This window comes from Terrabacter aerolatus (genome assembly GCF_007991735.1).
Lineage (GTDB): Bacteria > Actinomycetota > Actinomycetes > Actinomycetales > Dermatophilaceae > Terrabacter > Terrabacter aerolatus.
Genome location: NZ_BJYX01000006.1, coordinates 173015 through 225383 on the forward strand (window position 1 = coordinate 173015; position 52369 = coordinate 225383).

Here is a 52369-nt window from a genome sequence, read left to right on the forward strand (position 1 = left end):
AGACCGGTGTGGCACGGCAGCTCGGCGGCTCCGGCGTGCTCGATGCGGCCCTTGTCGTAGAGCTGGTCGAGCTCCTCGGAGCTGACCTCGAGCTCCTGCATGCCCGTCCAGCCGGAGTCGACGCCCTGCTCGTGGCGGTACTCCTCCGCCTCGAGGCCGCACGCCGAGGCCTTGACCCGCATCGGCAGGTCCTTGGACACGATGGTCACGTCGGCGCCCTCGTTGGCGAGGTTGCGGGCGACGGCCAGGATGCGGGTGTCGTTGTCGCCGAGCCGGAAACCGGCCGGCAGCGACGACGGGTCGGTGTGGTTGAGCTCGACGCGCAGGGTACCGCCGTCGGTGCCGACGGCCACCGGCTGGTCGAGCCGACCCTCGCTGATCCGCAGGTCGTCGAGCAGGCGCAGCGCCTGGCGGGCGAAGTAGCCGAGCTCGGGGTGGTGCCGCTTGCCCTCGAGCTCGGTGACGACGACGACCGGGAGGACGACCTCGTGCTCGGCGAAACGGAGCATCGCCCGGGGGTCGGACAGGAGCACGGACGTGTCGAGGACGTACGTCTTGTGCCCGGGCTCGCGTTCGCGGGCCGTCGTGCGCGTGGAGGCGCGTGTCGTGGCGCGTGTGGAGGCCGCGGCCGGCTTGGTGGTGCTGCTGGCGGGGTCCGACGTGACCTGACGGGTCGTACGAGCCATGTGCCACTCCCTACGCGGCGCGCTTCGCGCGCCTAATCGCTCCCGAGATGCCGGGCGGCCACCAGAGGGTGGCGTCGTGCCCGGCCCTCCGTCCTGAGCGATCGCTCCATGGGTGGGCCTCCTGGCAACGCCCGACGGGTGTCGGCCGTTGGGTCGACGGTACGACCAGGGAGCGACACCGGTGGGGATTGAACGCCGTCGTGTCGTCGTGTCGCCCGAGTGTTCACACGGGCGTAACGCAGCGGTCCCGGAACCGACGCGAACCCACTCGGAACCCACGCGGCACCCACGCGGAACCCACTCGGAACCGGCGAGGAGCCGACTCCCCGGGATCGCGGTTCAGGCCCAGGGCGAGCGGCCCATGACGCGGACGTACTCGTGCTTCCAGCGCCACCGGCGGATCCCCACGACGATGCCGAGGAGGCCGACCGCCCCGAACATGGCCAGGAGGGCCCAGCCGGCGCCGAGCGCGCCCTGCGCCCCACCGTCGGCGGCCTTCTTGCACACGACGAAGAGCACGACGCCCGCCACGGCGATGACGGCGAAGAAGACCGTCATGACCCACGGCTCGCGGATCTGGCCGATGAAGAGACCGCCCTCGGGGACGGGGAACGGCTCCTTGGGCGGCGTGCCCCCGGTCCGGGTCTGGTCCACGTCACTCATGCGGCCACCCCCTCGCCGTAGAGGCGCGCGACCTCGGCGGTGAGACCCGCCTCGTCGACGGTCCCGCCCGTGCCGGTGCCCGGACCCGACACGTCGCGCAGCGCCTCGTACCCCTCGCCCCGGGGACGGACGGCCAGCGTCCGGTCTCCGTCGGCGGTGCGGACCTGGAGGATGACGGCGGCGGCGGGGTCGGCGGCGAAGCGCTCCTTCATCATCCCGGTGACGAGCGCGGTCCGGTCGACGTCGGGCTCGCCGAGCCGCACGAACCACGACGCGAGCTGGCGAGGCTGCATCAGCGCCGTGACCGTGTCGGACTCGAGCAGCGCGACGTACTCGACGTCGTCACCGTCGGCGCCGACGAAGCCGATCCGCGACCAGCGGTAGGCCTTGCCGGTGACGTACTCGATGAGCGCCGCGTAGGAGCGGGTCTGGCGGTCGCCGTTCTCGTCGAGCGTGAGCCAGCCGCGGGACACGAGCGAGGAGGCGCCGCCGATGAGGGCCCCCTCCTGGGCGATTCGGGGGTCGCTGAGGAGGAACTCGCCCGAGGTCCGCGACGCCGCGGAGTCGTGCCGCGACAGGAGATAGGCCAGCTCGCTGGCGCCGATGCCGACGATGTCGTCGGGGAGCTCGATCGCCTCGATCGGCGTGCCGTGCAGAGGGTCCTTCACCCGGTCGCCCCGGGTCTCGTTCGTGTCGGTCATGTGCGTTCCACCTTGTCCTCGTGGCCGTCGTGGGCCATGCGGTCGTCTCGGGTCGTCAGTCGAAGGGGTTCAGGGAGGAGAGGACGTCGCCGGCCTTGTCGGCGACGTCACCCGCGAAGTCGGCGACGTCGCCGGCCGCGTCGCTGATCGCGTGGCCGGCCTCGCCCGCGAAGTGCGAGATGTCGTCCCAGTGGTCGTAGACGAGCTCACCGACGGCCATCGCCCCGGCGGCCGCGCCCGCGATCGCGTTGACCGGCGGGATCGGCACCAGGGCCACGGCGCCGAGGGCGGTCATGGCCCCGTCGTAGGTGGCACGCCCGTAGTGGCCGCCCGCGATGTCGTTGGCCACGGTGAACCCGCCCAGCGCGACGCCGGCGGGGCCGAGGAACTTGCCGAACGTGCCGAGCCCCTTGGCGAGCTTCGAGCCGTCCTCGAGCGCCGGCACGAAGCGCGAGAGCGTCGACCAGTTCTTCGGGGCGAGGGCGTCGCCGAACTCGGCCAGGCGACCCGTGTTCCACGCGTTCTTGAGGTTCTTGAAGAGCCCCAGCTCGCTGTCGAAGCCGCCGAGGTTGTTGGAGAAGTTCTTGAGCTTGAGCGCCAGACCGGCGACGCTGCCCAGCGTTCCCGCGAGCTTGAACGGCGTGAAGAGCGCCTTGGTGAGGTCGTAGCCGGGGATGCCGCCGTTGCCCACGCTCGCGCTGCCCGGCCCGAGAGGGCCCACGGGACCGAGGGGACCGGCGCCGCCGGAGCCCTGACCGCTCGCCGTGTCCTGCTGACCGGCGTTGCGGCGCAGCGCCTCCGCGAGCTTGCCGAGGTCGGTACCGAACTGGGTCAGCTGGGCCTCGATCGGGGGCCAGCGGTTCATCAGCTGGTCGAGGTCGCCGCCGCCCCACTGCCCCCTGAGGGCGTGCACCGCACGGCTCGCCTCGCCCTTGACCGTGTCGCACTCGCGGGCGTGACCGGTGATCCGCTCGGCGGAGGCCCGCAGCGCCACCGGGTCGGCACCCTTCTTGTAGATCGCCATCTGTCGTACTCCCCTGATGTCGTCGCCGCTGTCGTGTGCCGGCCCGGGAGGGCCCCGGCATCTCGGCCCACCCGCAACCTACGCAACCATGCCAACCCGGACAATGGGGAGCACTCCCCTACGGCAGGTCAGCCGCCGAAACGACGGTGCCGGCCGGCATACGCCCGGAGCGCGCGGAGGAAGTCGACGTGGCGGAAGTCCGGCCAGTACGCCTCGCAGAAGTAGAACTCGGACGTCGCGCTCTGCCAGAGCAGGAAGCCGCCGAGGCGCTGCTCTCCGGAGGTGCGGATGACGAGGTCCGGGTCGGGCTGGCCCTTGGTGTACAGGTGCTCGGCGATGTCCTCGACGGTGAGCCCCGCGGCGATCTCGTCGATCGACTCCCCGGCAGCCGCGCGGGCGAGCAGCAGGTCACGGACGGCATCGGCGATCTCGCGGCGGCCGCCGTAGCCGACGGCGACGTTGACCGTCATGCCCTCGACGTCCTCCGTGCGCTTCGCCGAGGCGCTGAGGCTCGCGGCCGTCTCGGGCGGCAGCAGGTCGAGCGCCCCGACGATCTTGAGACGCCAGTGGCCCGACTCGGCGAGGTCGGCGACGGCGGTCTCGATGATCTTCAGGAGCGGCGCCAGCTCCTCCTCGGCGCGGCGCAGGTTGTCGGTCGAGAGCAGCCAGAGCGTGACGTATTCGACGCCCGCGTCGCGGCACCACTCGAGCAGCTCCTCGATCTTGTCGGCGCCCGCCTGGTGGCCGCTCGCGGTGCCGGCGCCGCGAGCCCTGGCCCAACGTCGGTTGCCGTCGAGCATGACGGCGACGTGGCGTGGGAGCGCCTCCTTGGGGAGGTCCTTGAGGACTCGGCGCTCGTACGCGCCGTAGACCACATCGCGCCACCCCACGGGGCCTCCTCGTCGACTCGCTCGTGTGTCATCGTCGGTCCGGACCGGGCAGCCCGGGAGAGCCGCGCTATCACCGTACCCCCCGCGCCTGCGCCGGCCGCGGCGGTCCGGTGGAGTCGTCGCGAGCGTCTGGTGAGCATGCTGTGACGAGGCCGTGAAGAGGGTCGCGAGACCGTGCTGGAGGCGGTTGTCGCGACGGCCCGGAGCGGACGTTCTCACAGCAGATCCTGAACCTACGTTGCCGTAACCTACGGTTGCGTAGGTTAGAGTGAGCGGCATGAGCGCCACCCCCGAGCACGTCCCAGGCACCGTCCCCGAGGAGCCGGCCAGCACCCCGGTCGCCGACCTCGTGGCCATCGTCAAGCCCCGCCTCCGCGGCTGGCTGCACCTCGGCATGTTCCCCGTCGCCGTCATCGGCGGCCTGGCGCTCGTGCTCGTCTCCGACCCCGGCGCGGTGCGCACCGCCTCGATCGTCTTCACGGTGAGCGCCGCCCTGCTCTTCGGCGTCTCCGCCGTCTACCACCGCGGCACGTGGGGACCGAGGATGTCGGGCCTGCTCAAGCGCTTCGACCACTCGAACATCTACCTCATCATCGCCGGCACGTACACGCCGTTCGCGGTGACCCTGCTGCCGTCCGGCCAGGCCCGACTGCTCCTGTCGGTCATCTGGGGCGCCGCGATCGCGGGCGTGCTCTTCCGCGTCTTCTGGGTCAGCGCGCCGCGCTGGCTCTACACCGCGCTCTACCTCGCGCTCGGCTGGGCCGCCGTCTTCTACGTCGTGCCCTTCTGGCGCGAGGGCGGTCCGCTCATCGGCTCGCTCATCGGGCTCGGCGGCCTCATGTACACCGCGGGCGGCATCGTCTACGGGACGAAGCGGCCCAACCCGTGGCCCAAGTGGTTCGGCTTCCACGAGGTCTTCCACGCCTTCACGCTCGGCGGCTTCCTCACGCACTTCGCCGCGATCACGCTCGCGGTCGTCGGCTACCAGGCCGCCACCTGAGCGTCCCACGCTCCCGATCCCGTGGGACATGACGAACGCCCCGGCCTCGTGCCGGGGCGTTCGTCGTGTCGATGGCGTATGCCGTGTGGCGGCGTCTCAGGGACGCGGCCGCTCCCCCGGAGCGTCGTCACCGGGCTCGCGCGGGGCGTCGGAGACCTCGGGGGTCGTGCCGGAGCCTGCTGCGTGGCCGTCGACGTCTCCCGTGGCGGCGAGCTCCTCGGCCCGGTCACGGTCGCGGTAGGCCATCCGGCGCAGGCGGCTGTTCATGTTGCGCACGAGGAACCACAGCGCGATGGCCAGCACGAAGAAGGCGATGAAGCCCCAGATGCCGGGCCCGACCGGGAGGTTGCCACCGCCGTTCATCGGGCCCTCGCCGTGGTGGACCCGAGCTCGCTGTCGTCGTCGTGGCCGGCACCACGGTCGTCGACCTCGTCGGCGTGGGTCTCGGAGCTGTCGCCGCGGCCGGGCTGCTCGGCGTCCTCCGCCTCGGGCTCGTCGGTGATGCGGCCGTCGTGGACGAGCTCGAGGCCGGTGCTGGTCGCGAGCGCGTCGGCGTCCGTGACGCTGCCCAGACCGGCGAAGAGGTCGTCCTCACCCTCGGCGATCGGCACGTACGACAGCGCGGCCTCGAACTCCTCGACGCCCCAGACGCGCTGCTGGACCTCGAGCGGCACCTGGAACCAGAAGCCGTCGGGGTCGACCTGAGTCGCGTGGGCCAGCAGGGCCCGGTCACGCGTCTCGAAGTGCTCGGCGCACGCGATCGTCGTGGTGGGACGTCCCGACCGGCGGGGCTTCCAGTTCGCCAGCCACTCGGCATACGGGCTCTCGAGTCCCTCGGCGAGCATGGCGTCGTGGATGGCCTCGAGCCTGGGCTTGGACCACCCGCCGTTGTAGTAGATCTTGAGCGGCTGCCACGGCTCGCCCGCGTGCGGGTAGCGCGAGGGGTCACCGGCCGCCTCGAAGGCCGCCATCGACACGGTGTGGCACATGATGTGGTCCGGGTGGGGGTAGCCACCCTTCTCGTCGTACGTCGTCATGACGTGCGGGCGCCAGGCGCGGATGACCCGCACGAGCGCCTCGGTCGTCACGTCGATGTCCTCCAGCGCGAAGCAGCCGTCGGGAAGCGGCGGCAGCGGGTCGCCCTCGGGGAGGCCCGAGTCGACGAAGCCGAGCCACGTGTGCTCACAGCCGAGCACCTCCTGGGCGGCCTTCATCTCGTCGCGGCGCACCTGGGCGATGTCACGCAGGATGTGCGGGTCGTCCTTGAGCTTCTCGTTGAGGATGTCGCCCCGCTCGCCGCCCGTGCAGGAGACGACCATGACGGAGGCCCCCGCGGCGACGTACCTGGCCGTCGTCGCGGCGCCCTTGCTCGACTCGTCGTCGGGGTGCGCGTGCACCGCCATCAAACGCATGCCCTCGGCCACGTGGCTCCCTGTTCGTCCGGAGTGTCGTTGGTGGGGGCGCAGGCGGCTCACGGTCACCCGATGCCTGCCGGCGCCCGGGCCGCTGCTCTCCGGCGTGCTGCCATGGGAGAGACTGGGGCCCGACCGCCATCCTCTCACTCCCCCGCGCCCTTCGACGCGCGGGCTCGAACCGCCAGGACCCCGTATGCCGTCCCGACCGACCCTGCCTCGCCCCGCCCCCGGCCAGCTGAAGTGGTGGGTGGTCGGCACTGTCGGCATCCTCGCCGGCGTGGGTCTGACGATCTGGTTCGGGCTCTCCGCGACGCTGGGCCAGCCGAGCTGGGACACCCTGGGCTACAAGGTCGTCAGCGACCAGCAGGTGCGGGTCGACTTCCAGGTGACCCGACCGGGTGGGCGCGCGATGACGTGCACGATCGAGGCGCTGGCGCGTGACTTCTCGCCCGTCGGCACGAGCACGGTGCGGGTGGCGGCGAGCGCCACCGAGACGACGACCGAGTCGGCCACCCTGCGCACGACCTCCCGTGCGGTCACCGGCCAGGTCAAGACCTGCTCCTGACCTGCAGTTCTCCGGGACCGAAAGCGGCGTGAACTGCACGTTCGGCGTGCGTTTTGTTATCCTGAATGCTTCATCCAGGGTCCGGACCCGTCGCCGACCGGCACACGAGTCGTCGACACCCCCGTCCGGGCCCATCTGTTTTTGTGCAGGCGCCCACGCGGAGCACCGCGTGGGCGCTGTTCATCCAAGGAGTGACAACCGTGACCGAGACTGCCGCTGGCTTCCTGACCCAGGATGCCCATGACCGCCTCAAGGCGGAGCTGGACCAGCTCACGGGCGAAGGTCGCCTCGAGATCGCACGCAAGATCGAGGAGGCCCGCGAGGAGGGCGACCTCAAGGAGAACGGCGGCTACCACGCCGCCCGCGAGGAGCAGGGCAAGATGGAGGCCCGCATCCGCCAGCTCACCGCGCTGCTCCAGGACGCCACGATCGGCGAGACGCCCCCCGACGACGGTGTCGTCGAGCCGGGCATGCTCGTGACGGTCGAGATCTTCGGCGACGAGGAGACGTTCCTGCTCGGCAACCGCGAGATCGCCGACGGCTCCGACCTGCAGGTCTTCTCCGAGAAGTCCGCCATGGGCGCCGCCATCAACGGCAAGAGCGTCGGTGACAGCACGAGCTACGAGGCGCCGAACGGCAAGACGATCGACGTCAAGATCGTGGCCGCCAAGCCGTACACCGGCTGAGCACCACTGCGCCTGACGAACGGGCCGGCCGCCCCCTCGGGGGTGGCCGGCCCGTTCGCGTGTCCGGCGCCGGTGGCGCTCAGCGACGCCGAAGCGCTTCGGGCGCGCCGGGACGAACCGGCGCGCCAGAGCGGGACCGGCGTCAGTGCACGATCTGCGCGGCGACGGCCCGCGCGAGGCGCCCTCCGTCGGGGTCGTCGGCGAGCAGGCCCGCTGCGAAGAGCAGGTATGCCGTGTCGACCGTCGCCTGCGCCGAGCGCGGCACCTTCCAGCCACCCGCATGGTCGGTCAGGACGGCCCCGAGCACGTGGTCGCGACCGGCGGCGTCGGCGTGACGCAGCACTCCCCCGGAGCCGACGAGGACCGCGACGTTGGCGAGCGGTCGCGCCGACTCGGTCGGCTGGGCCGCTCGAGCGTGCCGACGCACGGCGACGAGCGCCGCGAGCCGGGCGAGCTCGAGGTCGAGTCGTCGGTCCAGGTCGTCGGCGGGGAGGGAGCCCGGGCGCTCGTGGACGCGCGCGGCATACGCCCTGAGCGCGTCGACGTCCGCGACGCCGTCGAGCAGGTGCTCGCTCGTGGCGGCGTCGAGCACGTGCTCGGCGTTCCAGCGCATCCCGAGGTCACCCTCGACGGTGCGCGCGTGCCACAGCGGCGCCACGACCTCCTTGCGCAGGCCCGCGTCCTCCCCCTCGGGCGTCAGGCACGAGTACACGTCGGTCGTGGCCCCGCCGATGTCGACGACGAGCACGTCGCCGCCGGTCTCCGACGCGAGCACCTCGACGCAGCGGAGCACGACGTCGGGCGTCGCCGCCTCGACCATCGCGGCGAAGTCGGGGTCGCGCGAGAGACCCTTGCCACCGATGACGTGACGCAGGAACGCGTCCCTGATCGCAGCACGAGCCGACTCCGGAGCGATGACGCCGATCTGCGGGAGCACGTTGTCGGCGAGGAGGGTCGGACGCCCGGCTCGCTCCAGCACCGCCGCGGCAGCCTCGCGCGCCTCGACGTTGCCGGCCACGACGATCGGGACGGCGCGCGCCCCGTGTCCGCCGATGGCGCCGGCGCCGAGCCGTGCGGCGTTGTGCAGCAGGACGTTGCTGTTGCCGCCGTCGGTGCCGCCGACGAGCAGGATGATGTCGGGACGGGACGCGCGGACGCCGGCGACGTCGGCGCGGGTCAGCTCACCCGCCGCTACGTGCACGACCTTGGCGCCTGCCGAGAGCCCCACCCGGTGGCCTGCCTGGGCCGTGACGGTGCGCTCGTAGCCGACGACGGCGAGCCGGAGCCCACCACCGGCGCTCGAGCAGGCACGTACGACGGCGTCGTCGGGCACCCCGAGCTCGGCGCGCACCGTCCGGTAGCCGTCAAGGATGTCGCCGCGGCCCTGCGTGCCCGTCGTCAGGCTCGAGGCCGTGCCCAGCACCGTGCCGTCGTCCGCGACGAGCGCGCCCTTGGTGAACGTCGACCCGAAGTCGACGGCGAGGATCGTCATGCGTCGCGGCGGGCTGGGTCGGGTCACCCGTGGATGTCGAGGGCCTCGCGCAGGTCGGCGATGAGGTCGTCGACGTCCTCGATGCCGACCGACAGCCGGATGAGGTCGCTCGGCACCTCGAGCTCGGTCCCGGCCACGCTCGCGTGCGTCATGCGGCCCGGGTGCTCGATGAGCGACTCGACGCCGCCCAGCGACTCGCCGAGGGTCCACAGGCTGACCGCCGCGCAGGTCTTGACCGCTGCGTCCTCGCCGCGCTTCATCCGGAAGCTGACCATGCCGCCGAAGCGCTTCATCTGGCGCGCGGCGACGTCGTGGTTGGCGTGGCCGGGCAGGCCCGGGTAGAGCACCTGCAAGACGCCGGCGTGGCCCTCGAGGAAGTCGACGACCTTCTCGGCGTTGTCGCAGTGGCGCTCCATACGGATGGCCAGGGTCTTGAGACCGCGGAGGGTCAGCCACGAGTCGAAGGGGCCCGCGACACCGCCGATGCTGTTCTGGTGGAAGGCGATCCGCTCCTCGGCGTCCTCGTAGCCCGGCACCGCGATGCTCTTGGCCGTGACGACGGCGCCCCCGACGACGTCGCTGTGCCCGCCGGAGTACTTCGTCGTGGAGTGCGTGACGATGTCGGCGCCGAGTGCGATGGGGCTCTGCAGGTAGGCGGTGGCGAAGGTGTTGTCGACGACGAGCACGGCGCCCGCCTCGTGGGCGACCGCGGCGATGGCCTCGATGTCGGCGATGCCCAGCAGCGGGTTGGTCGGAGTCTCGACCCACACCATCTTCGTCCGACCGGGGCGGATCGCCGCCCGAACGGCCTCGACGTCGCCCATGTTCGCGATCGCGTGCTCGACGCCCTGCGGCTTCGCGACCTTGTTGAAGTAGCGGTAGGTGCCACCGTAGGCGTCGTTGGGCACGACGACGTGGTCACCGGGGACGAGCAGGGCGCGGGCCACGGTGTCCTGGCCGGCGAGACCCGAGGCGAAGGCGAAACCGCGGCTGCCCCCCTCGAGCGCGGCGATGCACTCCTCGAGCGCGTTGCGGGTCGGGTTGGCCGACCGGCTGTACTCGTAGCCGTTCCGGAAGCCGCCGATGCCGTCCTGCTTGTAGGTCGACACCTGGTAGATCGGGGGCACCACCGCACCGGTGAGCTCGTCGGCCTCCTGGCCGGCGTGGATGGCGCGTGTGGAGAATCCGTGCTCGTCAGACATGGCTCCGAGCCTATGCCCTGCGACGCGGCGGCCCGCACGGGCCGGGGCGTCGCCGTCGGCCGTCTGAGATGCTGCCCTCGTGCCCCCGGAGTTCGTCTACAGCAACCGCAGCGTGCGACCCCGCGGGCCCGTGCTCTCTGCGCTCTCGGCCACCTTCCCGGGCATCCGCGCGGTCCAGGACCAGGTGCTCCCGTATGCCGTGTGGTGGGAGTCCCACAACCGCGTGGCCGCCGGGCAGTCCGGCCCGCTGTGGGTGGCGCTCGGCGACTCGATGACACAGGGCATCGGCGCGAGCGCGCCGGACCGCGGCTGGGTGGGCCAGCTGAGCGGGCGTCTCGCGGCCCGCGGCTGGGACCACCGGCTCGTCAACCTCGGGGTCAACGGTGCCCGCGTCGAGGACGTCCTCGAGCGGCAGCTGCCGGCCCTCGAGGTCCTCGAGAGCCGCGAGGCGGCGCCCGGAACCGGTTCGTCCCGGGCCGCGGCGGCGCTCGTCACGGTCGTCATCGGGTCCAACGACGTCGTGGTCCGCAAGCACCGGCGCGGCCTCGTCGATCGGTTCGCCGAGCTCCTCGACCGGCTCCCCGAGGGCGCGCTCGTGTCCAACCTCCCCAACCCGCACCGCGAGGCACGTGCCGTCGACGCGATGCTGCGGGAGCGGGCCGACGCCGGGCGCCTCGTCCTCGTCGACATGCGACGCGACGGACCCCGCTCGTGGCGGGGCCGGCTCGCCTCGGACAAGTTCCACCCGAACGACCGCGGCTACGCCGAGATGGCGAGCGTCGTGGAGCGCGCCGTCGACCGGGCCGACGTGCTCCCCTGAGGTCGGCGCACGGCATACGCCCTCGGGATGCGTTGGCGCAGGCGAGCCCAGGCGAGCTCAGTCGAGCGGGTCGAGGATGCGGTGCAGGAACTGGCGTGCCCGATCGGTGCGGGGTCGGGTCAGCACCTCGTCCGGGGTGCCTCGTTCGACGATGACCCCGCCGTCCATGAAGAGCACCTGGTCGGCGACCTGCTGGGCGAAGCGGATCTCGTGGGTCACCACGACCATCGTCCACCCCTGTGCCGCAAGGTCGTTGATGACCAGGAGCACCTCGCCGACGAGCTCGGGGTCGAGCGCGGACGTCGGCTCGTCGAAGAGCATCAGCTTGGGTCGCACCGCGAGGGCCCGGGCGATGCCGACCCGCTGCTGCTGCCCGCCGGAGAGCTGGAAGGGGTAGGCGTCGGCCTTCTCCTCGAGCCCGACGAGGCGCAGCAGCTCGCGCGCCTCGGCCTCGACCGCGGCGCGGTCTCGGCGCTGGGCGAGCACCGGTCCTGCCGTGACGTTCGCGAGGACGGTGAGGTGCGGGAAGAGGTGGTGCGCCTGGAAGACCATGCCGCTCTGGGCGCGGAGGGTCGCCACCTGACGCTTCGTCACCGGACGCTGGGCGAAGTCGACCTCGACGTCGCCGATCCGGACGACGCCGGCGTCGGCCACGTCGAGGGCGTTGAGCGACCGCAGGACCGTCGTCTTGCCCGAGCCGGACGGACCGATGAGGACGGTGACGCTGCCCGGCGCGACGTCGAAGTCGATCGAGCGCAGCACCTCGTGATCGCCGAAGGACTTCGCGAGGCCGGAGACCGACACCAGCGGGCCGGACTGCGCGGCAGGGGTTCTCGTGGGATCGGTCATGCTGCGACGTACCTGTTCTGTCGTTCCTCGAGCCGGGACTGCCCGAAGGACAGCACGAGGCACACGACCCAGTAGTAGACGGCGGCCACCCCGTAGAGCGCGAAGAACTGGAACGTCGGCGCGGCAGCCTCCTGAGCCACGCGGAGCAGCTCGGTGACCTGGATGGTCGAGGCCAGCGAGGTGTCCTTGACGAGGGAGATCAGGGTGTTGGACAACGGCGGGATCGCCGTCCGCGCAGCCTGCGGGAGGACGACCCGACGCAGGGTCGTGACGTAGCCCATGCCCACCGTCGACGCGGCCTCCCACTGGCCCTTCGGGACGGAGAGGATCGCCGAGCGGATCACCTCGGCGGCATAACCGCCGACGTTGAGGGTGAAGGCGAGGACGGCCGCCGGGAAGGGGTCGAAGCGCACCCCCATCGAGGGCAGTCCGTAGAAGATGATGAAGAGCTGCAGCAGCAGGGGCGTGCCCCTGATGACGGAGATGTAGAGCCGCGCGAGGCTCGAGACCACCCGCACCGAGGACAGCCGCATGAGGGCGACGCCGAGCGCGAGGACGAGCCCCAGGACGAAGCTGATGAGGGTCAGCGGGATCGTCGACGTCACCGTGGCGCGCAGGAGCGGCCCGAGCGAGTCGAGGATCAGCGAGACGGTCTGGTCGTTCACGAGGCGGAGGAGGCAGCCGGTCGCTTCGTGACGTCGCTCGAGAAGTACTTCTCGGAGATCTTGGCGAGCGTGCCGTCGGCCTCGAGGTCGGCGAGGGCCTTGTCGATGGCGGGCACGAGGTCGGAGCCCTTGCGGGTCGCGACGACCTGCTCGGACACGTCACCGGTCTTGGCGGCGATCTTCACCGAGCGGTCGCCGGTGGACTTGAGGTACTCGAGCACGGCGAGGCTGTCGTTGACGGTGGCGTCGACGCGCGACTGCTTGAGCAGCGTGATGGCCTGCGTGAAGCCCTCGACCGACTCGACCTGTGCGCCGGCGTCCTTGGCCACCTTGCTCCAGTTGCTCGTCAGGCTCTGGGCCGACGACTTGCCCTTGAGGCCGGCGAGCGAGGTGATCGACGCGTCGTCGGCGCGCGTGGCGATGACGCCCTCGGACCACGTGTACGTCGAGCTGAGGCCGTAGAGGCCGGCCCGCTCGGGGTTCTTCGTCACCTGGTTGACGACGACGTCGAAGCGGTCCGCGGCGAGGCCGGCGAAGATCGAGTCCCACGGCGTCTCGACGTACTCGACCTTGACCCCGAGCTTGCCGGCGACGGCCTGGGCGACCTCGACGTCGTAGCCGGTCAGGGCGTTGGTCTTCGGGTCGTGGAACGAGAAGGGCGAGTAGGTCCCCTCGGTGCCGACCTTGAGCACGCCGGCGTCCTTGACCGCCTGCAGGTCCGATCCGCCGCCGGCTCCGGTGCTGCTGCACGCGGCGAGGACGGCGCTGAGGACGGTGGCGAGAAGGACGGTGAGGACGGACCTCGAACGCATGGTGGGGACTTCCTGGTGGATCGGACGGGGATGAGGACGTCCGTCAACCTATAAGCCAGCCTTTGGATGGGCATAATCCTGAGAGGACGTCCATCGCGTGCCAACCGACCGAGCGGCCGGTGCATTCCCGACCGGCGTGTCGCGTCACGCGACCTGCCGCCGACCGGGTGGCGAGCCGCTCAGTCCGTGAGAGAGCGCAGGTAGCCGTCCAGCGCGGCCCGGTCGGTACCGAGCGTCTTGACGTCGTGGCCGAGGGCGGTGCTCGCCTGGGCCGATGTCAGCGAGAAGGTCTGGCCCGCCGCCGTGACGTGGACGGCGTCGAGGTTCGTCACGGTGCCGAGGAGCAGCGTCGCCGGGGCCGTGAAGTCGGTCGACGCGACCGGCTTGGCCGGGTCGGACAGGGCGATCGTCACGGCATACGGCTTGCTCGTCGTCCACAACGAGAGCGTGAAGGTGCCCGCGGGCCCGAAGCCGGCGTCGCCGACGAGGGCGATGACCTTGGAGTTGTCGCCGACGTATGCCGTCCGGTGCGCCCACAGGGCCTGCGCCCGGGCGTCGGCCCCGACGGTCGCCGACGAACCCGCGGCCGTGCCGTCGGAGGTGGCGGTGCACCCGGTCAGCATGACGGCTGCCACGACGAGGGAGCCGACGACGGTGCGGACCATGGGTGTCTCCTGTCTACGACGCCGACGACCGGCGTCCTGCATGCAACCGACGCCGGGTCGCCGTGACCGGTTCCCCATGACCGCGGGTGCAGCGCCGGCAGGCTCAGCCGACCCCGTGGTCGCGGGCCCACAGCGCCGCCGAGGTGCGGTCGCCCACCCCGATCTGTCGGAAGACGTTGCCCAGGTGCACCTTGACGGTGCGCTCGCTGATGCCGAGGGCGCGCGCGATCTGCTTGTTGGCGAGCCCGCGTGCGACGTGCGCCAGCACCTCGCGCTCCCGGTCGCTGAGCGCCGGCCACCGCGCGGGGCGGTCCGGCCGGTCGAGCCGGTCGAAGCGGTCGGGCCGGTCGGGCGACGGGAGCAGGGCGCGGGTCACGCGCGGGTCGATGGGCGCGTGCCCGGCAGCCGCCGAGCGCACCGCGGCGAGGACGTCTGCCGGCTCGCTGTCCTTGAGCAGGTAGCCGACGGCGCCTGCCTCGGTCGCGGCGCGCACCCGGTCCGCCTCGGCGAACGACGTCAGCACGACCACCGGAGCCGTGGCGCCGTCGGCTCTCAGCCGACGGATCGCCTCTATGCCGTCGACGCCGGGCATCGAGAGGTCCATGAGGACGACGTCCGGACCGAGGTCGCGCACGACGTCGACGGCGGCAGCGCCGTCGGCCGCCTCACCGACGACGCGCAGGTCGCCGCTCGCGTCGATGATGGTGCGCAGGCCCGCGCGAACGAGTCGGTGGTCGTCGACGACGACGACGGTCGTCACGGCTGCTCCCCCGTCGCGGGCAGCGCGAGCAGCCACTCGGTGCCGTGACCCGGCGCGGACCGCACCCGCAGGACGGCCCCGAGGTCCGATGCCAGGTCGGCGACGACCCGCAGGCCCAGGTGCCCGGCGGCCGGAGGCTGCAGCGCCGGGTCGAAGCCGTTCCCGTCGTCCTCGACGCGCAGCACGACCGGCCGGACGCGATCTCCGTCCTCGAGACCGAGCCGGAGGCGGACGTGGCTGGCCTCTGCGTGGCGCACGACGTTGCGCAGGCACTCGCGGGCCACCCGGTGCACCGCCTGCTGCGCCGCTGGTCCCAGGGCCTCCGTCGCTGCGTGGTCGACCTCGACGTCGACGGCGATCCCGCGTGCCGTGAGCGGGCGGGCGAGGTCCGAGAGCGCCGCCGCGAGTCCGGCGTCGGCGAGGCGGTCCGGGTAGAGGTCGACGAGGAGGGTGCGCAGGCTCGCCACGCTCCCGCGGACCGTCGTGGCCGCCTCGGTCATCGTGCCCTCGAGATCACGGCGGCCCTCGGCGCCGACCCGGGCTGCCGCGCCGGAGACGGCGAGCGAGCTCGCGACGAGGTCCTGCACCGGCCCGTCGTGCAGGTCGGCGGCGATCCGTCGCCGCTCCCGGTCGGACGCGTCGACGGCCCGACGCAGCAGGTCCTCGCGCTGCGCGCGGGCCGACTCGAGCCGCTCGAGGAGGCGCCACAGGACCGGGGCGAGCAGCGCGAGCAGGAGCAGCAGGCTCGTCGTGAGCACCCCTGCGAGGCCGCGCCACAGGTCGAACGCGCGGTTCTGCACGGGGGCGTAGTCGCCGTACACCTCGAAGAGCAGCTGCGAGCCCGACGGCGTCCAGACCGGGCGGTAGACCTCGAGGAGCTTGCCGCCGTAGCGCTCGAACTCGTTCTCCGACCGGGCGAGGTCCGAGACCTCGGCCCGCGTCTGGGGTGAGGACAGCGCCTCGCGCTGGTCCTCGGCGAGGGTGAACCGCTGGCCCACGAGTCGGGCGTCGTCGGCGTAGACGATCGTGCCGTCGGGCCGCCACAGCTTGACCCGGACGATGCCCGCGGGCAGCACCCGTTCCCGGACCACGCGGTCCACGGCGGCCACCGCGGTGGCGTCCCCGACGAGCAGCCCGTCCTGGAGGGTCGGCTGGACGACGGTGAGGGCGAGCAGGTTGGTCGTGTGCGCGGCGTCGTTGACCGCCTCGCGCTCGGCCAGCCGGCTCGCGGCCCACGATGCGCCCAGGACGACGACGACGGGGACGACGATGGCGGTCGCGCCGAGCTGCAGCAGCATCCGGCGGCGCGTCGGCAGCCGCCCCTCCCGGGTGGGAGCGGGGCCGTCGGCCAGGGTCGTCCAGCCGGGGCCGGTCGTGTCCGGACGCGCCGCCGCGCCGCCCGACCGGGGAGGGGTGGTCGGGCGGGCGGACTCGGCGGACTCTGCGGACTCGGCGGCGGACTGCTCGCCTGGTGCGGGGCGCATGGTCGTCAGTGGTCATCGCCTCCGCGGTCGTCCGAGCCGTGGCGCCCGGTCGAGTGTGACGACGTGGACGACGTGGACGACGTGGACGACGTGGACGACGTGGACGACGTGGACGACGTGGACGCCGTGGACGGCGAGTCGTCGGAGCCGCTCGACGTGCTCGACCCGCTCGACCAGCTCGACCCGCTCGACCCGCTCGACCCGCTCGACCCGCTCGACCCGCTCGAGCGGCTGCCGCCGTGGTCGTCCCCCGGCTCGGCGGTCCGGGTGGCGGTGGGCCGGTCACCGCCGTGGTCGTCCCCGGGCTCGACGGTCCGGGTGGCGGCGGGACGGTCACCGCCGTGGTCGTCCCCGGGCTCGGCGGTCCGGGTGGCGGTGGGACGGTCACCGCCGTGGTCGTCGACCGGTGCGAGCACCTGGGCCGACGGCGGCACCGGTGTCGGCACGGACTCGGCGAAGGAGCTGTTGCCGACCAGACCCAGGGTCGCCGGCGTGAGGGCGGCTGCGGCCGCCACCGAGATGGCAAGTCGTCGCATCATGATCACGTCTCCTCTCCTGCTCGCCCGGTCAGCCGGCGAAGGTCAGTGCACCACGGCAGGTGGCGCCCGTGGCGGTGTTGGTGGCCGTGGCGGTGAACCGGTCCGTGCCGGCGCGGTTGGCGACGACCCGACGCACCTCGAACGAGCCGCCGGGTGCGGCCGTCGTGAACGTCCCGCTCGTGACGACGACGCCGTTGTCGGCGAGGTTCACCCGCCAGTGCTGGCCCGACCGGTTCGTGTCGAGCTCGTAGTCGACCTCGAGGGCCCGGTCCTCGCTCTTGACCACGAGCTTCCACGCGCCGAGGCCGGCGCAGGTGCCGGACGTTCGCGCCTCGGCCCCCTTGGCGGACGCCGGTGCCGCGAGGGCCAGGGCGCCCAGTCCGGACGTCGCGAGCGACAGTGCGACGACTCCGCTGGTGAGAGTTCTGCGTGCGTTCATGGTGGCCTCCTCGGCGTCCACCGGTCGGTCCGGCGGTCAGCATCTGCTGCACCCCTCACGCTGCCGGTCGCGATGGGCGGTCCGCCATCGGGCTTTGGTACTAGTACCGCCCGGGCCGGTCAGAGCTCCTTGGCCCACTCGCGCGTCCACCCGGTGACGACGAAGCCGATGCGCTCGTTGATTGCGATCATGTGCGCGTTCGACTCGGCGTTCCAGGTGCGCACGGACGTGACGTCGGGGCGTTCGCGCTGGAGGGCACGGAGGTTCGCCAGCTTGACCGCGAGGCCCAGCGCGCGGCCGCGGTGCTCACGCAGGACGAGGGTGTCGACCTGCACGGCGAGGTCCGGCTGCCCGGGCCGCACGACGAGGTCGGTGAAGGCGACGAGGCGACCCGTCGGGACGTGACGGGCGACCGACTCGAGTCCCCAGACCGGGCTCGGGGTGTTCCAGACCAGGCGCACCCGCTCGGCGTCCCAGTCCTCCTCCTCGAGGTCGATGTCGCCGCTCGGGGCGTCGGTGCTCATCCGGCGAGCGAGCAGCGCCCGGTCCTCGAGCCACTCCCCGGGCAGCCCATCGACAGCCGTCTCGATGACGTATGCCGTGTCGTCGAGTCCCGGGTCGAGCATCGCGAGCGCCTCGTCGGGAACGGGCAGGACGAGGTCCTGCCGCAGGTCGAGCAGGGTCTGGTGATAGCCGTGCGCGAGAGCGAATCCCGTTGCCGCGTCACCGTGCTCGACAGGAGCACCGCTGTGCTCGTGGATCCGGACGCAGCCGTCGTCACGCAGCGACCGCTCGCAGTGGGCGAGGAGCAGCCGACCGATCCCCCGTCGCTGGTGGTCAGGGTGGACCGACAACCAGAGTCCGGCGGTGTCCACGTTGTCGCGCGTGCGCCGGATCGTCTGCGCGGCAGCCACGAGGACCCCTGTCGCCTCGTCGGCGACGGCGAAGGCGCGCCTGGCCTCGTGCCGTCGGGCAGCCACGTCGACGATCTCCTCGACGGAGGTGCGTTGGGCCGTCCGACCCCAGAGCGCGCGGTTCGCCGCGTGGTGCACCTCGAGCCAGGCCTCGCTCGTGCGGTCACCGGCCTCCAGCCGGATCTCCTTGGTGTGCAGGCTCATTCGGGCACCCTGACGACCTTCTGCCACTCGCGGCTGTAGCCGTCGACGGTGTAGCCGAGTCGGCGGTTGACGGCGAGCATGTGCTCGTTGGATGCGGCGTTCCACGTGCGGATCGCGCTGACCTCCGGCAGCTCGTCCATGACGCGCAGGGCGTTGGCCGCCTTGAGGCGCAGCCCGAGCCCGTGACCGCGGTGCTCCCTGAGCACGAGCGTGTCCTGCTGGTAGCCGAGGTCCGGCTCACCGGCCGAGACCCCGACCGTCGTGAAGCCGACGAGCCGTCCGCTGGGCAGGTGCCGGGCCGCCGTCTCGACGGCCCGGCGGCCGGAGGCGCTGGCTCGCGCGAGGCTGGCCCGCAGGCGCTCGACGTCCCAGTCCTCCTCCTCGAGGTCGAGGTCGTCGGAGGGTGCGTCGGTGCTCATCCGCTGCTGCAGGAGCGCGCGGTCCTCGAGCCACGCCTCCGGCATGTCGTCGACCCAGGACTCGAGGCGGTAGTCCTCGGCCCCCGGTGCGGCGACGAGCGCCGTGAGGGCGGCGCGGTCGGCCGGCAGGGCCTGCTCGCTGCGCAGCACCGTCTGGGCCACGACGTAGCCGCGCGCCGTCGCGAACGCCTCGGAGGCGTCGGACCTGCCCTCCGCCCACTCGGTCTCGACGAGGAGCGTGCTCCGCCCGTGCTCGGCCGCGACGCGCTCGGCCTCGGCGACGAGCGCCGAGCCGACTCCGCGTCCGCGCAGGGACGGCTCGACCGACAGCCACAGCAGGGCGCTGCGCAGGTTGTCGCGCAGCGGCAGGTGCACCTCGAGCGCCCCGACCACCTCGCCACCCGACCACGCGGCCCAGGCGACCCGCTTCTTGTCGGCCCCGCGGACGAACCCCTGCACCTCCTCGAGGGTCCATGCGCTCCCCCGGTCGCCGAAGATGTCGCGCTGGACGGCCGCGTGCACCCCGATCCAGCCGCGGGCGGCCGGCTCCTGGCTCGGATCCAGCAGGTCGAGGGGCCTGATCTCGAGGTCGTCGCTCACGAGCCCGAGTCTGTCGGCCCGGCCACCACGAAGGCGAGCGATTTGTCCGCGACCGTCGACACACGGCATACGCGATCGGTCAGGCATACGGGAGCGCCGGCCGACGTTACAGGGACGTAAGACGATCCCGGCAGCAAGGATGTGACACTGGCATGGTGTTCGGATTCGGTAGGAAGTCCCAGATGCCCAGCCGCGACGACGCCCTCTCGGGTCGCGCGGAACGCCCCTTCACCGTGAACCCCACCCACGTCGTGCTCGGCACCCCGCTCGAGGGGCCGTGGCCCGAGGGCTCGGAGGTGCTCTACGTCGCGATGGGCTGCTTCTGGGGCGTCGAGCGGATCTTCTGGAAGCAGGAGGGGGTCGTCTCGACCGCGGCCGGCTACATGGGCGGCTACACCCCCAACCCCACCTACGAGGAGACATGCACCGGCCTCACCGGTCACGCCGAGACGGTCCGGGTCGTCTACGACCCCACCCGGACGAGCCCCGAGCTGCTCCTCAAGGCGTTCTGGGAGAACCACGACCCGACGACGGCGAACCGGCAGGGCAACGACGTCGGCACCGCCTACCGCTCAGCGATCTACTGGATGACCGAGGGGCAGCGGCTCGCCGCCGAGGCGACGCGCGAGGCGTTCCAGAAGGTGCTGGGCGGCTTCGGCTACGGGCAGATCTCGACCGAGATCCGGTCGGCCGACGACGCCGGACCGTTCTACCTCGCCGAGGACTACCACCAGGGCTACCTGCACAAGAACCCCGGCGGCTACTGCAACCACGGACCCAACGGCATGACGTGCCCGGTCGGCATCGTGCGCCAGGACCAGCTGCCCGCGCAGCAGGACATCGCTCCGCCCGCCTGAGCCCCGTCCCGACGACACGGACGCGTCCACCCCGACCCGGGTGGGCGCGTCCGTGCGTCACGGCAGGGAACCGACGGCCGGACCACGACATCGACGGTCAGGCACCGCGACACCTCACGACCAGGGAGCACGCATGAACGACGAGCCGGGCCGCCTCGAGCAGCACGAGGCCGTGACCTCCGAGCACGACGAGGCGGTCGCCCGGGGCGAGAGGCGGGTGCTGCGGCGGACCACGACCGGCGAGCTGCGCAGCTTCCCCGCGGACGAGATCGGGTTCAGCCCGGGTCGCGGTCAGGCACAGGTCAGGACGTGGTGGGGCATGGCGGTCCTCGCGGCCCTGATGGCGCTGCTCTCCCTGGGGGCCGTGGTGGGGATGTTCCTCGTCCCCCTGTCCCGGGGCGACGGCCCGCAGTGGGGCGGGCTCGTCCTCGTCGCGATGGGAGGGCTGTTCACGTGGTACGCCGTGGGGCTCTCCCGCGACGAGTACCGCGCCAAGCAGGTCCGCCGGGAGCGGTCCTCCCCCGAGCCCGGCGACTGACACCCCCGCGCCGCGCGAGACGGACTCCCCCACCCGACTCGGGTGGGCCCCGCCCCGTGCTCGGTCTCGCCCGGGTAGACCATCGCGAGCTCCCGGAAGGCCGAGGTGCCCGGCGTCGTCACGTCGGTGCCGGGACGTCCGGCGCTCGAGGCCCACGCCAGCTGCTGGAGCCACGTCTGCATCGCCGGCGAGTGTCCACGCACGTCGTTGAAGCCGCCTTGGGCCGCGTTGCAGTGCGTGGGCCGGAGAGGGTGAGTGAGGTCGTCGTGTTGGACGCGATCTCACCGGCCGAGGTCCCGGCCATGACGCGCATGCCGGTCGACTGGTTCGCCAGCCAGGGCTGCGTTCCGTCGTCGAGCGTGAGGCCGGTCGCGGCACATGTCGCGGACGGCCACGAGGTGCGTGCGCTGCCGGCATCCATGACGACCCCGGCGGCAGGTGCTGTCCTCACCATCGTCATGCGGAAGACGAGCTTGCTCGTCGTCGGGTCCCGGGCGAGGTCGTCGAGTCCGATGCCGGCGGCCGTGAGCTTGCCGATGAGGTCCTGGAGCGAGTCGAAGGACGGGTTGCCGACGGTCGTGGCGTCGAAGCCTGCCGGCGCCGGCTGGTGCGGATCGGGCTGCTGGACGACGTTTGCCTCGAGGAAGTCGACGAGAACCTGGTTGGCCTTGACGACGTCGGGCACCGTCCCGCGCAGGAACGGCAGGTCGAGGTTGCCCGTCGTCGGCAGCGGTCCGCCCCCGTCGGGTCGAACTTCGCCTGCTGGATGCCCGACAGCGCGACGACGACCTCCGCGAGCCCGTCGGCCAGGTCGCGCAGCCTCATGTTCTGGAACTTGCCGACGATGCCGGCCAGGCTCTGCGCGGTCACGACGGGAGTGCCCGCGGAGATGTCGGGCCACGCGACCGACACGTCTGCGGCGACGTTGGTGGGAGACTCGCGCCGGCCAGGGCGCTCGTGTCGACGGCGACCGACAGCGTGCCGCTGACCGAGCCGGGCGTGCCGGGGTCGGACGGTGAGCCGGTCGGGTCGAGGTTGGCCGAGACGAGACCGGCGAGCGAACCGTCGGCCGCGAGCTCGCCGTCGCCGACGCCGGCCGCGTCGAAGCCGAGCACTCCGTCGTTGTTCGGGTCGTTGACGCGGGCGTACGTGTGGGCCTTGACGGTGAAGTCCGTACCGCTCAGCGTGACACCGAGGATGCCGACCGCCGCCTTGGCGGAGCCGGAGAGGGTGGCGCTGACGTCGACGTCGAGGCGTGGCGCGTGGGGTGTGTCGCTCGCGAGGTAGACGCGGTTGGTCGTCGGGCCGGTCCAGACCACCCACAGCGAGGGGGTGGCCTCGACAATGGCCGTGACGCTCTTGGGCGCGCTCAGCTCGACCTTGGGGCTGGTTGAGCTGACGGCGAGGGCCTGCTGCGTCGCGGTCGGGGTCACGACGAGGTCGACGTGCACGCGCTTGCCGTCGCCGAGGCCGTCGACCGAGACGTCGAGCGTCCCGGTGCGCCCGCCCGGCAGCGAGACCGTCTCGCCGAGACGTACGGGAGCGGCTTGCCCGGGGCACCGACGGCAACGAGCCCTGCGGTCCACGTGGCGAGGTTCTTCGCGCCACCGCTCCCGCCGAGGAGCGCGACGACGCGGTCGACACCCGGGTCCGGGTCGGCGGCGTAGGCCGGGGACTGGCCGGCGAGCGCTCCCACGACGACGAGGAGCGAGGTGAGACCGGCTCCGAGGGCACGACGAATCGACTTGCGCACCATGATTCTCCCCAAGCGGGGGCGCGTCGTGTGCCCGTTCCCTGCGCGAGCCGTGTCCGCCACGCCATCCCTGGGCTCAAGGTATTGAGGAACACGTCACATGTCCGCGTAATCGTCGGAAATGACTGGGATTCGGTGATATCGGGACGGGTGGGACGCGTGGGACCAAACGGACGGATGACGGAAGGAGACGCGACGCTCCCAGGTCCGACGACGTCACCGGCCCTCGCGGTGGCAGGATGCCGCCATGGCCGACAAGAGCTTCCACCTCAGCCGCGAGACGACGATCGCCGCTCCCCCGGAGCGCGTGCACGCCCTCATCGACGACTTCCACGAGTGGCAGGCGTGGTCGCCCTGGGAGGGGATCGACCCCGCCATGGAGCGCACCTACGCCGGCTCACCGGCCGGCGTCGGCGCCGTCTACGCCTGGCGCGGCAACAGCAAGGCCGGCGAGGGACGCATGGAGATCCTCGAGTCGGAGCCGCAGCACGTCGCGGTCGACCTCCTCTTCGCGGCGCCGATGAAGGCCCACAACCGCGTCGACTTCACGCTGACTCCCGCAGGTGACGGCACCCACGTCGAGTGGGCCATGACCGGGCCCCAGAACGTCGTCATGCGCCTCATGAGCAAGGTCTGGTCGATGGAGAAGCTCATCGGCCCCGACTTCGAGAAGGGGCTGGCGCAGCTCAAGGTCGCCGCCGAGAACGCATGAGCCCCTTGGTGATCCGTCGCGGGACGACGTGGGCGCGATCGTGGCTCTCCTCGCCGACGACCCGCTCGGCGCGGCTCGCGAGGACCCGGGCGACACGCAGACGTACGACACGGCATACGAACGGGTGGAGTCCGACCCGGGTCAGCACCTCGTCGTCGCCGATCGGGACGGCACCGTCGTCGGCACGCTCCAGCTCAGCATCATCCCCGGGATGTCCCGGCGGGGCGCCACCCGCTCGGTCATCGAGGGTGTTCGCGTCGCCCGGGACGAGCGCGGTTCGGGTCTCGGGACCGAGCTCGTCACCTGGGCGGTCGACGAGTCACGCCGGCTCGGCGCCACCCTCGTGCAGCTGACGAGCGACGCGACCCGCACGGACGCTCGCCGGTTCTACGAGCGCCTCGGCTTCGTCGCATCGCACGTGGGTCTCAAGCTGGCGCTGGACGACTGACCCCGCGGGCGGCTGCCCACGGGGTCGGTCGTCAGGCCGGCCGTCGACGTCAGAAGATCCGGACGCGCTGGTCCTCGTCGAGCCACATGGCGTCGTCGGGCGTGACACCGAACGCCTCGTGGAACTCCGTCACGTTGCGCACAGCGTTGCCGCGCACGTCCTGCGGCGAGTGCGGGTCGATGGCGAGCAGACGGATGGCCTCGGCCTCGCGCGCCTTGCCGCGCCACACCTGCGCCCAGCCGATGAAGAAGCGCTGCGGGCCGGTGAAGCCGTCGAGCTCGGGCATGCCCCCGTCCTCGGTCGCGATGCGGTAGGCGGCGTAGCCGATCTGGAGGCCACCGAGGTCGCCGATGTTCTCACCGACGGTCAGCCCGCCGTTGACCTTGTGGTCCTCCGACAGTCCGGCGGGCGTGAAGGTGTCGAACTGCTCGATGAGCCGCTGGGACAGCGCGTCGAACCGCTCGCGGTCTGCCTCGGTCCACCAGTCCCGCAGCGCCCCCGTGCCGTCGTAGCGCGAGCCCTGGTCGTCGAAGCCGTGGCCGAGCTCGTGGCCGATGACGGCGCCGATGCCGCCGTAGTTGACGGCGTCGTCTGCCTCGAGGTCGAAGAACGGCGGCTGCAGGATGGCGGCCGGAAAGACGATCTCGTTCATCGACGGCATGTAGTAGGCGTTGACGTGCTGAGGCAGCATGAACCACTCGCTGCGGTCGATCGGCCCCCCGATCTTGGCGAGGTTGCGGTCGACCTCGAAGGCCGTGCTGCGCCGCACGTTGCCGACGAGGTCGGTCGGGTCGATGACGATGGCGGAGTAGTCGCGCCACACGTCGGGGTAGCCGATCTTCGGCGTGAACGCGTCGAGCTTGTCGACGGCCTGCGCGCGCGTGTCGGGACTCATCCACTCGAGGGAGGAGAAGGACCGGCGGAAGGCCTCGACGAGGTTGGCGACGAGCTCCTGCATGCGCGCCTTGGCGGCCGGCGGGAAGTACCGCTCGGCGTAGAGCCGTCCGACCGCCTCGCCGATGCACCCCTCGACGACGGAGACGCCGCGCTTCCAGCGCTCCTTGTTCTCCGGCTGTCCGGAGAGCGTGCGGCCGTAGAAGTCGAAGTCCTCGTCGACGAAGGACTGCGGCAGGACCGAGGCGAACTCCGAGAGCACGTGCCACGTCAGCCAGGAGCGCCAGTCGGCGATGTCGGTCGACTCGAGCGCGGCGCCGAGCCCGGTGACGAAGCTCGGCTGGCGCACGACGACCTTGTCGAACGAGCCGGCCGGCGCCTCGAGGCCGGACAGCCAGGCGTCCCAGGGGAACTGGGGCGCCAGGGTCTTGACCTCGTCGAAGGTGTGCGCGTTGTAGGTCTTGATGGCGTCACGGTTGCTCACGGTGTCCCAGTGCGAGGCCGCGAGGAGCGTCTCGAGCGTCATGATGCTCGTGGCCTTCGCCTCGGCGTCGGGGATGCCGGCCAGACCGAGGAGGCGCCCGACGTGGGCGACGTAGGCCGTGCGGATGTCGGCGTACTTGTCCTCGCGGTAGTAGGACTCGTCGGGAAGCCCGAGTCCGCCCTGCTCGAGGTAGACGACGTAGTCCTCGGGCGAGCGCTCGTCGGGCGAGACGAAGTGCTGCAGGACGCCGGCGACGCCGTCACGCGTGAGCCGGCCGAGCGCGACGCCCAACGACTCCACGCCGTCGACCGCGGCGACCTCGGAGAGCACGGCCTGCAGCGGCGCGAGCCCGAGCTCCTCGATGCGGTCCGTGTCGGTGAAGCTCGCGTAGAGGTCGCCGACCTGCCGCTTCGGGGTGCCGGGGGCGACCTCGTCGGCGCCGGCGGCCTCCTCGATGAGGTCGCGGACCCGGGCGGTCGACTCTTCGCGCAGGATGTCGAAGGTGCCGAAGCGGGCCCGGTCACCCGGGATCTCCGTCGTGTCGAGCCACGTCCCGTTGACGAACCTGAAGAGGTCGTCCTGGGGCCGGGTCGCCCGGTCGAGGGCCTCGAGGCTGATGCCGGACTTTCTGAGCACGTTCTCTCCCCACTACGTGTGCCGGACCTGACCGGCGAGCGTGCTGCCGAGCCTAGTCACGGGCGGCGACGGTCGGCGCGGCGACCGTCCGTCGTCGGTCCGTCGTCCGGTCGGCGACACCGCTCGGCGACGCGGCTCAGCGACGCAGCCGCCCCGCGACGACACCCGCGATGCCGACGAGCAGCAGCATGCAGCCGAAGGCGCCGATCATCGTCGGACCGATCATCCGGACGCTGAGCTGCGCGTCGGTCAGGTTGGCCACGAGGACGTAGGCCGCCATGAGGACCGAGAGCAGCCCGAGCATGATCGTCGCCGGGCGCGGGCCCTTGTTGACGGTGACGAGCGCCGGACGGGGCGCCGGCTGCGGGGCGGGGTGGGTCTGCGGGACCGGCGGCACGGGCTGGACTCCCGGGGGCGCCACGTGCGGCAGGCGCGAGCCCGCGGCGACCGCGTCGTCGGGGACCGGGCTGGCCGGCTCGACCCGGAAGGGCGTCGCCGCCGGCAGCGTCTGCGTCGACGTCGACGGGATCGCCGTCGTGTCCGGGACCGGGTCGGTCGTCGGGACCGTCATCGGGTCGGCGGTCGGGTCGCGGAACTCGGCTGCCGGGTCGGGGGTGTCGCTGGTGCTCATGTCGCTCGTCTCCGCTGCGTGGTCGATCGGGTCGTTCGTGGGTGCGTTCGTCGGGTCGTTCGTCGGTTCCTGGAGTGCGCCGTTCATGACGTCGGCGCTGTCGTGATCTTGATCTGGCCGACGCCGAGGTCGGCGTTGACGACGATCTCGGGGGTCTTCGTGGGGTCCCCGAAGGTGACCCTCTGCGTCCACCCCGTGCCCTGGTGCTGGAGCTCGTCCGGTCCGACGCGTCGCATGCCCTCGCCGGCGACCGTCGGTCCCGTCGCGAGGATCTCGCCGGCTCGCGCCCTGCCGTTCACCACGACCGAGACGCCATCGGGGACCACGAGGTCGAGCTCGCCGACCCCGACGGTGGCCGTCACGGTGTCCTGACCCGGTGTCGCCTTCCAGTTCGCCGAGCTCAGGTCGACGGTCATCTGCCCGAGGCCGAGCTCGTACGCGGGAGCCGGGGTCATCGACGTCACCGTGTAGCTGCGGTCGCCGGCCTGCCAGGGCTGCGAGAGCCCCATCGGTGCCGCCGTCGAGGCCGCGGCGGCGATCATGCCGACGACGGCGAAGAGGGCGAGCCCTCCGGTCCGGCGTCCGGCGATCCCGGCGACGAGGATGCCCAGACCGAGCACGCCCAGCCCGGAGGCGATCCCGATCGCGACGTGGTTGCCGGGCCACCCGGCCGCCAGCGCGACGGACGACAGGACGACACCGGTGACGATCGCGAGGCCGAGGAGGAGGAGCCCGCCGGCGAAGCCGATGGTCGGGGTCCGCTCGCGCACCGGTGTCGGCGCGGGCGGGTGGGGCGCGGCGAGGGTGGCGCCGGCGTTGGCCGCGGCGTTGCCGGTCGAGCCGTACGCCGGGGACGGTGCCGTCGTCGAGGCCGTAGGCGCTGCTGCCGGTGACGGGAACGGTGCGCCGGTCACGGGGTCGACCCCGGACGGGGCGCCGGTCGACGGGCCGGTTGACGGGCCGGTCGGGCCGCCGGCCCGGCTCCTCCACGGCGCAGCCGCCATGAGCTCGCGCCCGGTGTCGGTGCGCTTGAGGAACCACCAGGCCCCGACGACGAGCAGCACGAAGCCGAAGAAGCGGAAGCCGCGGCTGTCGCCGCCCCACCACGGCCCGCCACCGAGGACCGAGACGGCGGTGACGACGAGGAGGAAGATCGAGCTGCCCTCACCGTGCTTGAGAGCGCGCTCGAGGTGGATCTCGCCGCGCTCGTCGGGCATGAGCAGCCACAGCACGAGGTAGAGCGCGAAACCCATCCCGAAGAAGATCGAGAAGAGGATGAAGCCCGCCCGCACGACGAGCGGGTCGACCCCGAGCCAGCGGGCGATGCCGTTGGCGACGCCGGCGAACCAGCGGCCGTTCGACTGGCGAACGATCCCGGGACGCCGCAGCGCGGTGTAGAGACCGTCGAGCGCGTTGCGCTGCTCCTGCCCCTGGCCCGGGGCGTCATTGCTTTTCGTCATGTCCCCAGAGTGGCGCCCGGTTGCCGGGCCAACCATGAGGGTCGACCCTGAGCGCACCCTGACGCGACCCCCAAAGAGGGCCCGGATGGTCGCCCCCGCCTCCCCCGGTGGGTCAGGATGGGACGGTGCAGACGGCATACGAGAACGGGACGGGCCCGGCGCGGCCCCCGGGGAGCACGTGGCGGACGACGCCACGCCCTCCGCTCGTGCGCCAGCGGCAGGGGAAGGTCATCGCGGGCGTCGCCGCCGGGCTCGCCGCCCACCTCGGGATCCCGGTCGTCGCGGTTCGCGTGGCGCTCGTCCTGACGAGCATCCCCTTCGGGGCCGGCCTCGCCGTGTACGTGTTCCTGTGGGCGACGATGCGCGACGTCGGCAGCGTCGACCCTGCGGCAGTGACTCCCCCGAGCGCCACGACGCCCGCGACCGCCGGGCCCGCCGGGCCCACCGGTCCCACCGGGGCCACGGGAGCGTCGTCGACGCCGCCGGCCGCGACCACCACCCGGCACCCGATCGACCTCGCGGCCCTGCGCACCTGGCTGCGCAGCGGCAACCAGGCCGTGCTCATCACCCTGCTGGGGGTGGCGGCCCTCGCCGTCGCCGGCGCCCTCTGGCTCGGCAGCGCCGGCCTCGACGTGCACGTCGAGGTGATCCTGCCCGTCGTCGCGATCGTCATCGGCGCGATCTTCTTCTGGTCCCAGCTCGACGACACCGACACCCTCGGCGCGCGCCGCCCGGTGCGGTGGATCTGGCTCGTCGTCGGCCTCGGCCTGACGATCCTCGGCCTCGTCGGCCTGCTCGTGCGCGGCACGAACCTCACCGAGCTGTGGCAGGTCGCGGGGGCCGTGCTCGCTGCCCTCGTCGGCGTCGCGGTCCTGTCGGCGCCGTGGATCCTGCGCCTGTGGAGCAACCTGCGCGTCGAGCAGGCCGCGCGCATCCGCGCCACCGAACGGGCCGACATCGCCGCGCACCTGCACGACTCGGTGCTCCAGACCCTGGCGCTCATCCAGCGACAGTCCGGGGACGCGGCCGCCGTGGCGCGTCTGGCCCGCGCGCAGGAGCGCCAGCTGCGCAGCTACCTCTACGACGAAGGCGCCCGCGCCGGCACGCTCGGCGCCGCCCTCACGGCTGCGATGGGTGAGGTCGAGGACCTCCACGGAGTCCCGGTGCAGCTCGTCGTCACCGGCGACCGCCCGATGGACGAGCACCTCGACGCCCTCGTCAAGGCGGTGCGCGAGGCCACCTGGAACGCCGTGCGCCACGCGAGCCCGCCGGTCAGCACGTACGTGGAGGTCGGTCCCGTCGCCGTCGAGGCGTTCGTGCGCGACCACGGCGCGGGCTTCGACCTCGACACGGTCCCCGACGACCGGGCCGGCGTCCGGGAGTCGATCATCGGGCGCATGGAACGGCACGGCGGCACGGCCCGCATCCGGCGGCGCGCCGACGGCACCGAGGTCGAGCTGCGCCTGCCCGTCAGCCAGCCGCACGAGCCGGAGCACCCGTCACCGTCAGCGGCCACGGCGCCCGACCCCCCCGTCCCCTCGAGCGCGACCCCGCCCTCCGGCACGACCTCCGGCAGCACGCCGGACCCCCAGACCCAGGAGCAGGCTTCATGACCGACCCGCGGACCATCCGCATCGTCATCGTCGACGACCACCACATGTTCCGCACCGGCGTGCGCGCCGAGCTGACCTCGCTCGCCGCCACGCCCCGCGCCGGGGGCTTCACCCTCGAGATCGCCGGCGAGGCCGGAGCCGTCGAATCGGCCGTGCAGGTCATCACGCAGGAGCAGCCCGACGTCGTGCTCCTCGACGTCCACCTGCCCGGTGGCGACGGGCACGGCGGGGCCGACGTCATCCGCGCCTGCGCCGCCGTGCAGTCGCGGGCCGCCGTGCCGGTGCGCTTCCTCGCCCTGTCGGTGTCCGACGCCGCCGAGGACGTCATCGCCGTCATCCGCGCCGGCGCGCGCGGCTACGTCACCAAGACGATCAATGCCGAGGAGCTGCTCACCGCGATCGGTCGGGTGGCCGACGGCGACGCCGTCTTCAGCCCGCGCCTGGCCGGCTTCGTCCTCGACGCGTTCGGTGCCGCCGCCGGCGAGGTGGCCGAGATCGACGAGGAGCTCGACCGACTCTCGGCCCGCGAGCGCGAGGTGATGCGCCTCATCGCGCGCGGCTACCAGTACAAGGAGGTCGCGAAGGAGCTGTTCATCTCCGTCAAGACCGTCGAGACCCACGTCAGCTCGGTGCTGCGCAAGCTCCAGCTGAGCTCCCGCCACGAGCTCACGGCGTGGGCCATGGGCCGCCGCCTCCTCTGAGGCCTCGCCGGCCCTCCCGAACGCTGCGAACGCTGCGTCCGGTGGGTGAGCCGAGGGGTCGTATGCCGTCAGGCGGGGTCGGCGACGAAGCGCCGCAGGGCGGTCACGATGATCTCGGGCGCGTCCGTGTGCACCCAGTGCCCGGCGCCCTTGATGGTGAAGAGGCGGGTGCGGGGGAAGTGCCGTCGCATGCGGTCGCCGTCCTCTCGCTGGACGTAGCGCGAGTCGCCCCCGGCGATCCACAGCACCGGGCCCTCGTAGGGCGGCAGCTCGTCGACGGCGTCGGGCCAGTCGGCGATGTGTGAGTCGACGCCGAGAGCGGCGTCGCGGGCGACGAGGTCGAGGTTGACCTGCCAGCGCCAGCCCTGCCCGTCACGGCGCAGGTTCTGCAGCAGGAAGGCCTTGACCCCGGGGTCGGGCTCGGCGAACCGCGCCTCCGCGTCGCCGCGGCTCGTCAGCTCACCGAGCGGGAGGCCCTGCATCTCACGGATGTAGCCCTCGAACCGCTCGAGGGAGCCGTAGCCCTTGGGCGCGATGTCGACGACGACGAGCCGTCCGACGAGCTCGGGGTGGCGCAGCGCGAGCACCATGGCGACCTTGCCACCGAGCGAGTGTCCGACGACGGCCCATCGCTCCCCGTCACCGGCCGTGCGCAGCGTCGCGGCCACGGCATCGGCGTAGGCGTCGAGCGAGAAGGTCTGCGACCACGGTGAGCGGCCGTGGTCGGGCAGGTCTACGAGCAGGCAGCGCGCGTCGGTGCCGTCCGGGCCGCTGACGGCCTTGGCGATCTGGTTCCAGTTGCGGCCCTGGCCGAAGAGCCCGTGCAGGAAGGCGATCCGGGGTCCGGCGGTGCCCACGGACAGGGTGCTGAGCGAGGCCTGGTCGGGAGCCGACGTCATGACCCCGGAGCCTACGCGGCAGGCGGCCTCACACCGCGTCCGGCCGTCCGTGAGGCGCTGGGCAGGAGCCGTAGTGCACGACCTCACAGCGGGTCCGGACTCTCGTGAGGGGGATGTAACCGAGGTGTCACGGCAGGTCGGACGCCGTGCAACACCGGCTTCCTAGCGTGGGCGTCACGCTCTCGCAGCGGCCCCCACCCGCCTCCCGAGGAGGAACCCGTGAGCACGACCACCACCCCGACCACCGGCACGAGCCCCGTCGCACCGGAGGGACCGGGCCGGCTCCGCGCCCTGACTGCTCCGCGCACGCGGGTCATCCGCGACTGGGACCCGGAGGACACCGCCGCCTGGGAGGCGGGCAACAGGCACGTCGCCCGCCGCAACCTCGTGTGGTCGGTCGCGACCGAGCACATCGGCTTCTCGATCTGGTCGATCTGGTCGGTCATGGTCCTGTTCATGCCGCAGGCCGTCTACGGCTTCACGGCCGCCGACAAGTTCTTCCTCGTCGCCGTGCCGACCCTCGTCGGGGCGGTCCTGCGGGTGCCCTACACGATGGCGACGGCCTTCTTCGGCGGCCGGAACTGGGCCATCGTCAGCGGCTTCGCCCTGCTCGTGCCGACGGTGCTCACGTGGTGGCTCATGGTCAACCCCGGCCACTCCCTGACGACGTTCCTGCTCGTGGCGGGCCTCGCGGGCCTCGGTGGGGGCAACTTCGCCTCGTCGATGACGAACATCAACGCCTTCTACCCGCAGCGGATGAAGGGCTGGGCGCTCGGGCTCAACGCGGGCGGCGGCAACATCGGCGTCCCGGTCGTCCAGCTCGTCGGTCTGCTCGTCATCGCGACGCTCGGCAACCGCCGCCCCGAGGTCGTGTGCGCGGTCTACCTCGTCCTGCTCGCGGTCGCGAGCATCGGCGCCGCGGCCTTCATGGACAACCTCGACCACCAGACGGCCAACCCGAGGGCGATGCTCGAGGTCCTGCGGCACACCGACGCCTGGGTCATCTCGCTGCTCTATATCGGCACCTTCGGCTCGTTCATCGGCTTCGGCTTCGCCTTCGGGCAGGTGCTCAACCAGACCTTCCTCGCGGGCATGACCGGCGGCGCGGTCCCGACACCGGCGCAGACGGCGGCGGCGAGCCTGCACGCCGCGCAGATCGCCTTCGTCGGGCCGCTCCTCGGCTCGGTGAGCCGGGTCTGGGGTGGACGCCTGGCGGACCGACGCGGCGGTGCGTCCGTGACCCTGTGGACCTTCGTCGGCATGGCCGCGGCGGGCGTGCTCGTGACTGCGGCCGCCCGCTCCGACGACCTGACCCGCGGCGCCGCGACCGGGGTCCAGCTGACCGGGCTCATCGGCGGTTTCGTGCTCCTCTTCGTCCTCTCGGGCATCGGCAACGGCTCGGTCTACAAGATGATCCCGGCGCTCTTCGAGGCGAAGTCGGCTGCGGTCCCCGGTCCGGCGGTCGAGCGCACCGCTTGGTCGCGATCCATGTCCGGGGCCCTCATCGGCATCGCCGGCGCCGTCGGGGCCCTCGGCGGGGTGCTCATCAACCTCGGGCTGCGCGCGTCGTACCAGGGAGCGGGCCACTCGGCCACGGCGGCCTTCGTCGTCTTCACGCTCTTCTACGTCGGCGCCGCCGCCCTGACCAAGGTGCGCTACCGCCGATGACGACCGACGTGACGAGCCCGCCCCGCCCGCTGGGACGGGACGCCCCCTCCGAGCAGGCCGGCGTCGCGACGCACTGCGCCTACTGCGGGCTCCAGTGCGCGATGACCCTGACCGGGGCCTCGGCGGCAGACCTGACCGTCAGCCCGCGCCGCTTCCCCACGAACCGGGGCGGACTGTGCCAGAAGGGGTGGACGAGCGCCGAGCTGCTCCGCACCCCCGGCCGGCTCACGACGCCGCTCGTCCGGCGTGACGGGCAGCTCGCCCCCGCGTCGTGGGACGAGGCTCTCGACGTGGTCTCCGACGCCATCGTGCGGACGCAGACGGCATACGGCAGGGACGCCGTGGCAGTCTTCGGCGGCGGCGGCCTGACGAACGAGAAGGCCTACCAGCTGGGCAAGTTCGCGCGCGTCGCGCTCCGCACGAGCCAGATCGACTACAACGGGCGCTGGTGCATGAGCTCGGCCGCCGCCGCGGGGATCCGCTGCTTCGGCCTCGACCGCGGGCTCCCCTTCCCCGTCACCGACATCGGCTCCGCGCACGCCGTCCTGCTCCTCGGAGCCAACCCCGCCGAGACGATGCCGCCGTTCCTGACCCACCTCGTGCGTGCGGCCGACGCCGGCGGCCTCATGGTCGCCGACCCGCGCCTGACCCCCACCGCGGCCAAGGCCCTCGACGGCGGCGGGCTGCACCTGCAGCTGCGCCCCGGGACCGACGCCGCACTGGCCCTCGGCATGCTCCACCTCGCCGTCACGGAAGGGTATGCCGACCGCGGGTTCATCGCGGAGCGCACCTCCGGCTTCGACGACGTGTGGGCGGTCGCGGCGCAGTGGCTGCCCGAGCGCGCCGAGCGAGTCACCGGCGTGGCGGTCACGACGATGCGGGCGGCCGTCTCGGGCTTGGCCCGCGCCCGCGACACCGAGCGCGGCGCCTACGTGCTCTCCGCCCGCGGCACCGAGCAGCACGCGAGCGGCACCGACACCGTGACGGCGTTCATCGCGCTCGCCCTGGCGCTCGGACTGCCCGGCAACCCCGGCACCGGTTTCGGCACGATCACCGGCCAGGGCAACGGCCAGGGCGGCCGCGAGCACGGCCAGAAGGCCGACCAGCTGCCCGGCTACCGCAAGATCGACGACCCCGAGGCCCGAGCGCACGTCGCCTCCGTCTGGGGCGTCGACCCGGCCGACCTCCCGGGCCCCGGTCGCAGCGCCTTCGAGCTGCTGTCGGCCCTCGGGACCGACGGCGGCCCGCACGTCCTCATGGTCCACGGCAGCAACCCGGTCGTCTCTGCCCCCGACGCCCGCGTCGTGACCGAGCGCCTCGCCGCGCTCGACCTGCTCGTCGTGTCCGACTTCGTCCTGTCCGAGACGGCGGCCGTCGCCGACGTCGTGCTCCCGGTCCTCCAGTGGGCCGAGGAGGAGGGCACGCTGACCAACCTCGAGGGCCGGGTGCTGCGCCGTCGCAAGGCGCTCGACGCCCCATCCGAGTGCCGCAGCGAGCTCGAGGTGTGGAGCGAGCTGGCACGCCGGATCGGTTGCAGCACAGACTTCCCCACCGACCCGAGAGTCGTCTTCGACGAGCTGCGCCGGGCGTCCGCGGGCGGCCCGGCCGACTACTCCGCCGTCACGTGGGAGCGGCTCGACGCCGGCGAGAGCCTCCACTGGCCGTGCAGCGCCGAGAGGCCACAGGGCACTCCGCGGCTCTTCCTCGATGCGTTCGCCACACCGGACGGGCTCGCCCGCTTCGTCGCCGTCGACCACGCGGGTCCCGTCGAGGCCGACGACACGGCATACCCCCTCGTCGCGACGACGGGACGGGTGCTCCAGCACTACCAGTCGGGCGCCCAGACCCGGCTCGTCGCCGAGCTGGCGGCCGCGGCCGGCGACATGTTCGTCCACGTGCACCCCGACACGGCCGAGGCGGCCGGGCTCGCCGACGGCGACCGTGCCGACGTCGTCAGCCGTCGCGGCCGCACCCGTGCCGTCGTCCGCGTCGACGACGACATGCGCCCCGACGTCGTCTTCCTGCCCTTCCACTGGGGCGGCGACGCCCGCGCCAACTCCCTGACCCACGCTGCCCTCGACCCGACCAGCCGCATGCCCGAGTTCAAGGCGTGCGCCGTCCGTCTGGAGGCCGTCGCATGACCCGCTCCCGCAGACACGTCCTCGTCGTCGGCAACGGCATGGCCGGCGCGCGGCTCGCCGAGGAGATCCGCCATCGGGACCCGAACGCCGAGCGGTTCGCCGTCACCGTCGTCGGCGAGGAGCCGCACGCCGCCTACAACCGGGTGCTCCTGTCGACCGTCGTCGCCGGGGGTCTCGGCCCGCGCGACACGCGCCTCAAGCCGGACGGCTGGTGGGCGGCGCGCCACATCGAGGTCGTCACGGGCGCCCGGGTCTTGGACGTCGACGCCGCCACGCAGACGGCGACCGTCGTGGCCGCCGGCGCCGAGTGCGTCCTCACCTGGGACGAGCTCGTCCTCGCCACCGGCAGCACGAGCTTCGTCCCCCCGACCCACGGGTTGTATGCCGGGACGCCCGGTCCCGGGACCCCGCTGGCCGACGGGGTCGTCGCCTTCCGCACGGTCGATGACTGTGCGCGCATCGTCGAGGCGGCCGAGTCCGCTTCCACCGCAGTCGTGCTCGGCGGGGGGCTGCTCGGGCTCGAGGCAGCCCGTGGCCTGCTGGCTCGTGGCGTCCACGTCACCGTCGTGCACCCGCAGGACTTCCCCATGGACCGGCAGCTCGATGCCGACGGCGGCGCCGTGCTGTCCCGCGTCGTCCGCGGCATCGGCGCCCGGCTCGTCCTCGGACGCCTCGTCGTCGAGCGGCAGGCTCCGGTCGACGGGCAGTCGGCGCACGTCGTCCTCGACGACGGAACGCGGCTCGCCGCCGACCTCGTCGTCGTCGCGACCGGCGTCCGGCCCCGCACCGACCTCGCCGTGGCGACCGGCCTCGACGTCGACCGCGGGATCGTCGTCGACGACCGCCTCGCGACCTCCCTCCCCCACGTCCACGCCATCGGCGAGTGCGCCGAGCACCGCGGCGAGGTGGCCGGACTCGTCCAGCCCGGCTGGGACCAGGCCCGAGTCCTGGCCGACGTGCTCACCGGCGGCGACCCCAACGCGACGTATGAGGGCACGAGCGTCCTGACCCGCCTCAAGGCTCCCGACATCGACCTCGCGAGCATGGGCACCGTCGACGTCGACGTCCACGACGCCGGGCACGAGGTGCTCGCCTTCACCGACCCGAGCCGGGGCCGCTACGCCAAGCTCGTGCTGCGCCAGGACCGTCTCGTCGGCGCCATCCTGCTCGGCATCGGAGACGCCGCCGGCGCACTGACCCAGCTGTACGACACCGGCGCGGTCGTCCCGCGGGACCGCCTGTCACTCATGCTCGGTCGCGCGATCACGCGGTCGGGCGCCGCCGAGGCCGTCAACCTCGCCGAGATGCCCGGCACGGCCGTCATCTGCCGGTGCAACACCGTGACGAAGTCCGCGATCGTCGGCGCCTTCCGCGCCGGCGCCGTGACCGTCGGCGCCGTGGCCGAGGCCACCCGGGCCACGACCGGCTGCGGCTCGTGCAAGGGCGCGGTCGACGGCCTGTGCTCGTGGCTGCACTCGGCCGAGCCGGCTCCCGGCCGCACGACATCCACCACCTCCTCAACCACCTCCTCGACCCCCGAACCGGTGCCGGCAGCCGCCGCCCTGACCGAAGGAGCCGCCTGATGTCCACTCCCGAGAACCCGACCGGCACTCCCACCCGGACCGTCGTCGTCATCGGACACGGCATGGTCGGCCACCGCTTCGTCGAGGCCCTCCGCTCGCGCGACACCGGGAGCACGTGGAAGGTCACCGTCCTCTCGGCGGAGGCGGACGCGGCATACGACCGGGTGGGGCTGTCGTCCTACGTCGGCACGTGGGACCGGAACGCGCTTGCGCTGTCGGGCAACTCGTATGCCGGTGACGACCTCGTGGACCTGCGGCTCGGCGTGCGCGCGGAGCACGTCGACCGCGATACGCGCACGGTCACCACTGACGACGGCGACGTCATCGCCTACGACGACCTCGTCATCGCGACCGGCTCCCACCCCTTCGTGCCGCCGGTGCCCGGCCACGACTCTGCGGGCTGCTTCGTCTACCGCACGCTCGACGACCTCGACGCCATCCGCCTCGCCGCCGAGTCCGCGATCGAGCGGGCCGCGGCCGAAGGGCGCGAGGCGAACGGACTCGTCGTCGGCGGCGGCCTGCTCGGCCTCGAGGCGGCCAACGCGCTGCGCCTGCTCGGCCTGACGCCGCACGTCGTCGAGTTCGCTCCACGGCTCATGCCGCTGCAGGTCGACGTTGGCGGCGGGGCCGTGCTCGAGCGACTCATCGGCGGACTCGGCGTCAACGTGCACACCGGCGCCGGCACGAGCTCGATCGCGACACAGGACGACGGTCGCCTGGCGGTCGAGCTGTCCGACGGCACGGCGCTGCTCACCGACCTCGTCGTGTTCTCGGCGGGTGTGCGCCCGTCGGACGCCGTGGCGCGGGCCGCCGGCCTCGACGTCGGCGAGCGGGGCGGGGTCCTCACCGACATCGCGTGCCGCACGAGCGACGAGAACGTCTGGGCCGTGGGCGAGGTCGCTGCGGTCGAGGGGCGCTGCTACGGCCTCGTCGCACCGGGATACACGATGGCCGAGGTCGTCGCCGACCGGCTGCTCGGGGGCGACGCGACCTTCCCCGGTGCCGACCTGTCGACCAAGCTCAAGCTGCTCGGCGTCGACGTGGCCTCCTTCGGCGACGCGATGGCCACGACGCCGGGAGCCCTCGAGATCGTCCACACGGACGCGACGAAGGGCACCTACGCCAAGGTCGTCGTCAGCGACGACGCCAGGACGCTGCTCGGCGGCATCCTCGTCGGCGACGCGTCGGCGTACACGACGCTCAAGGCCTACGTCGGCCGTGAGGTCCCCGGCGACCCGGGGACCCTCGTCTCCCCCGCCGGCATCGACGACTCGGCGCTCGGCTCGGCACTTCCCGACGACGCCGTCATCTGCTCGTGCAACAACGTGACGAAGGGCTCGATCTGCGGGGCGATCGCCGAAGGAGCCTGCGACCTCGCCGCGATCAAGGGCTGCACCACCGCCGGAACCACCTGCGGTGGTTGCCTGCCCACCGTCAAGAAGCTGCTCGTCGACTCGGGGGTCGAGCTGTCCAAGGCCCTCTGCGAGCACTTCGAGCAGAGCCGCGCAGAGCTCTTCGAGATCGTGGTCTCGACCGGCATCCGCACCTTCTCGGGGCTCGTCGCACGCTACGGAACGGGCACGGGCTGCGAGATCTGCAAGCCGACCGTCGCCTCGATCCTCGCCTCGACGAGCAGCGACCACGTCCTCGACGGGGAGCAGGCAGCGCTCCAGGACAGCAACGACCACTTCCTCGCCAACATCCAGAAGAACGGCACGTACTCGGTCGTCCCGCGGATGCCGGGTGGCGAGGTGACGGCCGAGCAGCTCATCGTCATCGGGCAGGTCGCCCGGGACTTCGGGCTCTACGTCAAGGTCACCGGCGGCCAGCGCATCGACCTCTTCGGCGCGCGCGTCGAGCAGCTGCCCGCGATCTGGCAGCGCCTCGTCGACGTCGGCATGGAGTCGGGGCAGGCCTACGGCAAGTCGCTGCGCACCGTGAAGTCGTGCGTCGGGTCGTCCTGGTGCCGCTACGGCGTGCAGGACTCGGTCGCGATGGCCGTGGACCTGGAGCACCGCTACCGCGGGCTCCGCTCGCCGCACAAGATCAAGTTCGGGGTCTCGGGCTGCGCGCGCGAGTGCGCCGAGGCGCGCGGCAAGGACGTCGGCGTCATCGCGACCGACAAGGGGTGGAACCTCTACGTCTGCGGCAACGGGGGCCAGACGCCCGCCCACGCGAGGCTGCTCGTGAGCGACCTCGACGACGAGACCCTCGTGCGCTACATCGACCGCTTCCTGATGTTCTACGTGCGCACGGCTGACCGACTCCAGCGCACGGCTCCGTGGCTCGACGCGCTCGAGGGCGGGCTCGAGCACCTCCGGGCCGTCGTGTGCGAGGACTCGCTCGGCATCGCCGCCGACCTCGAGGCCGCGATGGACCGACATGTCGCGGGCTACCAGGACGAGTGGAAGGCCGTGCTCGACGACCCGGAGAAGCTCTCGCGCTTCGTGTCGTTCGTCAACGCCCCCGAGGAGGCCGACCCCACGGTGGCCTTCGACGAGTCCGGTCCGCGCAAGGTACCGGTGCTGCTCGGCCTGCCCACCATCCGCGAGAACGTCTGAGCCGCAGAGGAGCCCACCATGACGACACTGACCCTGAGCCCGGTCGAGGAGGCTCCGACCACGTCGCGCGCCGTCGTGCGCCCCGGCATGCTGCCCACCCCCGGAACGAGGCAGTGGATCGTGGCCTGTCCGGTCAGCCGGCTCGTGCCCGGCCGCGGGGTCGCCGTACTGCTGCCCGGCAGCGCCCAGGCAGCGCTCTTCCTGCTGCCCAACGGGATGATCTACGCCGTCGGCAACCTCGACCCCTATGCCGGCGCCGCCGTGATCTCGCGCGGTCTGACCGGCGACCGGGCCGGCGACCCGACGGTGGCCTCGCCACTGCTCAAGCAGGTCTTCTCGCTGCGCACCGGCGTGGCCCTCGACGATCCCGAGGTGGCCCTGCCGACGTATGCCGTCCGCGTCCAGCACGGCACCGTCCGCCTCGGCCTCCCCCGCTGAACCCTCGAAGGGCCGAACTCTGCCGGCCCCCACCGTCAAGAGGCCGGTCTGCGCGCGCCGAGCACGACGCGAGCTCTGGCCTCTCGACGGATAAGAGGGGGCGAGCCTTGGGCTTTCGACGGGTGGGGTGTGGGGTCAGGCGGTGGGGGTGGTGACGAGGGCGGCGCGGAGAGCGTCCTCGAGGCTGGTCGTCGGGCGGCCGGTGAGACGCGAGAGGTCGCCGGTGTCGGTGAACAGAGCCCCGTCGGCGATCCCGCGGTCGCTGTCGGCGAGCACGCCGGCATACCCCTCGGGCAGGCCCGCGGCGACGAGGGCCGCCGTGTAGTCGGCAACGGAGAGGTCGCGGTAGACGACGTCCTTCCCGCTGACGTGGGCCACGGTGGCGGCGAGCTCACCCAGGGTGAATGCCATGTCGCCGCCGAGCTCGTAGACGGCGCCCTCGTGCGACCCGCCGTCACCGGCGAGCACGACGGCGGCGGCGTCCGCGTAGTCGGCGCGGGTCGCGGCACTGACCCGGCCCGCGCCGGCAGCACCGAGGACGGCGCCGTGCTCGAGGACGGTGGGCAGCTGGCCGGTGTAGTTCTCGAGGTACCAGGAGTTGCGCAGGAGGGCGTGCGGCAGGCCGGAGGCGGCGAGCAGCTCCTCCGTGGCGCGGTGCTCGGCGGCCAGCGCGAGGTCGGAGGTGTCGGCGCGCGTGATGCTCGTGTAGGCCACGAAGCCCACCCCAGCACGCTTCGCTGCGTCGATGACGTTGGCGTGCTGGGCGATCCGCTGGCCGACCTCGCTGCCGGACACGAGCAGGAGGCGGTCGACGCCCTCGAACGCCGCGTCGAGCGACGCGGGGTCGGTGTAGTCCGCGCGGCGCACGTCGACGCCCCGCTCGGCCAGGTCGGCGACGGACTCGGGGTTGCGGGCGATGGCGACGACCTCGGCTGCGGGCGTGCCGCGCTCGAGGAGGGACTCGACGACGAGACGGCCGAGGTGGCCGCTGGCACCGGTGACGAGAAGGGTCATGACGTTCCTTTCGGGTGGGGCTGACACCCTCGAGAACGACCGCACCCACGGCATACTTCCCAGAAGTTAGTACCCACTTTGAAGTAAGGTACTGACATGACGGTTAGTCCACCTCTGCGCCGCCACTTCCCCGATGGCGTCTTCTCCTCCGACTGCCCGAGCCGCGTCGTGCTCGACCACGTGACGAGCAAGTGGGGCACGCTCGTCATCCTCGCCCTGGCCGAGGGCGAGCCGCTGCGCTGGAGCGAGCTGCGTCGCCGCGCCGAGGGCGTCAGCGAGAAGATGCTCGCCCAGACGCTGAGGACACTCGAGGCCGACGGTCTCGTGAGCCGGCACGCGCGTCCCGTCGTGCCCCCGCACGTCGAGTACGCCCTCACGGCGCGCGGCAGCGAGCTCGCCGAGCGGATGGTGCCCCTCATGGACTGGATCGCCGACCACGCGCCGGCGATCGTCGGCGACGCAGAGGCGGCAGCCGCTACACGTTGAGCCGGTAGCCGCGGCGCACGACCGTCTGCACGAGGTGGCGGTCGGGCAGCGCGGACCTGAGCCGGCTGACGGCCATGTCCAGCGCGTGCTCGTTCTCGGCTTCCGGCAGCTCGTCGAGCAGTCGCTCGCGGGACAGCACCGCACCGGGCTCCGACATCAAAGCGGCCAGCATCGCCCGCGGACCGCGTGCCAGCGTCACCGTCTCGCCACCGAACGTCACGACGCGGCCGTGCACGACGAGCGGGCCCAGCGCCGTCTCCACGTGCTCGACGCCGTTCACCGTCAGGTGCTCGACGACCGTCCTGATGAGCGCCCCCATCCGGAAGCGTTCGGGCACGATCGGCGTGACACCCAGGTCGAGCAGGGGCGCTGCGGTCACCGGCCCCACTGCGGCCGCCGTCACGCCCCGGCGGAGCGCGTCCACCAGCACACCATCCATGCCGAGCTGCGCTGCGGCAGAGACGAGCCCGTCGACCGCGGGGGCGGACGTGAAGGTCACGACGTCGAGCTCACGCGCGGCGACCGCGGCCACGAGACGACCCAGCCGGCTCTCGTCGGTCGGACGGACCCACCGGTAGGGCGCCACGGTCAGCACCCTGGCCCCGGCCGCACGCAGGCGTTCGAGCTGCTCCACGTCCTCGTGCCCGTGCAGCTGGACGGCCACCCGTCTGCCCTGCACTCCACCCTCGAGGGCCAGCCCGACCGTCGAGGCGGTGCGCTCGTCGTCGGCGATGCCGGCGTCGTCGTGCCCGGCGGCACGCACGGCACCCCGCGCCTTGGGGCCGCGCACGATGATCCTCGCGTGGTCGAGGGTGCGGGCCAGGTCCTCCCCCAGCCCCGCTGCATCGGCGGCCTCGATCCATCGCCGGAAGCCGTAGGCCGTCGTCACGATGACGACGTCGGGGCGGCACTCGATGATGGCCCGCGTGTCTCCGAGCAGGATCTCGTCCTCGTCGACGGGAGCGATGCGGACGGCGGGGGCGTGGATCACCTCGGCGCCCCGCCGCACGAAGGCGTCGATGAGGTCACCGGAGCGACGGTCGGAGGTGACCCCGATGCGGAAACCCTCGAGCACCGGCCCCGTCGCCTCGACGCGGGTCACGTCGGGGTCCGGTCCACCGAGCTGTGCCGACCAGGCCGTGGGCGGGTGGGCGCGCCGGGTGGATCGGGCGGATCGGGCGGGACGGACGGGTTCCGCGGTGGGGTCGCTCACGCCACGACGTCCAGGGCGAGGCCGGCGACCCCGACCAGGTCGGCGAGGTCGGCGAGCTCCGCCGAGCGGGCGGCGTCCGCTGGCACCGCCCCCTGGCGGCGCGCCCAGACCGCCGACTGCCGGACGACCTCGCCCACGACGACGACCGCCGGCGAGGCCGCACCGGCCCGGGCCGCGGCGTCGGAGAGGGTGGCGAGGGTTCCGACGATGCTGCGCTGGTCGGGGGTGAAGCCGCGCTCGACGACCGCGGCCGGGGTGTCGCCCGGCATTCCGGCACCGAGCAGGGCGGTGGTGAGCGGGACGAGGTTGTGCATCCCCATGAGGATGACGACGGTGCCACCCAGCCCCGCCAGGGCGCGGGCCTGGGGCGGCTCGAGCGGGACGTGCCCCGAGACGACGGTGAAGGCGTGGCTGACTCCCCGGTGGGTCACCGGGATGCCGGCGCTGCCCGGCACCCCGACGGCCGAGGAGACCCCGGGCACGACGGTCACGGGAAGGCCCGCCTCCACCGCGGCAGCGACCTCCTCACCTCCACGGCCGAAGACGTAGGGGTCACCGCCCTTGAGGCGCACCACCGTGAGACCCGTGAGGGCACGGTCGACCAGGAGGCGCTCGATGTCGCCCTGGGGCACGGCGTGGTGCCCGGGCCGCTTGCCGACGTCCACGACCTCGGCGCCCGGAGCGAGCGCTGCGACGTCGCCCACCTCCGCGAGCCGGTCGGTCAGCACGACGTCGGCGTCCGCGAGGGCGCGGATCCCGGCGAGCGTCATGAGCTCGAGACCCCCGGGACCCGCGCCGACGAGGACGACCCGGCCCCGGGGCGCGTCCGGGGCCGGCTCGGTCACGACGGGGCAGCACCCCACGAGAGCCGCGCGGGCCTCGGTCCACGTGGCCGCCGGCCCGACGAGGACACCGAGGCGGGCGCCCTCGCAGCGCTCGCGGGTCACGTCACGGGGGCGCGCGGCCACCGACACCACGGCCCCGGCCCGCTCGTAGCGGCGCACGCAGGCGGTCGTCAGTCCCGGCGGGCCCACGACGAGCACGGACAGTCCCTCGAGGTCGGTCTCGATCAGCATGTCGGCCTCCCGTCGCAGCTCGCGTTCCACGTCGGTCGCCAGCGTAGGAAGAGCGTGTTTCGTCCGCGTTTCCGTCCGGCGATGCCCCGGTAACGACCCACTCACCGGGCTGTATGCCGTGAGGTGCGTTCGCCGGACGGGCGTCGGCGCCGCTCGGGGTACGCCCCGCCCCGTCCGGCGCCGACCTGAGAGAGTGTGGCCATGACCAGCGCATCACCCGCGCTCGTGGCGGTGGCCCACGGCACGTCCTCGGCGGCCGGCCGGTCGGCCATCGGGAGCCTCGTCGCCGCCGTGGCGGCGCGACGCCCGGACCTCACCGTGCGGGCGGCCTTCGTCGACGTGCAGCCGCCGGGTCCCTCGACCGTGCTGACCTCGCTCGACGCGGCCACCCCGGGTCGACTGGTGCCGCTGCTGCTCTCGGCCGGCTACCACGTCTACGTCGACCTCGCCGAGGCCGCGGAGGCGGTGCCGGGCACGACGGTCGCACCGGCCCTGGGGCCGGACGACCGGCTGGCGTCGCTGCTGGCGCGCCGGCTCGCGGACGCCGGGCTGCGCGACGACGACGTCGTGGTGCTCGGCGCTGCCGGTTCCTCTCAGGCGTCGGCCGTGGGTGACTGCGAGCACGTGGCAGCAGCGCTCGGTCGGCTCATCGGGCGGCCGGTCGTCGCCGGCTACCTGTCCGCTGCCGAGCCCAGGCTCGCCGATGCCGTTGCGGCGCAACGGCTTCCGGGACGTCGGGTTGTCGTCGCCACCTATCTGCTTGCACCCGGGTTCTTCGCGGACCTGGCCGGCCGGTCGGGGGCGGACCTCACCACCCCTCCGCTGCTGCTCGCTCACGAGCCGGCCCCCGAGGAGCTCGTCGACATCGTCGTCGAGCGCTACGCCGGCTGACGAGACCCACGCCCCGGGCCGGGGGCGCGCGACGCGACCGAGTCAGCGGGTCGGCCGCCCGAGCTGGTGCGCAGCCGTGGCGACCACCGCCGCCGACCGGACCGGAGCGTGCGTCGGGTCGACTGCCGGGTGACCAGCGGGGCCACTAACGGCGCCGCCGATCCACTGGGCCAGGCCCACCGCGCGGAGCGGCTGCGGCACCCCGGGCACGACCACGGGATGGGCGCCCGACACGCGCCGGCCCGAAGGGGTATCGGTCGGGGCCACGGGGTGGGCCACCGGCCCGCTGACGTGACCTGCGGGGTGGCGCGACCCGCTGACGCCCGCGGGAGACAGGGCGGACCCTGAGGACCCTGAGAGCCCTGAGAACCCTGAGGACCGGTGCTGGAGGTCCGCGTTGTCGTGCAGGCGCCGCGCCAACCGGTCGAGGTCGGCGCTGATGCGCTGCAGGTCGTGCTCGACCCGACGCCAGCGTTCGAGCAGGTGCTGCAGGTCCGGGCCCTGCCAGGCCGACTGCATCACGCTGACCGCGCGCTGTCCGCGCGCGCGGACGACGTCGACCTCCCGGCCGAACGACGCCAGACGACCCGCCGAGTCGCGCAGAGCATCGACGTCAGCACCCTTCGAGAACACAGAACTCCCCTTCACCCCTGCAAACCGGACCCATACTCACCTGACGGGCACGTTGGGTGCAACGGGGAACGCTCCCCGGGCCCACGGCATACTCGGAACGTCCCGCCCGTGCCCGAGGGAAGGTATGCCGCTGAGCCCGCCACGCCGCTACCTGACCATCGCATCGCCCGCCTCCGCCGAGATCGAGGTGAAGCGGTCGCGGTTCGTCTGCGACGTGTCGCCGGCGAGCTCGGAGGAGGAGGCCCGCGCGTTCGTCGAGCAGGTCCGGGCCGGCAGCCGCGACGCCCGACACCACTGCACCGCGTTCGTGCTCGGCGTCGACGGCGCGACCCGACGCAGCAACGACGACGGTGAGCCCTCGGGCACGGCCGGGGCGCCGATGCTCGAGGTCCTCGCCGGCCACGGCCTGACCGAGGTGGTGGCGGTCGTGACGCGGTGGTTCGGCGGGACCCTGCTGGGCACCGGTGGACTCATCCGGGCCTACGGCGACGCCGTCTCACAGGCCATCGACGCCGCGACGCTGCTGACGTGCGAGCTGCGTCAGGGGCTCGTCGTGACGGTCGGGAGCGCGGACGCCCCGCGGGTGGAGAACGCCCTCCGTGCGCACCGTGGCTGCACCGTCACGTCGGCGGCCTGGTCGGCCGCCGGCATCGTCCTGGAGCTCGCCGTCGAGCCGGACGAGGACGAGCCCGTGCGCGGGCTCGTCGCCTCGCTCACCTCGGGCGCCGGAAGCGTGGCCCTCGGAGCCCCGACCTGGGTGCAGCGCACGGGCTGATCGGCCCCGCACCAGCGTGAGAGCATGCCTGCATGGGCTTCCACATCGCCAACGAGCCGGCTGCCGACCAGGTCCTCGACGAGCACCCCTTCGCCGTCGTCGTCGGGATGATGCTCGACCAGCAGTACGGCATGGAGCACGCCTTCCGTGGCGGCTACAAGGTGCTGAGCCGGTTCGGCACGCTCGACCCGGCCGTCATCGCGGCAGCCGACCCGGACGAGTTCAAGGCGATGGCCAGCACGCCGCCCGCGATCCACCGTTTCCCCGGCTCGATGGCAGCACGTCTGCAGGAGCTCGCCGCCCTCGTCGAGGACCGTTACGACGGCGACGTGACCCGGCTCTGGACCGAGGCCGCCACCGGCAAGGAGCTGCTGCGACGCGTGCAGGAGCTGCCCGGCTTCGGCAAGCAGAAGGCACAGATCTTCGTGGCCCTGCTCGCCAAGCAGCTCGGGGTCCGGCCCGAGGGGTGGGAGTCGGCTGCGGGCGACTACGCCCTCGACGGCTACCGCTCGGTGGCCGACGTCGTGGACGCGGACTCGCTGCTCAAGGTCCGGGAGTTCAAGCAGGCCAAGAAGGCCGAGGCGAAGGCCCAGCAGGACGCCTGAGACACCACGTCCGTCGGGCGGGTGCCGATGGGCTCGCTTCTCGTCGAAGCGGTCCGGGCGCGGTGGCGTCGGTTCGGGCGCCCCGGCGGACTGGTCAGCCGATGCGGACGTGAACGACCCAGGATCCTTGGGACGGCGAGCACCGCAACGCCTCCCCGCAGGTGGTCCGGCTCGCCGTCAGGTCGGCAGCGCCCACCCCGACGGTCCGGTAGCGGGCGACGACGGTGCCGCACCCGACGCCGGGCAGGCAGGTTCCTCGTGGGGCGGGCGTGACCACCTGCTCGCCGAGCTGGGTGATGCCGGCGCCGGGCGGCCCGAAGCGCCAGTAGGTGTTGTGGAGCACGGCGACGAGGACCCGGCCGCCGGCGACGTCCACCGTCCGGCCGTTGTCGCTCTCCGTCACCTCCCGCTCCCCCGGCAGGACGGTCACCGTGGGCGACGGCACCGGAGCCCCGGTCGTCGGGGTCGTGCTCCGGCCGGCTGGCGACGTGGTGGTCGGAGTCGGCCCCGGGCTCGACACAGGACCGGGACTGCTGGTCGTCCCCGGCCCCGACGACGTCGTGGTGGCTCCTCCGCCGCCCTGCCCCGTGGTGCACGCCGAGGCGGCGAGGACGGCCGTCACGGCGAGCACCACGACCGAAGGCACGACGGCATGACCCCACCGGTGCGGGCACCGGCGGATGCGGATCTCGATCCCGAGATCGCCGTCGGACGCGATGGTGGGCTGGGCACCGAGGTCAGCGGCACGCTTCACGGGTTGATCATGACACCGCGAGCTGTGCCGAGGAGCCGCGACGTGGTCGCGGCGATCGAGCCGAGCAACGCTTCGGCGGAGTCGACGCCGCGCAGAGGACGAGACTGGCGCCCACCAGTCGGACTTCGCCGGAAAGGCAGGGCGCGGTTTGACGCAGTGGCTCGCGTGGGGCCTCGAGCACCTTGGGGCAGGGCGACCTGCGAACGCCGCCACACTCGTCGTGTCCCCCCGGGACCGGCATCGCAGCTCCCCCCAAAGGGTCAGTCGGCGAGGAAGCCGAGCAGGTCGGCGCGGGTCAGCACGCCGATCGGCTTGCCGTCCTCGACGACGAGGATCGCGTCGGAGTCCTCGAGCTCCTTGCGGGCGGCGGACACGGGCGACCCCGCGCCGACGAGCGGCAGGCCGGGCTCCATGTGCTTCTCGACGGAGTCGGCCAGGTGCGCGTGACCCGTGAAGAGGGCGGCGAGCAGGGCCCGCTCGCTGACCGACCCGGCCACCTCACCCGACATGACGGGGGGTTCGGCCTTGACGACGGGCATCTGCGAGACGCCGTACTCGCGCAGGATCTGCACGGCGTCGCGGATCGTCTCGTTGGGGTGCGTGTGCACGAGGGCCGGCATGTCGCCCGACTTGCCGCGCAGGACCGACCCGACGGTTGCCTCGGTGTGGTCGTTGAGGAAGCCGTAGGAGTGCATCCACTCGTCGTTGAAGATCTTGCTCATGTAGCCACGGCCCGAGTCGGGCAGCAGGACGACCATGACGGCGTCCTCGGGCAGGTCCTTGGCGGCGCGGAGCGCGGCGACGACGGCCATGCCGCACGAGCCACCGACGAGCAGTCCCTCTTCGCGGGCGAGTCGACGGGTCATCTCGAACGAGTCGGCGTCGCTGACGGCGATGACGTCGTCGACGACCGACGGGTCGTAGGCCCCGGGCCAGAAGTCCTCGCCGACACCCTCGACGAGGTAGGGGCGCCCGCTGCCGCCGGAGTAGACGGAGCCCTCCGGGTCGGCGGCGATGATGCGCACCGCGCCGTCGCTGACCTCCTTGAGGTACTTGCCGGTGCCGCTGATGGTGCCGCCGGTGCCGGCGCCCGCGACGAAGTGCGTGATCCGGCCGTCGGTGTCGCGCCAGATCTCGGGACCGGTGCTCAGGTAGTGGCTGTTGGGGCCCTCGGGGTTGTAGTACTGGTTGGGCTTCCAGGCGCCGTCGATCTCGCGGACCAGGCGGTCGCTGACGGAGTAGTAGGAGTCCGGGTGCTCGGGCTCGACGGCGGTCGGGCACACGACGACCTCGGCGCCGTACGCCTTGAGGACGTCGCGCTTGTCCTGGCTCACCTTGTCGGGGCAGACGAACACGCAGTGGTAGCCGCGGCGCTGTGCCACGAGGGCCAGGCCGACACCGGTGTTGCCGCTCGTCGGCTCGACGATCGTGCCGCCGGGCTTGAGGAGGCCGTCGCTCTCGGCGGCCTCGACCATGCGCAGCGCGATGCGGTCCTTCACCGAGCCGCCGGGGTTGAAGTACTCGACCTTCGCCAGCACCGTGCACCTCACCCCCGCGTCCGCGACGACGGAGCCGAGCTTGACCAAGGGCGTGTTGCCGACGAGGTCGGCGACGTTCTCTGCATACTTCACGCGCCCATCCTAGGAGGGCCGTCCCGGAGGTCGAGACTCCCGGCCTCCGGACGCACCACCCGGCATCGACCGGCATCGACCGACCCCGCACGAACCGGGCACGGACCGTCGCGCCCGGGCGTTACCGTGGTGGACCGGGACGAGCAGGACGAGCGCGACCAGGAGGGGGCTTCGGGATGGGGCGTGCACGACGCGCACGCAAGATCGCACAGGCGGCCGCCTACGGCGGTGGCGTCGGGGTCGCCGGGCTGGGCGCCCTGGGCGCCATCGGCTACGGCATCCTCCGCGTCGAGGCGATCATGGCCCGACGCATCGTCGGGCAGCCCTTCGAGGGCGCGCCGTCCGACAGCGGCCGCTACGGCTCCGGATCCGGAGCAGCCCTGCGGTTCGTCGTGCTCGGCGACTCGACCGGTGTCGGGATGGGCGCCGACCATGCGAACCAGACGATCGGGGCGACCATCGCGAACGGCATCGCGGCGTTCAGCGGCCGTCCGGTCGAGCTGACCAACGTCGCGGTGATCGGCGCCGAGTCACCCGGACTCGACGAGCAGGTCGAGCGCGTCCTGGCGGCCGTGCCCGAGCCCGACGTCGCCGTCATCCTCATCGGCGCCAACGACGTCACCCACCGCATCGACACGTCCGTCGCCGTGCGCCACCTCGAGATGGCGGTGGGCAGCCTGCGCAAGGCCGGTGCCGAGGTCGTCGTCGGCACGTGCCCCGACCTCGGGGCCATCGAGCCGGTGCCCCAGCCGCTTCGGCTGCTCGCCCGCCGCTGGTCGCGTGACCTCGCCGCGGCCCAGACGGTGGCCGTCGTCGAGGCCGGTGGCCGCGCGGTGTCGATCGGCGACCTGCTGAGCGAGGCCTTCTCCGCCGAGCCCCACGTGATGTTCAGCAAGGACCGCTTCCACCCCAGCCCCGCCGGCTACGCCCGGGTCGCGGCCGCCCTGCTCCCCACCGTCAGCGCTGCCCTCGACCTCTTCGGTGAGCGCAGCACGCCGACCGAGCCCAACGTCCGGCGCGGCGGGAGCGTCCGGCCGCTCGCCGTGGCCGCCACCAAGGCGGTCACCCGGCCCGGCACCGAGGTGGCCCCCACCGAGGTCGGGGGCCAGTCCCGCGGCCCGCACGGCCGCTGGGCGGTGCTGCTGCACCGCATCCGCCCGACCGTGCCGGCCGCGGCCTCCTCGGGCGCGGCCGCCCCGGGCGCGGCGGCCCCAGCCGCACCTCCGGCAACCGATGCCCTGGCCGCCCCCACCCACGACCCGAGCGACGCACCGCACGACGACCTCGGGACGGGCGGGACGGCATACGCCCCCGGCGACGGCGGGAGTCCTGCGACGGACGCCGCCGAGGGCGCGGTCCTGCGCTGACGCCCGGGTGGCCCCAGCCCTGGGTTCGGCACACGACGAAGGGCCGCCCGCAGGTGCGGACGGCCCTTCGTGGGCAGAGCAGGTCAGCCGATCTTCATGATCTGGCTCGCGTCGGGCGCCTTGATGCCCAGGTCCTCGTTCCACTTGGAGAAGTCGAGCTGGCCGGGGCTGTCGGACGAGCCGGTGAAGCGCACGACCTCGGACTTGTCCTTGGAGACGTAGAGCGCGCCCTCCTTCTTGCCCCTCTTGTCGGTGAGCACCCAGCAGTCCACCCCGTTGACGTTCTCGGTCGCGGCCGTCGGAGCCAGCTGCTGCGGGGTCACCGCGCCGAACGCCTTCTCGAGGAAGCTCTTCAGGCTGAGGCTCTGCGTCATCGAGGACGCCGAGGCCGGGGCCTTGATGAACTTGTCGCCGGCCTTCTGGACCGAGGCGGGTGCGCCCTGCTTCTTCCAGAAGGTCGCATCGCCCTGGATGAAGACGCCGTCGCCGACGGAGATGACGCGGGCCTTGCCGTCGCCCTCCATCTCGATGGCGATGTCGGCGGTCGTGCCGTCGCTCGTGCCCTTGAAGTCGATCTTGATGGCCTTGCCGCTCTGCTCGACCTGCCCGACGAAGGCGCCCGACGTCGCGGCGAGCGCGTTGGTCTTGGCCTTGTCGAGGATGTCGGCTGCCTGCGACATGCCGCTCGTCGAGCCGGCGGTCGTCGAGGTCGTCGTGGCGGCCGGCGTCGAGGACGTGGCAGCGGCCGAGCTGCTGGTGCCGGCGGCCGGCGTCTCGGACTTCGAGCACGCGGCTGCGCCGAGGCTGATCGCGAGCGCGCCGGAGACGGCGACGACGCGAGTCGTGAAGGTCTTCATGGTGGGAAAGCCCCCTGGTGGTCGGAGGGTCAGGAGTGAGTGCCCGGACCCGAGCGGCGCGTACGGCGCCGTCGAATCCACCCTAACGGTCGCACGCTGCGGACCTTCCCGTCGTGTCCCATCCGTCGCTGTCACCCGGCTGCTCGGGACCACAGGGTGACCGACCGAGACGCACGTCATGGCCGACGCCCTGTCCATCCGGTGCGAGGACGTCCTACCATCGTGGGGACTGAGCAAGCGCTTAGTCGCCCGTCGCACTGCCGCGCGGGCCGTCGATGCTGCACCAGGAGATCCCCCGTGACCGAAGCCGTCATCGTCTCGACCGCCCGCTCGCCGTTCGGCCGGGCCTTCAAGGGCTCGCTCAAGGAGGTCCGTCCCGACGACCTCGCCGCCACGGTCATCCAGGCCGCGCTCGACAAGGTGCCCGGACTCGACAAGCGCCTCGTCGAGGACCTCTACCTCGGGTGCGCCGAGCCGTCGGGCCGCCACGGGTCCAACATGGCCAAGGTCGTCGCCACGCTCCTCGACATCGACGCCACACCCGCTGCGACCATCAACCGCTTCTGTGCCTCCTCGGCCCAGACGACGCGAATGGCCTTCCACGCCATCAAGGCCGGCGAGGGAGACATCTTCGTCTCGGCGGGCGTCGAGTGCGTCTCCCAGTACACCGACTGGGCCGGCGCCGGTGGCGCCAAGGAGGACCAGCAGAACGGCCGCTTCGCCGAGGCCCAGGCCCGCACCAAGCGCATCGCCGAGTCCAACGAGACGTGGACCGACCCCCGCGAGGACGGCCTGCTCCCCGACATCTACATCTCGATGGGCCAGACGGCAGAGAACGTCGCGACGGCCTACGGCATCTCCCGCGAGCGCCAGGACGAGTGGGGCGTCACGAGCCAGAACCGCGCCGAGGCCGCCCTCGGTCGTGGCTTCTTCGACTGGGAGATCACGCCGGTCACCACCCCCGACGGCACCGTGGTCACGAAGGACGACGGTCCCCGTGCCGGCGTCACCCTCGAGGCCGTCCAGGGCCTCAACCCCGTCTTCCGCGAGCAGGGCACCGTCACGGCCGGCAACTGCTGCCCCCTCAACGACGGAGCTGCAGCGCTCGTCATCATGAGCGACACCAAGGCCAAGGAGCTCGGTCTGACACCGCTGGCCCGCGTCGTCTCGACGGCCGCCACCGGCCTCTCCCCCGAGATCATGGGCCTCGGCCCGGTCGACGCGACCAACCTCGCCCTCAAGCGCGCGGGCCTGTCGATCGGCGACATCGACCTCTACGAGATCAACGAGGCCTTCGCCGCCCAGGTCATCGGCTCGGCCGACCAGATCGGCATGGACTACGACAAGCTCAACGTCAACGGTGGCGCCATCGCCATCGGCCACCCCTTCGGTGCCACGGGGGCCCGCATCACCGGGACGCTCATCAACGCGCTGCGCGAGCGCGACCAGCAGTTCGGCCTCGAGACGATGTGCGTCGGCGGCGGCCAGGGCATGGCCGTCATCTTCGAGCGCCTCAGCTGACACCAAGACCTGCCCCCAACCACGTCGAGTGGGGG

54 protein-coding genes (1 of these 54 only partly in view) are annotated in these 52369 nt (G+C 72.6%); 21 read left to right on the top strand and 33 right to left on the bottom strand.

From position 1 onward, the window contains the following. The 5 genes from phoH2 to TAE01_RS08025 form a co-directional block, all read right to left on the bottom strand. Positions 1 to 509 carry the 5' portion of an RNA 5'-3' helicase PhoH2 gene (gene phoH2 / locus TAE01_RS08005; protein ID WP_371860831.1) on the bottom strand. It extends 730 nt beyond the left edge of the window, so the window shows 509 of its 1239 coding nt (coding positions 1–509); it begins with the start codon at positions 507 to 509; the stop codon falls past the left edge of the window. A 516-nt stretch (positions 510 to 1025) separates the two neighbouring features. Further along, positions 1026 to 1349: a hypothetical protein gene (locus tag TAE01_RS08010; RefSeq protein ID WP_147065179.1), complete on the bottom strand. Its 324-nt coding sequence runs from the start codon at positions 1347 to 1349 to the stop codon at positions 1026 to 1028. Continuing rightward, entirely contained in the window at positions 1346 to 2050 is a 705-nt protein-coding gene (locus tag TAE01_RS08015) for a hypothetical protein (protein ID WP_147065181.1), read from the bottom strand. The genes TAE01_RS08010 and TAE01_RS08015 overlap by 4 nt, the downstream gene beginning before the upstream one ends. A gap of 55 nt (positions 2051 to 2105) precedes the next feature. Next, positions 2106 to 3074: a WXG100 family type VII secretion target gene (locus tag TAE01_RS08020; RefSeq protein WP_147065183.1), complete on the bottom strand. Its 969-nt coding sequence runs from the start codon at positions 3072 to 3074 to the stop codon at positions 2106 to 2108. A 128-nt stretch (positions 3075 to 3202) separates the two neighbouring features. Further along, positions 3203 to 3964, bottom strand: coding sequence for an isoprenyl transferase (locus TAE01_RS08025; RefSeq protein WP_147065185.1), 762 nt, complete (start codon positions 3962 to 3964; stop codon positions 3203 to 3205). Positions 3965 to 4241: 277 nt separating this feature from the next. On the opposite strand from TAE01_RS08025, the gene trhA reads away from it, so the two are divergent. After that, on the top strand, positions 4242 to 4964 hold the full coding sequence (gene trhA, locus TAE01_RS08030) for a PAQR family membrane homeostasis protein TrhA (RefSeq protein ID WP_147065187.1): 723 nt from the start codon (positions 4242 to 4244) through the stop codon (positions 4962 to 4964). 96 nt (positions 4965 to 5060) lie between these two features. Here the strand turns inward: trhA and TAE01_RS08035 are convergent, their stop codons facing one another. Both TAE01_RS08035 and mca read right to left on the bottom strand, forming a co-directional pair. After that, entirely contained in the window at positions 5061 to 5327 is a 267-nt protein-coding gene (locus TAE01_RS08035) for a hypothetical protein (protein ID WP_147065189.1), read from the bottom strand. Further along, positions 5324 to 6388, bottom strand: coding sequence for a mycothiol conjugate amidase Mca (gene mca, locus TAE01_RS08040; protein WP_186815098.1), 1065 nt, complete (start codon positions 6386 to 6388; stop codon positions 5324 to 5326). Before mca ends, TAE01_RS08035 begins: the two co-directional genes overlap by 4 nt. A 184-nt stretch (positions 6389 to 6572) precedes the next feature. On the opposite strand from mca, the gene TAE01_RS08045 reads away from it, so the two are divergent. Both TAE01_RS08045 and greA read left to right on the top strand, forming a co-directional pair. Continuing rightward, positions 6573 to 6944 carry a DUF4307 domain-containing protein gene (locus TAE01_RS08045; RefSeq protein ID WP_147065191.1) on the top strand — a complete coding sequence of 124 codons (372 nt, stop codon included), beginning with the start codon at positions 6573 to 6575 and terminating at the stop codon, positions 6942 to 6944. Positions 6945 to 7144: 200 nt separating this feature from the next. Next, complete coding sequence (gene greA / locus TAE01_RS08050; RefSeq protein WP_147065194.1) at positions 7145 to 7630, top strand: transcription elongation factor GreA; 486 nt, start codon at positions 7145 to 7147, stop codon at positions 7628 to 7630. A 142-nt stretch (positions 7631 to 7772) separates the two neighbouring features. Here the strand turns inward: greA and TAE01_RS08055 are convergent, their stop codons facing one another. Both TAE01_RS08055 and TAE01_RS08060 read right to left on the bottom strand, forming a co-directional pair. Continuing rightward, entirely contained in the window at positions 7773 to 9149 is a 1377-nt protein-coding gene (locus TAE01_RS08055) for a glutamate mutase L (protein ID WP_246111218.1), read from the bottom strand. Further along, positions 9146 to 10324, bottom strand: coding sequence for a cystathionine gamma-synthase (locus TAE01_RS08060; protein WP_147065196.1), 1179 nt, complete (start codon positions 10322 to 10324; stop codon positions 9146 to 9148). The genes TAE01_RS08055 and TAE01_RS08060 overlap by 4 nt, the downstream gene beginning before the upstream one ends. A gap of 79 nt (positions 10325 to 10403) precedes the next feature. Between TAE01_RS08060 and TAE01_RS08065 the strand changes: the two genes are divergently transcribed. Beyond that, complete coding sequence (locus tag TAE01_RS08065) at positions 10404 to 11144, top strand: SGNH/GDSL hydrolase family protein (protein WP_147065198.1); 741 nt, start codon at positions 10404 to 10406, stop codon at positions 11142 to 11144. Between the two features lie 57 nt (positions 11145 to 11201). Here TAE01_RS08065 and TAE01_RS08070 read toward each other — a convergent pair whose 3' ends face one another. The 10 genes from TAE01_RS08070 to TAE01_RS08115 all read right to left on the bottom strand — a co-directional run bounded on the left by TAE01_RS08070 (position 11202) and on the right by TAE01_RS08115 (position 19494). Then, complete coding sequence (locus TAE01_RS08070) at positions 11202 to 11993, bottom strand: amino acid ABC transporter ATP-binding protein (RefSeq protein WP_147065200.1); 792 nt, start codon at positions 11991 to 11993, stop codon at positions 11202 to 11204. Further along, a complete protein-coding gene (locus tag TAE01_RS08075; RefSeq protein ID WP_147065201.1) occupies positions 11990 to 12658 on the bottom strand; it encodes an amino acid ABC transporter permease in 669 nt (222 codons plus the stop codon). The genes TAE01_RS08070 and TAE01_RS08075 overlap by 4 nt, the downstream gene beginning before the upstream one ends. Further along, positions 12655 to 13470: an amino acid ABC transporter substrate-binding protein gene (locus TAE01_RS08080; protein ID WP_147065203.1), complete on the bottom strand. Its 816-nt coding sequence runs from the start codon at positions 13468 to 13470 to the stop codon at positions 12655 to 12657. Before TAE01_RS08080 ends, TAE01_RS08075 begins: the two co-directional genes overlap by 4 nt. A gap of 179 nt (positions 13471 to 13649) precedes the next feature. After that, positions 13650 to 14135, bottom strand: coding sequence for a DUF4825 domain-containing protein (locus TAE01_RS08085; protein WP_186815099.1), 486 nt, complete (start codon positions 14133 to 14135; stop codon positions 13650 to 13652). A gap of 103 nt (positions 14136 to 14238) precedes the next feature. Then, a complete protein-coding gene (locus tag TAE01_RS08090; protein ID WP_147065207.1) occupies positions 14239 to 14895 on the bottom strand; it encodes a response regulator in 657 nt (218 codons plus the stop codon). Next, positions 14892 to 16379, bottom strand: coding sequence for a sensor histidine kinase (locus TAE01_RS08095; RefSeq protein WP_147065210.1), 1488 nt, complete (start codon positions 16377 to 16379; stop codon positions 14892 to 14894). Before TAE01_RS08095 ends, TAE01_RS08090 begins: the two co-directional genes overlap by 4 nt. Before the next feature lie 5 nt (positions 16380 to 16384). Then, positions 16385 to 16918 (bottom strand): hypothetical protein, encoded by a 534-nt coding sequence (locus tag TAE01_RS08100; protein ID WP_147065212.1) that lies wholly within the window; start codon positions 16916 to 16918, stop codon positions 16385 to 16387. Positions 16919 to 16946: 28 nt separating this feature from the next. After that, on the bottom strand, positions 16947 to 17357 hold the full coding sequence (locus TAE01_RS08105; RefSeq protein ID WP_147065214.1) for a hypothetical protein: 411 nt from the start codon (positions 17355 to 17357) through the stop codon (positions 16947 to 16949). A gap of 119 nt (positions 17358 to 17476) precedes the next feature. Then, the gene (locus TAE01_RS08110; RefSeq protein ID WP_147065216.1) at positions 17477 to 18475 is read right to left on the bottom strand and encodes a GNAT family N-acetyltransferase; all 999 of its coding nucleotides are present in this window, start codon (positions 18473 to 18475) and stop codon (positions 17477 to 17479) included. Next, positions 18472 to 19494, bottom strand: coding sequence for a GNAT family N-acetyltransferase (locus tag TAE01_RS08115; RefSeq protein ID WP_186815100.1), 1023 nt, complete (start codon positions 19492 to 19494; stop codon positions 18472 to 18474). Before TAE01_RS08115 ends, TAE01_RS08110 begins: the two co-directional genes overlap by 4 nt. 182 nt (positions 19495 to 19676) lie before the next feature. Here TAE01_RS08115 and msrA point away from each other — a divergent pair, with 182 nt between their 5' ends. Then, on the top strand, positions 19677 to 20351 hold the full coding sequence (gene msrA / locus TAE01_RS08120) for a peptide-methionine (S)-S-oxide reductase MsrA (protein WP_246111219.1): 675 nt from the start codon (positions 19677 to 19679) through the stop codon (positions 20349 to 20351). A 133-nt stretch (positions 20352 to 20484) separates the two neighbouring features. Next, positions 20485 to 20889 carry a hypothetical protein gene (locus TAE01_RS08125; protein WP_147065223.1) on the top strand — a complete coding sequence of 135 codons (405 nt, stop codon included), beginning with the start codon at positions 20485 to 20487 and terminating at the stop codon, positions 20887 to 20889. Positions 20890 to 21007: 118 nt separating this feature from the next. On the opposite strand, the gene TAE01_RS08130 is transcribed toward TAE01_RS08125, so the two are convergent. From TAE01_RS08130 to TAE01_RS08140, 3 genes are all read right to left on the bottom strand, one after another. Then, positions 21008 to 21574, bottom strand: coding sequence for a hypothetical protein (locus TAE01_RS08130; protein ID WP_147065225.1), 567 nt, complete (start codon positions 21572 to 21574; stop codon positions 21008 to 21010). Positions 21575 to 21755: 181 nt separating this feature from the next. Next, complete coding sequence (locus tag TAE01_RS08135; protein WP_147065228.1) at positions 21756 to 22340, bottom strand: hypothetical protein; 585 nt, start codon at positions 22338 to 22340, stop codon at positions 21756 to 21758. Then, on the bottom strand, positions 22319 to 22645 hold the full coding sequence (locus TAE01_RS08140; RefSeq protein WP_147065230.1) for a hypothetical protein: 327 nt from the start codon (positions 22643 to 22645) through the stop codon (positions 22319 to 22321). Before TAE01_RS08140 ends, TAE01_RS08135 begins: the two co-directional genes overlap by 22 nt. A 244-nt stretch (positions 22646 to 22889) precedes the next feature. Here TAE01_RS08140 and TAE01_RS08145 point away from each other — a divergent pair, with 244 nt between their 5' ends. Together TAE01_RS08145 and TAE01_RS08150 are read left to right on the top strand one after the other, a co-directional pair. Then, positions 22890 to 23354: an SRPBCC family protein gene (locus tag TAE01_RS08145; RefSeq protein WP_147065232.1), complete on the top strand. Its 465-nt coding sequence runs from the start codon at positions 22890 to 22892 to the stop codon at positions 23352 to 23354. A 28-nt stretch (positions 23355 to 23382) separates the two neighbouring features. Continuing rightward, positions 23383 to 23802 carry a GNAT family N-acetyltransferase gene (locus TAE01_RS08150; RefSeq protein ID WP_147065234.1) on the top strand — a complete coding sequence of 140 codons (420 nt, stop codon included), beginning with the start codon at positions 23383 to 23385 and terminating at the stop codon, positions 23800 to 23802. A gap of 49 nt (positions 23803 to 23851) precedes the next feature. On the opposite strand, the gene TAE01_RS08155 is transcribed toward TAE01_RS08150, so the two are convergent. The 3 genes from TAE01_RS08155 to TAE01_RS08165 form a co-directional block, all read right to left on the bottom strand. After that, entirely contained in the window at positions 23852 to 25816 is a 1965-nt protein-coding gene (locus tag TAE01_RS08155) for a M13 family metallopeptidase (RefSeq protein WP_147065236.1), read from the bottom strand. A 136-nt stretch (positions 25817 to 25952) separates the two neighbouring features. Next, positions 25953 to 26447: a hypothetical protein gene (locus tag TAE01_RS08160; protein WP_147065238.1), complete on the bottom strand. Its 495-nt coding sequence runs from the start codon at positions 26445 to 26447 to the stop codon at positions 25953 to 25955. An 83-nt stretch (positions 26448 to 26530) separates the two neighbouring features. Next, positions 26531 to 27907: a PspC domain-containing protein gene (locus tag TAE01_RS08165; protein ID WP_186815102.1), complete on the bottom strand. Its 1377-nt coding sequence runs from the start codon at positions 27905 to 27907 to the stop codon at positions 26531 to 26533. A 125-nt stretch (positions 27908 to 28032) separates the two neighbouring features. On the opposite strand from TAE01_RS08165, the gene TAE01_RS08170 reads away from it, so the two are divergent. Continuing rightward, positions 28033 to 29520, top strand: a complete 1488-nt coding sequence (locus TAE01_RS08170) for an ATP-binding protein (protein ID WP_246111220.1) — start codon at positions 28033 to 28035, stop codon at positions 29518 to 29520. Then, positions 29517 to 30221, top strand: coding sequence for a LuxR C-terminal-related transcriptional regulator (locus tag TAE01_RS08175; RefSeq protein WP_147065244.1), 705 nt, complete (start codon positions 29517 to 29519; stop codon positions 30219 to 30221). The genes TAE01_RS08170 and TAE01_RS08175 overlap by 4 nt, the downstream gene beginning before the upstream one ends. A 68-nt stretch (positions 30222 to 30289) precedes the next feature. Here the strand turns inward: TAE01_RS08175 and TAE01_RS08180 are convergent, their stop codons facing one another. Next, a complete protein-coding gene (locus tag TAE01_RS08180) occupies positions 30290 to 31120 on the bottom strand; it encodes an alpha/beta fold hydrolase (RefSeq protein WP_147065246.1) in 831 nt (276 codons plus the stop codon). Between the two features lie 219 nt (positions 31121 to 31339). Here TAE01_RS08180 and TAE01_RS08185 point away from each other — a divergent pair, with 219 nt between their 5' ends. From TAE01_RS08185 to nirD, 5 genes are read left to right on the top strand one after another with little or no spacing between them, the layout of a single operon-like run. After that, on the top strand, positions 31340 to 32788 hold the full coding sequence (locus TAE01_RS08185) for an MFS transporter (RefSeq protein ID WP_246111221.1): 1449 nt from the start codon (positions 31340 to 31342) through the stop codon (positions 32786 to 32788). After that, the gene (locus tag TAE01_RS08190; protein WP_147065248.1) at positions 32785 to 34929 is read left to right on the top strand and encodes a molybdopterin oxidoreductase family protein; all 2145 of its coding nucleotides are present in this window, start codon (positions 32785 to 32787) and stop codon (positions 34927 to 34929) included. The genes TAE01_RS08185 and TAE01_RS08190 overlap by 4 nt, the downstream gene beginning before the upstream one ends. Then, a complete protein-coding gene (locus TAE01_RS08195) occupies positions 34926 to 36512 on the top strand; it encodes an FAD-dependent oxidoreductase (RefSeq protein WP_147065250.1) in 1587 nt (528 codons plus the stop codon). The genes TAE01_RS08190 and TAE01_RS08195 overlap by 4 nt, the downstream gene beginning before the upstream one ends. Next, the gene (gene nirB / locus TAE01_RS08200; protein ID WP_147065251.1) at positions 36512 to 39073 is read left to right on the top strand and encodes a nitrite reductase large subunit NirB; all 2562 of its coding nucleotides are present in this window, start codon (positions 36512 to 36514) and stop codon (positions 39071 to 39073) included. Before TAE01_RS08195 ends, nirB begins: the two co-directional genes overlap by 1 nt. A gap of 18 nt (positions 39074 to 39091) precedes the next feature. Further along, positions 39092 to 39511: a nitrite reductase small subunit NirD gene (nirD, locus tag TAE01_RS08205; protein ID WP_147065254.1), complete on the top strand. Its 420-nt coding sequence runs from the start codon at positions 39092 to 39094 to the stop codon at positions 39509 to 39511. Between the two features lie 135 nt (positions 39512 to 39646). Here nirD and TAE01_RS08210 read toward each other — a convergent pair whose 3' ends face one another. After that, the gene (locus tag TAE01_RS08210) at positions 39647 to 40525 is read right to left on the bottom strand and encodes an SDR family oxidoreductase (RefSeq protein ID WP_147065256.1); all 879 of its coding nucleotides are present in this window, start codon (positions 40523 to 40525) and stop codon (positions 39647 to 39649) included. Between the two features lie 96 nt (positions 40526 to 40621). On the opposite strand from TAE01_RS08210, the gene TAE01_RS08215 reads away from it, so the two are divergent. Then, the gene (locus TAE01_RS08215) at positions 40622 to 41011 is read left to right on the top strand and encodes a winged helix-turn-helix transcriptional regulator (RefSeq protein ID WP_147065257.1); all 390 of its coding nucleotides are present in this window, start codon (positions 40622 to 40624) and stop codon (positions 41009 to 41011) included. Here the strand turns inward: TAE01_RS08215 and TAE01_RS08220 are convergent. Beyond that, a complete protein-coding gene (locus tag TAE01_RS08220) occupies positions 41001 to 42113 on the bottom strand; it encodes a uroporphyrinogen-III synthase (protein WP_246111223.1) in 1113 nt (370 codons plus the stop codon). The genes TAE01_RS08215 and TAE01_RS08220 overlap by 11 nt on opposite strands. 107 nt (positions 42114 to 42220) lie before the next feature. Continuing rightward, the gene (cobA, locus tag TAE01_RS08225) at positions 42221 to 43300 is read right to left on the bottom strand and encodes a uroporphyrinogen-III C-methyltransferase (RefSeq protein ID WP_186815103.1); all 1080 of its coding nucleotides are present in this window, start codon (positions 43298 to 43300) and stop codon (positions 42221 to 42223) included. Positions 43301 to 43501: 201 nt separating this feature from the next. On the opposite strand from cobA, the gene TAE01_RS08230 reads away from it, so the two are divergent. After that, positions 43502 to 44191 (top strand): sirohydrochlorin chelatase, encoded by a 690-nt coding sequence (locus TAE01_RS08230; RefSeq protein ID WP_147065261.1) that lies wholly within the window; start codon positions 43502 to 43504, stop codon positions 44189 to 44191. A gap of 42 nt (positions 44192 to 44233) precedes the next feature. On the opposite strand, the gene TAE01_RS08235 is transcribed toward TAE01_RS08230, so the two are convergent. Continuing rightward, positions 44234 to 44824, bottom strand: coding sequence for a WXG100 family type VII secretion target (locus TAE01_RS08235; protein WP_147065263.1), 591 nt, complete (start codon positions 44822 to 44824; stop codon positions 44234 to 44236). A 124-nt stretch (positions 44825 to 44948) separates the two neighbouring features. On the opposite strand from TAE01_RS08235, the gene TAE01_RS08240 reads away from it, so the two are divergent. Next, positions 44949 to 45599, top strand: coding sequence for an IMPACT family protein (locus tag TAE01_RS08240; RefSeq protein WP_147065265.1), 651 nt, complete (start codon positions 44949 to 44951; stop codon positions 45597 to 45599). Positions 45600 to 45631: 32 nt separating this feature from the next. Then, entirely contained in the window at positions 45632 to 46204 is a 573-nt protein-coding gene (locus TAE01_RS08245; protein WP_147065267.1) for an HhH-GPD-type base excision DNA repair protein, read from the top strand. Between the two features lie 94 nt (positions 46205 to 46298). On the opposite strand, the gene TAE01_RS08250 is transcribed toward TAE01_RS08245, so the two are convergent. Continuing rightward, positions 46299 to 46958, bottom strand: a complete 660-nt coding sequence (locus tag TAE01_RS08250) for a hypothetical protein (RefSeq protein ID WP_147065269.1) — start codon at positions 46956 to 46958, stop codon at positions 46299 to 46301. A 260-nt stretch (positions 46959 to 47218) separates the two neighbouring features. Beyond that, entirely contained in the window at positions 47219 to 48589 is a 1371-nt protein-coding gene (locus tag TAE01_RS08255; protein WP_147065272.1) for a cystathionine beta-synthase, read from the bottom strand. A gap of 176 nt (positions 48590 to 48765) precedes the next feature. On the opposite strand from TAE01_RS08255, the gene TAE01_RS08260 reads away from it, so the two are divergent. Beyond that, the gene (locus tag TAE01_RS08260) at positions 48766 to 49956 is read left to right on the top strand and encodes an SGNH/GDSL hydrolase family protein (RefSeq protein ID WP_147065274.1); all 1191 of its coding nucleotides are present in this window, start codon (positions 48766 to 48768) and stop codon (positions 49954 to 49956) included. An 83-nt stretch (positions 49957 to 50039) separates the two neighbouring features. Here TAE01_RS08260 and TAE01_RS08265 read toward each other — a convergent pair whose 3' ends face one another. Then, on the bottom strand, positions 50040 to 50813 hold the full coding sequence (locus TAE01_RS08265) for a hypothetical protein (RefSeq protein WP_147065276.1): 774 nt from the start codon (positions 50811 to 50813) through the stop codon (positions 50040 to 50042). Positions 50814 to 51110: 297 nt separating this feature from the next. Here TAE01_RS08265 and TAE01_RS08270 point away from each other — a divergent pair, with 297 nt between their 5' ends. Further along, the gene (locus TAE01_RS08270; RefSeq protein WP_147065278.1) at positions 51111 to 52334 is read left to right on the top strand and encodes an acetyl-CoA C-acetyltransferase; all 1224 of its coding nucleotides are present in this window, start codon (positions 51111 to 51113) and stop codon (positions 52332 to 52334) included. The last annotated feature ends 35 nt before the right edge of the window (positions 52335 to 52369 follow it).

Bases quoted from the DNA above. Each gene is read 5' to 3' on its own strand.
- TAE01_RS08010 (WP_147065179.1), bottom strand. From the start codon at position 1,349: ATGAGTGACGTGGACCAGACCCGGACCGGGGGCACGCCGCCCAAGGAG.
- TAE01_RS08015 (WP_147065181.1), bottom strand. From the start codon at position 2,050: ATGACCGACACGAACGAGACCCGGGGCGACCGGGTGAAGGACCCTCTG.
- TAE01_RS08020 (WP_147065183.1), bottom strand. From the start codon at position 3,074: ATGGCGATCTACAAGAAGGGTGCCGACCCGGTGGCGCTGCGGGCCTCC.
- trhA (WP_147065187.1), top strand. From the start codon at position 4,242: ATGAGCGCCACCCCCGAGCACGTCCCAGGCACCGTCCCCGAGGAGCCG.
- TAE01_RS08035 (WP_147065189.1), bottom strand. From the start codon at position 5,327: ATGAACGGCGGTGGCAACCTCCCGGTCGGGCCCGGCATCTGGGGCTTC.
- TAE01_RS08045 (WP_147065191.1), top strand. From the start codon at position 6,573: ATGCCGTCCCGACCGACCCTGCCTCGCCCCGCCCCCGGCCAGCTGAAG.
- TAE01_RS08060 (WP_147065196.1), bottom strand. From the start codon at position 10,324: ATGTCTGACGAGCACGGATTCTCCACACGCGCCATCCACGCCGGCCAG.
- TAE01_RS08070 (WP_147065200.1), bottom strand. From the start codon at position 11,993: ATGACCGATCCCACGAGAACCCCTGCCGCGCAGTCCGGCCCGCTGGTG.
- TAE01_RS08080 (WP_147065203.1), bottom strand. From the start codon at position 13,470: ATGCGTTCGAGGTCCGTCCTCACCGTCCTTCTCGCCACCGTCCTCAGC.
- TAE01_RS08085 (WP_186815099.1), bottom strand. From the start codon at position 14,135: ATGGTCCGCACCGTCGTCGGCTCCCTCGTCGTGGCAGCCGTCATGCTG.
- TAE01_RS08095 (WP_147065210.1), bottom strand. From the start codon at position 16,379: ATGCGCCCCGCACCAGGCGAGCAGTCCGCCGCCGAGTCCGCAGAGTCC.
- TAE01_RS08100 (WP_147065212.1), bottom strand. From the start codon at position 16,918: ATGATGCGACGACTTGCCATCTCGGTGGCGGCCGCAGCCGCCCTCACG.
- TAE01_RS08105 (WP_147065214.1), bottom strand. From the start codon at position 17,357: ATGAACGCACGCAGAACTCTCACCAGCGGAGTCGTCGCACTGTCGCTC.
- TAE01_RS08110 (WP_147065216.1), bottom strand. From the start codon at position 18,475: ATGAGCCTGCACACCAAGGAGATCCGGCTGGAGGCCGGTGACCGCACG.
- msrA (WP_246111219.1), top strand. From the start codon at position 19,677: ATGCCCAGCCGCGACGACGCCCTCTCGGGTCGCGCGGAACGCCCCTTC.
- TAE01_RS08125 (WP_147065223.1), top strand. From the start codon at position 20,485: ATGAACGACGAGCCGGGCCGCCTCGAGCAGCACGAGGCCGTGACCTCC.
- TAE01_RS08140 (WP_147065230.1), bottom strand. From the start codon at position 22,645: ATGGTGCGCAAGTCGATTCGTCGTGCCCTCGGAGCCGGTCTCACCTCG.
- TAE01_RS08145 (WP_147065232.1), top strand. From the start codon at position 22,890: ATGGCCGACAAGAGCTTCCACCTCAGCCGCGAGACGACGATCGCCGCT.
- TAE01_RS08160 (WP_147065238.1), bottom strand. From the start codon at position 26,447: ATGAGCACCAGCGACACCCCCGACCCGGCAGCCGAGTTCCGCGACCCG.
- TAE01_RS08165 (WP_186815102.1), bottom strand. From the start codon at position 27,907: ATGACGAAAAGCAATGACGCCCCGGGCCAGGGGCAGGAGCAGCGCAAC.
- TAE01_RS08175 (WP_147065244.1), top strand. From the start codon at position 29,517: ATGACCGACCCGCGGACCATCCGCATCGTCATCGTCGACGACCACCAC.
- TAE01_RS08180 (WP_147065246.1), bottom strand. From the start codon at position 31,120: ATGACGTCGGCTCCCGACCAGGCCTCGCTCAGCACCCTGTCCGTGGGC.
- TAE01_RS08190 (WP_147065248.1), top strand. From the start codon at position 32,785: ATGACGACCGACGTGACGAGCCCGCCCCGCCCGCTGGGACGGGACGCC.
- TAE01_RS08195 (WP_147065250.1), top strand. From the start codon at position 34,926: ATGACCCGCTCCCGCAGACACGTCCTCGTCGTCGGCAACGGCATGGCC.
- nirB (WP_147065251.1), top strand. From the start codon at position 36,512: ATGTCCACTCCCGAGAACCCGACCGGCACTCCCACCCGGACCGTCGTC.
- nirD (WP_147065254.1), top strand. From the start codon at position 39,092: ATGACGACACTGACCCTGAGCCCGGTCGAGGAGGCTCCGACCACGTCG.
- TAE01_RS08210 (WP_147065256.1), bottom strand. From the start codon at position 40,525: ATGACCCTTCTCGTCACCGGTGCCAGCGGCCACCTCGGCCGTCTCGTC.
- TAE01_RS08215 (WP_147065257.1), top strand. From the start codon at position 40,622: ATGACGGTTAGTCCACCTCTGCGCCGCCACTTCCCCGATGGCGTCTTC.
- cobA (WP_186815103.1), bottom strand. From the start codon at position 43,300: ATGCTGATCGAGACCGACCTCGAGGGACTGTCCGTGCTCGTCGTGGGC.
- TAE01_RS08230 (WP_147065261.1), top strand. From the start codon at position 43,502: ATGACCAGCGCATCACCCGCGCTCGTGGCGGTGGCCCACGGCACGTCC.
- TAE01_RS08240 (WP_147065265.1), top strand. From the start codon at position 44,949: ATGCCGCTGAGCCCGCCACGCCGCTACCTGACCATCGCATCGCCCGCC.
- TAE01_RS08245 (WP_147065267.1), top strand. From the start codon at position 45,632: ATGGGCTTCCACATCGCCAACGAGCCGGCTGCCGACCAGGTCCTCGAC.
- TAE01_RS08260 (WP_147065274.1), top strand. From the start codon at position 48,766: ATGGGGCGTGCACGACGCGCACGCAAGATCGCACAGGCGGCCGCCTAC.
- TAE01_RS08265 (WP_147065276.1), bottom strand. From the start codon at position 50,813: ATGAAGACCTTCACGACTCGCGTCGTCGCCGTCTCCGGCGCGCTCGCG.